The organism is Hominiventricola filiformis (assembly GCF_020686965.1).
In the GTDB taxonomy this organism is placed as follows: domain Bacteria; phylum Bacillota; class Clostridia; order Lachnospirales; family Lachnospiraceae; genus Hominiventricola; species Hominiventricola filiformis.
Genome location: NZ_JAJEPS010000003.1, coordinates 1 through 57,671, shown reverse-complemented (window position 1 = coordinate 57,671; position 57,671 = coordinate 1). Strand labels below are relative to the sequence as shown.

Here is a 57,671-nt window from a genome sequence, read left to right as displayed (position 1 = left end):
AAGGTTGGTTTTCTTGGTGTAACTGCAGAGCAGGCTAAGACCGCAGTTATCGCTTACGAGCCGATCTGGGCTATCGGAACCGGAAAGACCGCTACTACTGAGCAGGCTCAGGAAGTATGCAAGGGCATCCGTGAGTGCATCGCAGAGATCTATGATGAGGCAACTGCAGAAGCTATCCGTATTCAGTACGGCGGATCTGTAAACGCTGCAACTGCTCCGGAACTGTTTGTACAGCCGGATATCGACGGCGGCCTGGTAGGCGGCGCTGCTCTGAAACCGGATTTCGGAAAAATTGTAAACTGGAAATAAGTCATCGTGCAGATGAATACGGGGAGAGAAGGCGCGGCCTTCTCTCTCTTTATATACAGAAAAAAGAGGGATGAAGATGAGGAGTTATTTTGAACTGCCAAACGGTGTACAGATGCCGAAAATTGGATTTGGTACGTATAAAAGTACTGACGGACGTGATGAGTGTGTGATCAGCCAGGCACTGGAGGCTGGATACCGTCTGTTGGATACGGCAGCCGCTTACAAAAATGAAGAACAGGTAGGAAAAGCCATTACCCGGAGTGGTATTTCCAGAAAAGAGATCTTCCTTACCTCGAAAGTATGGAAGACAGATCTGGGTTATGAGAATACGAAAAAAAGCTTTCAGGAGTCTCTGGAAAGGCTGCAGACAGATTATTTGGATCTGTTTCTGCTGCATTGGCCAAAACCGGACCCAGAATTCGCAGACTGGAAGGAACTGGACCGGGAGAGCTGGAGAGCACTGGAAGAATTATATAAAGAAGGAAAGGTACGTGCTATTGGTGTTAGTAATTTCCTGCCCCATCATCTGGAAAATATCCGTAAGACAGCAGAGATTCAGCCGATGGTAGATCAGTTAGAACTGCATGTGGGGTATCTGCAGGAGTCGGCTGTTTCTTACTGCAAAAAACATCAGATTCAGGTACAGGCATGGAGTCCGTTGGGCAGAAGAAGGATTATGGAACAGGAACAGATTCAGAAAATGGCGGAGAAATATCAGACATCACCAGCGCAATTTCTGCTTACATTTCTTCTGCAGCTTGGAATAGGCGTGATTCCCAAGGCATCAGTACCGGAGCGAATGAGACAGAATCTGGAATTGCCGGAGTTTACGATTAAGGAAGAAGATATATGGTATCTGAGGGGACTGCCTCAGATGGGATGGTCCGGAGAACATCCGGATTTGCCGAGAGTACCGGCACAACAGTGAAAAATGTCTGAAATCGTGTCGTGATTGCTTGCATGTTCTACGTACTTCATGTACAATGACATATGGCTGGTTACAGGCTTGTCCTGACGACAGGCCTCTATAGATAGATGATAAAGGAGATAAAATGATGAGTAAGAAACCAACAGTGCTGATGATTCTGGATGGCTATGGCCTGAATGACAGAAAAGATGGAAATGCCATTGCGGAGGCAGCTACCCCAGTGATGGATCAGCTGATGAAAGAATATCCGTTTGTAAAAGGAAATGCCAGTGGACTGGCAGTAGGTCTTCCGGACGGACAGATGGGTAACTCTGAGGTAGGACATATGAATATGGGCGCTGGCCGCATTGTATATCAGGAACTGACCAGAATTACGAAAGAGATTCAGGATGGGGATTTCTTTAAAAATGAGGCACTTCTGACTGCTATGGAGAATGCAAAGAAGAACAATTCTTCCCTGCATCTTTATGGTCTGCTTTCCGATGGCGGCGTGCATAGTCATATTACGCATCTGTATGCACTTCTTGAAATGGCAAAACGTGAAGGGCTGGAGAAAGTTTTCGTTCACTGCTTCCTTGATGGCCGTGACACACCCCCTGCATCCGGAAAAGATTTTGTAAAACAGTTAAGTGATAAGATGAAAGAGATCGGCGTTGGTAAAATTGCTACCGTTATGGGCCGTTATTATGCAATGGACCGTGATAACCGCTGGGATCGCGTAGAGCTGGCTTACAAGGCGCTGACCAAAGGCGAAGGCGTTCCGGCAGAGTGTCCGGTATGTGCAGTGGCAAACTCTTACAAAGAAGAAGTACATGATGAGTTCGTAAAACCGAGCGTTGTCATGGAAGATGGCAAGCCGGTAGCAACCATTCAGGATAAAGATTCCGTGATCTTTTTCAACTTCCGTCCGGACCGTGCAAGAGAGATTACCAGAGCATTTTGCGCAGATGAGTTTGATGGATTTGCAAGAGAGAAGAAGCTGGATCTGACCTACGTATGTTTCACTCAGTATGATGCAACCATCCCGAATACCATCATTGCATTTAAGAAAGTAGAACTTCACAATACCTTCGGTGAGTATCTGGCAGCTCATGGAAAGACCCAGGCCCGTATCGCCGAGACAGAGAAATATGCACATGTTACCTTCTTCTTTAATGGTGGTGTAGAGCAGCCAAACAAAGGAGAGGACCGTATCCTTGTAAAATCCCCGAAAGTTGCAACTTACGATCTGCAGCCAGAGATGAGTGCATACGAAGTGTGTGATCGTCTGTGCGAAGCAATTCGTTCTAATAAGTACGATGTAATTATTATCAACTTTGCAAATCCGGATATGGTAGGACATACCGGTGTGGAATCTGCAGCAATTAAAGCAATTGAAGTGGTGGATGAGTGCGTTGGAAAAGCAGTCGCAGCATTGAAAGAGGTTGACGGACAGATGTTCATCTGTGCAGATCACGGAAACGCAGAGCAGCTGGTAGATTACGAGACTGGCGAGCCGTATACCGCACATACTACCAACCCGGTTCCGTTCATTCTGGTAAATGCAGATCCGGCATACAAGCTGCGTGAGGGTGGATGCCTGGCAGACATTATCCCGACGCTTCTGGAACTGATGGGAATGGAACAGCCAGCAGAGATGACAGGAAAATCTCTGCTTATAAAATAAGGCAGGTGTATTTATGGTACTGGAGATGAGACGTGCCCTGGAGCAGCTGAAAAAAGGCGAGGAACAGGGTTACCGCAAATTATATGATGCCACCTATGAAGACGTATATTGCCGGAGTCTTCTGGTACTGCAGAATGATCAGCAGGCAGCAGACTTCATGGAGGCGTTCTATACGGCATTCTTAGGGGATGTGGATGAAGCCGCATTGCCGGTGAATCCGGAGAAATGGTTCTGGCAGAGATATTACAGAGAGATGAGAAAGGCATATCATCACCTTCTGGAGGGACAGAAAAAAGGAGTGCGTTGTCAGGAGAGTACCCTGGCAGCAGTTCCGGCAGCACTGCCGCTTCTGCACAGAATTCTGCTGGTAATGTCCTATATGGATGATTTTCAGGCAGAGGAGATCGCTGAGATCTTTGGCCTTCCGACAGACAAGGTGGAAACAGAGCTTGGAAAAGTAGGAAGCCTTCTTCCGAATCTGACGAAAAATCAGCCGGAGAGCGCAGCTGCTTATCTGACAGACTGGAGAGTTCTTCTTCTCGGTGCGTGCAGACAGATTCTTTCTGCCGGACAGGGAGAGTGGATTGACCGCGTCTATGCAAAGGCTTCCAAAGCAGCCGGTATTCTGGATGAGCCGGTGAAAGAGGCAGATGATTTCGAGTATTTTGTGGCAGATGTGGACGTAGAGCCGGCAGAGCCGAAGAAGAAAAAAGCTGTACCGGTAGTGGAAGAGCCGGAAGACGAAGAAGATGATGAGTCTGAGGACGAGGATGACGATGAGAATTCCTATGACGAGGACGAAGATGATGAATATGACGAGGATGACGATGAGAATTCCTATGACGAGGACGAAGATGATGATCGTTACGACTGGGATCTGGAAGATGATAACCGGAAGATGGTAATCCTCGGAATTGTTCTTGCACTGGTGATTGTTGCTGTGATCGGAGTGGGCGCATATTTCTTCCTGAACAGAGATAAGGGAAATACAGAGCAGCCGGCACAGACAACAGAAGAACAGGAAGACGGAAACGCAGAGCTTGTCATTAAGGGGGATGGAGATTCCGCTGATGACAGCAGCGAGGCTGAGAATCAGCAGACAGAAGAGACGGATTCTTCTGAGGAGGAAACTCCGGAAGAAGAACAGCCGGCTGAAGAAGAACCTGCAGAGCCGGAGACTGTAACCATGAAGGTGAATGCAAGCTCTGTTAATGTCCGCAGTGAAGCGAGCACAGACAGCAGCATTGTGACCAAGGTTGCTAATGGTGAGACTGTAGAGGTTGTGGGCGATGCATCTCAGGAGTGGGTACAGATCCGCTGCACTGAGCAGGATGGAAAAGAAGGCTATGTGAAGTCTGAGTTCCTGACTGCAGCTGAGTAGTTCAAACCGGAATAGAAGCAGAAGAACCTGCTCATACTATCAAAAACAGTATGAGGAGGTTCTTTTTTTATGAATCTGTATCTGCCAATCACTTATATTTACGCAAGAGAAATCCTGGATTCCAGAGGGAATCCTACGGTAGAAGCGGAAGTTATTCTGGACGGCATCCATAAAGGCCGGGCGTCGGTTCCTTCAGGGGCATCTACCGGGCGGTTTGAAGCAGTGGAGCTGCGGGATGGGCAGGAGCGGTTCCTTGGACTGGGCGTGGAGAAAGCCATTTCCAATGTGAATACAAAGATTGCCAATGTACTGCTGGGAGAAAATGCCTTGAATCAGGGGTATATTGACCATCTGCTGATCGATGCGGATGGTACGGAAAATAAGTCCAACCTGGGAGCAAACGCCATTCTGGCGGTGTCTGCGGCGGTGGCGAAAGCGGCAGCAGCAGCCCTTGGCGTACCTCTTTATCAGTATCTGGGAGGAGTGGGGACGGACGTCATGCCGGTTCCCATGATGAATGTCTTAAATGGAGGACGTCATGCGGCCAATTCCCTGGATTTTCAGGAGTTTATGATTATGCCGGTGGGTGCCTGCTGTTTCCGGGAAGGACTGCGCATGGGAGTAGAAGTGTATCACAAACTGAAACTGCTGCTCGCAAAGGAAGGCCTTTCAGCAGCGGTGGGAGATGAGGGCGGATTTGCCCCGGATCTGAAAAATGCAGAGGAAGCATTCTGGTATCTGAAAGAGGCTGTGGAAGAAGCGGGATATGAACCGGGAACGGATTTTGTATTTGCCATGGATGCGGCAGCCAGTGAACTGGTGAGTGAGAAGAGCGGCCGGTATGAATTTCCGGGCGAGGCGAAAGAAGGCGGTCATCTGGTGAGCAGAAGTGCAGAAGATCTCATTGATTATTATGAAGCGCTGGCAGAAAAATACCCACTGGTATCTGTGGAGGATGGTTTGTCGGAAGATGACTGGGACGGTTGGCAGCTTATGACAGAACGGTTAGGCGAGAAGCTTCAGCTGGTGGGGGATGATCTCTTTGTGACGAATACAAAACGTCTGGCCTGCGGGATCCAGCTGGGAGCAGCCAATGCGATTTTGATTAAACTCAATCAGATTGGTACGCTGACAGAATCTCTCAATGCGATCCATATGGCACACAGGGCTGGTTACCGGACAATTATTTCCCATCGAAGTGGAGAAACCTGCGAGAGCATGATTGCAGACCTTGCTGTGGCGGTTGGTGCCGGACAGATTAAGACAGGGGCACCCTGCCGGGCAGAGCGGACGGAGAAATATAACCAGCTGCTGCGGATTCAGGAGGAACTGGGAGAACTATCTTCCTACCGGAACCCTTTTGCAAAAGAGTGACAGATTATAGATTGCAATCCAGGCCGGGAATTGGTACACTGAATAGCGGTAACAGTTACGAGGAGAGAAATCTATGAGAAACATCATACTTGCTTCCGGCTCACCGAGACGGAAAGAACTGCTGGCACAGGTCGGAATTTCTTTTGAGATCGTGAAAGCAGAGGGAGAAGAAATCATTAATACCACGGTACCGGAGGAGGCGGTAAAAGAACTGTCCCGGCAGAAAGCACGGGAAGTGGCAACGCGGACCGACGGAGATGTGGTGATTGGTGCAGATACGGTAGTGGCGGCAGATCATGAAATCCTGGGAAAACCAAAGGATCAGGAGGATGCCGTGCGGATGATCCGGATGCTGCAGGGACGGACCCATCAGGTACTGACCGGAGTGACGGTTATTTTGCGGGATGGAGTCAGGAAAAAAGAGATCTGTTTTGCAGAGACTACTCACGTGCATGTTTATCCCATGACAGAAGAACAGATCCGGGATTATGTGGCAAGTGGAGAACCTATGGATAAGGCCGGTGCTTACGGCATCCAGGGACTGTTTGCGGCTTATGTATCCGGCATTGAAGGTGATTATAATAATGTGGTAGGGCTCCCGGTAGGGCGGCTCTACCAGGAGGTGCTGGCAGCAGGCATCGATCTTAGAAAATAAGGAAACATAAGGAGACAGAAGATGAGATTTGTAGTACAGAGAGTAACTCATGCATCCGTAACCGTAGACGGCAATGTCATTGGAAAAATCGGACAGGGATTTATGGTGCTGATCGGCGTGTCTGATGAGGACACAAAAGAGACCGCAGATAAAATGGTGAAAAAACTGCTGGGACTCCGCATTTTTGAGGACGAGAACGGCAAGACCAATCTGGATATACATACAGTAGGCGGAAGCCTCCTTTTGATTTCCCAGTTTACCCTGTATGCGGACTGTAAGCATGGCAACCGTCCCAGCTTTATTAAGGCAGGTAAGCCGGACATGGCAAATGAAATGTATGAGTACATCATTGCAGAATGCCGGGAACAGGTAGAAACCGTGGAGACCGGAGAGTTCGGTGCAGACATGAAGGTGGAGCTTTTAAACGATGGACCCTTTACTATTCTTCTTGATTCCGATCAGCTTGCATAAATGGGGAATCTATGGTAAAGTGTTGACAGAGTAAGCGGACGGTGAAAGTATGCAAACTGTACCGCAAAGAAACAGACAGAGGTGCTATATGAAGCGTGTATTACTGAAATTGAGCGGTGAGGCTCTCGCAGGCGAGAAGCACACCGGTTTTGACGAGGCGACCTGCGTACAGGTGGCAAAACAGGTAAAGGAAGTCTGCGACAGCGGCGTGCAGGTAGGCGTAGTTATCGGCGGCGGCAACTTCTGGCGCGGAAGAACCAGCGAGAACATTGACCGTACCAAATCCGACCAGATCGGAATGCTGGCAACGGTTATGAACTGCATTTACGTGTCCGAGATTTTCCGTAGTGTCGGCATGAAGACGAAGGTATTTACTCCGTTCACCATGGGACCTATGGCAGAGATGTTTACCAAGGATGCAGCGGTAGAGTGTCTGGAGAAGGGCGTGGTAACCTTCTTCGCAGGCGGAACCGGACATCCGTATTTCTCTACGGATACCACGACAACCCTCAGAGCCATTGAGATTGAAGCAGATGTCATTCTGCTGGCAAAAGCAGTGGACGGTATTTATGACAGCGATCCGAAGCTGAATCCGGATGCAAAGAAATATGACGAGATTTCCATCCAGACCGTCATCGATCAGAAGCTTGGAGTGATGGATCTGACCGCTTCCATTATGTGTATGGAGAACAAGATGCCCATGATGGTATTCGGGTTAAATGAAGAGAACAGCATTGTGAATACATTAAAGGGAAAATTTTCCGGAACGAAAGTAACGGTTTAAAGGGAGGACTTATTCATGGACGAGAGATTACAGGTATATGAGAGCAAAATGACCAAATCCTTTGATGCACTGGGAAGAGATCTGGCAGCTATCCGTGCAGGACGTGCCAATCCGCATGTGCTGGATAAAATTAAAGTAGATTATTACGGAACACCGACCCCGCTGCAGCAGGTTGGAAATATTTCTGTTCCGGAGGCAAGAATCATCCAGATTCAGCCGTGGGAAAAGAAAATGATCAAAGAGATCGAGAAAGCCATCATGACTTCTGAGCTTGGCATCAATCCGACCAACGATGGTTCTTCCATCCGTCTGGTATTCCCGGAGCTGACAGAGGAGCGCAGAAAGGTGCTGGCAAAGGATGTTAAGAAGAAAGGTGACGAGGCAAAGGTTGCCATCCGTAATATCCGTCGTGATGCAAACGAAGCATTCAAGAAGATGAACAAGAACAATGAGCTGACTGAGGATGACCAGAAAGATCTGGAGACCAAGGTGCAGAAGATGACGGACAAATATATTGCCGACATCGACAAAGCCATTGAAGAGAAGACAAAAGAGATTATGACCGTATAAGGCATGCGGTGAGGGAGGCTGCTGTCGGAATGGAGAAAGTGTGGGAAATATTGCGCTTTCTTCCCGGCGGCAGCCTAAAATACGTTTTAAGGAAATGTGGAGGATGAAATAATATGAAGATTCCGCAGCATGTAGCCATTATTCTGGACGGCAACGGACGGTGGGCAAAGGCAAAAGGAATGCCCCGTAATTACGGACATGTCCAGGGGGCAAAAAATGTGGAGAGAATCTGTGAAGAAGCATATAATATGGGGATTAAATACCTGACGGTCTATGCTTTTTCCACGGAGAACTGGAAGCGCAGCAAGGATGAAGTGGATGCCCTTATGACACTGCTCCGCAATTATATGAAAACCTGTGTCAAAACAGCAAAGAAGAATCATATGAAAGTCCGCGTCATCGGTGATAAGACCGGACTGGCACAGGATATCCAGGACAGCATTGCCAAACTGGAAGAAGAGTCCAAAGATCAGGATGGATTGAATTTTACCATTGCCATCAACTACGGAAGCCGTGATGAGATCCGCAGAGCCGTGACGAAGATTGTGGAGGAAGGCATCCGTCCGGAGGATATTACGGAGGAGACGATTTCCGACCATCTGGATACGGCAGGCATCCCGGATCCGGATCTTCTGATCCGTACCAGCGGAGAGCTGCGTCTTTCCAATTACCTTATGTGGCAGCTGGCGTATACGGAATTTTATTTTACAGATGTGCCGTGGCCTGATTTTAACAAGGCAGAACTGGAAAAAGCCATTGAAAAATATAACGGCAGAGATCGTCGTTATGGGGGAGTGAAGGAAGAATGAAATCATTTTTAACCAGACTGGGAAGCGGAATCCTTCTGGTGGCAATCATTTTGGTGACTGGTGCCTATGGCAGCTGGCCGCTCTGGATTGCGGTGACGCTGGCCGGTTTTGTGGGACTGCATGAATTTTACCGGGCAGTGGATATTCAGAAAAATGATCTGCTCTGGTGGATTGGTATGATCGGAACCGGTATGTGGGCATTTCTGGAATGGATTGTCTGCGGAGGAGATCTGGCATGGAAAGAAAATCTGTGGATGACTCTGGTCATTACCCTGATGCTGTTTCTGGCTGTTTATGTATTTTCCTTTCCGAAGTATGATACCCGGAAGATTACGGAAGCTTATTTTGGAATTCTGTATGTGCCGGTGATGTTGAGTTTTATTTACCAGACCAGGATGCTGGAGGATGGCTTTCAGCTGGTATGGCTTATTTTCTTAAGCGCCTGGGGCTGTGATACCTGTGCCTACTGCACCGGTGTGCTCGTTGGCAAACACAGGCTGGCGCCGGTGTTGAGCCCGAAGAAATCCATAGAAGGTGCCGTAGGCGGCGTAGTGGGCGCTGCCCTTCTTGGTGCTCTGTTCGGCGCACTGGCAGAGGGAGATCCGGGACTTTATGCGGTAATCTGTGGAGTCGGCGCGGCTGCCTCCCAGATCGGTGATCTGGCAGCTTCTGCGGTGAAGAGACAACATGATATCAAGGATTATGGGACCCTCATTCCGGGACACGGCGGTATTCTGGACCGGTTTGACAGCGTCATTGTGACCGCGCCCATGATTTACATTCTGGCATTATATTTTAATCATTAATTGGAGATTCTACAGGAGAGAAGAACGATGAAGAAAGTAGCAATATTAGGTTCCACCGGTTCCATCGGTACCCAGACCCTGGAAGTGGCACGGGAGAACGGAGATCTTCAGATTACCGCACTGGCAGCAGGCGGCAACGTTGATCTGATGGAAAAACAGATCCGGGAATTTCATCCGGTTCTGGCGGCTATGTGGACCGAGAAAAAAGCAAAAGAATTACGGGATCGGGTAAAGGATCTTCCGGTAAAAGTCGTATCCGGTATGGATGGACTTCTGGAAGTGGCAACAGACCCGGCATCTGAGATTCTGGTAACGGCTATCGTCGGTATGATCGGTATCCGTCCGACCATTGCAGCCATGAAAGCCGGAAAAGACATTGCGCTGGCAAATAAAGAGACTCTGGTAACCGCAGGACACATTATCATGCCGCTGGCAGAAGAGTGTCATGTGAAAATTCTCCCGGTGGACAGCGAGCACAGCGCCATTTTCCAGTGTCTGAACGGTGAGCATAAGGATCAGCTGAAGAAGATTCTTCTGACGGCATCCGGCGGCCCGTTCCGCGGAAAGAAAAAAGAAGAACTGAAAAATGTCCAGGTGGAGGACGCACTGAAGCATCCCAACTGGTCCATGGGAAGAAAGATTACCATTGATTCGGCAACTCTGGTCAATAAGGGACTGGAAATGATGGAGGCCCGCTGGCTCTTTGGTGTGGAACCAAAAGATATTCAGATCGTGGTACAGCCGAAGAGTATCATCCATTCCATGGTAGAGTTCGTGGACGGCGCGGTCATCGCGCAGCTTGGCACACCGGATATGAAACTTCCGATCCAGTATGCCCTGTATTATCCGAACCGCCGGCATCTGCCGGGAGATTGTCTGGATTTCTGGACACTGAATCAGATTACTTTTGAGAAGCCGGATATGGAGAACTTCCCGGGACTGAAGCTGGCCTTTAATGCAGCGGCAGCAGGCGGCACTATGCCGACAGTCTACAATGCAGCCAATGAGCGTGCAGTTGCCAAATTCCTGGATCGTAAGATCGGTTTTCTGGATATTCCGGAAATCATCAGAAGCTGCATGGCAGAACATAAAGTGACAGAGAATCCGACAGTAGAGCAGATTCTGGAGACAGAAGCGGCAACCTATGAACTGATTGAGAGCAGGTGGTAGATTGAGTATCATTTTTGCACTGATTATTTTCAGTGCCCTTGTGCTGTTCCATGAGTTGGGACATTTTCTCCTGGCGAAGCGGGGCGGGATTGCGGTGACGGAATTTTCCCTTGGCATGGGGCCAAGACTGTGGAGCCATGAGTGGGGTGGAACCCGGTATTCTCTGAAGCTGCTTCCATTTGGCGGTTCCTGCCTGATGGTGGGAGAGGATGGAGACAGCGACGAAGAGGGATCCTTTGGAAGTGCTTCCGTCTGGACGCGGATTTCCGTAGTGGCGGCAGGTCCCATCTTTAACTTTATCCTTGCCTATCTGATGGCCATGATCATTGTGGCAGGAGTGGGCTATGACAGTACCGTAATCAATGTCATCCCCGGTTCCGCAGCGGAAGCAGCCGGCATGGAGGATGGTGACCAGATCACCAGTATCGGCGGCAGTCACACTTTTCTGTACAGGGAAGTAAGCCTCTACAGTACCCTTCATCAGGGACAGACCGCAGAAGTAACCTACAAAAGAGACGGCGAGAGCTACAAAGTGACTTTGACACCGCTTCAGAGTGAAAATGGAGCTTACCTCTATGGATTTTCCAAATCTGTTTACCGGGATAAAGGAAATGTGCTCCAGGTGTTCGGCTACAGTGGGGCGGAAGTCCGCTACTGGATGAAAGCCACGGTAGAGAGTCTGTCCATGCTGGTGCGCGGACAAGTGGGCTTAAATGAAATGTCCGGTCCGGTTGGCATCGTGGATGCCATCGGTGATACTTATCAGGAATCCCGTCCGGATGGCTGGTTCTATGTGGCTATGAATCTGCTGATGATGGCAATTCTCCTAAGCGTCAACCTGGGGGTCATGAACCTCCTGCCTATCCCTGCACTGGATGGCGGACGGCTGGTATTCTTGATTATCGAAGCCATCCGCGGAAAGGCACTTCCGGCAGAGAAAGAGAGCATGGTGCACTTTCTGGGCTTCGTGTTCCTCATGGGACTGATGGTGCTGATTCTTTTTAATGATGTGTATAAGATTTTTTTAAGATAAGAAATGAAAATGAGAAGCGTCTGCGGGTAACCGCAGGCGTTTTTTATGCAGAAGTATTCGGACGTTTATGATAGGAAATATTTGCTGCAGTATAGTACATATAAAAACAAATTTGGGAGTGCTATAATTATGTTAAATAAATAACAAGATAATTGTGGAGGCGTAAGATGGCAAGAGATTTTATTGTACCGGGACAGATTGTATCAGGTTCAGGGGCTCTTGAACTGGCAGAAAAGAAATTTGGCTCTATGGGAAAAAAAGCACTGCTTGTGACAGACAGTGTCATGGTCGGTCTTGGAAACTGTGCAAAAGTAGAGACTGCCCTGAAAAATCAGGGAATTGAATATGTGATTTTCAGCGGTGTGACTGGAGAGCCGACAGACACTATGATTGAAGCTGGTCTGAAAATGTATAAAGATGAGGAATGTGATTTCCTGGTAGCGCTCGGCGGCGGAAGCCCAATTGATTCCATGAAAGCAATCGGTATGATGGCAGCAGGCGGTGGAAACATTTCCGATTATATGGGAAAAGTGATTGATGTGAAGATGCCGCCGATGGCAGCAATCCCGACGACTGCAGGTACCGGTTCCGAGGCTACTAAATTTACGATTATCACGGATACGAAGAGAGATATTAAAATGCTTCTGACCGGAGATGTGCTGATTCCGAATCTGGCAATTATTGACCCGCAGTTCACTATGACAGCACCGCCGAAAATTACGGCAGCTACCGGACTGGATGCACTTTGTCATGCAGTAGAGGCATATACCTCCAGAAAGGCACAGACTTTATCCGATACCTTCGCTGTTTCTGCAGTGAAGAGAATCTTCCAGTATCTGCCGGTTGCATTTCACGATGGACAGAACGAGAAAGCAAGAGTGCAGATGTCAGTGGCAGCGCTGGAAGCAGGAATTGCATTCTGCAACTCTTCTGTAACAGTCATTCACGGTATGAGCCGTCCGATCGGTGCCATGTTTCATATTGCACATGGCCTTTCCAATGCCATGCTGCTGAAAGAGTGCCTGAAGTTTGCAGTGCCCGGAGCTTATGACCGGTTTGCTGATCTGGCAAGAACCATCGGAAAAGCAACTGCTGAGGACAGCGACGAAGCCGCAGCTGCAAAATTCATGGATGCAGTAGAGGATCTGGTTAAAGATCTGGAAACTCCGACACTGGAAGAGTACGGTGTGGACAGAAAAGAATTTTTCGATGTAATTGAAAAGATGGCGCATGATGCCATGGAGAGCGGAAGTCCGCAGAACACCAGACGGCCGATTACAGAGGAAGAAGTAGAACAGCTGTACCGCAATCTCTGGGATTAATAACCTGGCGTGGGTCTATATCAAAATAGTTCCGCGCCAGTTCCTGTTTTACGTCGCCACAACAAGCTTTTTTACGTGAAATGGGCCAGAAACGGGCTTCGTTGGCTGATAGTTCCGCATTTTTCAAAAAAGGCAGGAAATTTTTTGGCAAGTTTGGTGTAGAGATCCACGTCCCGGTCCGGGACACATAACCCCAGAGCCCACGCCCGAACCCGGTCAATAAAGTGCGGAACCCCAGAACCACCTCTTTCCAAACCCACAGGGATGTGCTATAATATAATGCTGTATCGGGCAAATCCAGCCAGGATTTGCCCGAGCTGTGTAAGGAAAGAAAGAGAAAGGCAGAACATCCTGGAAACCAGGAATTTCTGAACAAGGTAATTGATAGCATGAAATTAGGTATCGTCGGACTTCCAAATGTAGGAAAAAGTACATTATTTAATTCTCTGACCAAGGCAGGGGCGCTGTCTGCAAACTATCCCTTTGCAACAATTGATCCGAACGTTGGCATCGTATCTGTCCCGGATGAGAGAATTGTAAAACTGGGCGAGCTGTATCATACAAAGAAAGTAACACCGGCTACCATTGAATTTGTAGATATTGCAGGTCTGGTAAAGGGTGCCAGCAAAGGTGAGGGACTTGGCAACCAGTTTCTGGCAAATATCCGTGAGGTAGACGCCATTGTTCATGTGGTACGCTGCTTCGAGGACCCGAATATCATCCATGTGGATGGTTCCATTGATCCGGCAAGAGATATTGAGACGATTAACCTGGAACTGATCTTCTCTGATATCGAGATTCTGGAGAGAAGAATTTCCAAGATCGGAAAACAGGCAAAGATGGATAAAACCTATGCCAAAGAACTGGAACTGGTAGAGGCTGTCAAAGCGCATCTGGAAGAGGGCAAGATGGCAAGAACCTTTGAGGTGCCTGATGATGAAGATGATCAGCTGTGGTTTAAGAATTACAATCTTCTGACTGCAAAACCGACGATCTATGCAGCCAACGTAACAGAGGATGATCTGGCAGATGACGGAGCTTCCAATCCACACGTAGCAAAAGTAAGAGAGATGGCAAAAGAAGAAGGCGCAGAAGTATTTGTCATCTGTGCACAGATTGAGCAGGAACTCTCTGAACTGGATGAGGATGAGAAGAAAGAATACCTGGAGGATCTGGGTGTAGAGTCCAGTGGACTTGACAAACTGGTGGCAGCAAGCTACAGCCTTTTGGGACTGATCAGTTTTCTGACTGCAGGAGAAGATGAGTGTCGTGCATGGACTATCAAGAAAGGTACCAAGGCACCGCAGGCAGCAGGTAAGATTCATACAGATTTTGAACGCGGATTTATCAAGGCAGAGGTTGTGAACTATCAGGATCTTCTTGATAATGGAAGCCTTTCCGCAGCGAGAGAAAAGGGAATCGTCGGCATGGAAGGAAAAGACTATGTGGTTAAAGACGGCGATGTGATTCTGTTCCGTTTCAATGTATAGAATATTTTTCTGTGTCGAAATTTGTCGACAAGTGCAAGTTGAAAAAAGTCGGATCAGGACGTAGAATAAAACTGTGGGAAAGGAAATACATCAATGAACATGTCAATCAATTTTCCACATCTGGGTATTTACCTGGATCATGTGGGAAAATTCATTTCCGTTAACGGTTTTCATATTGCCTATTATGGAATTATTATGGGATGCTCCATCTTGCTGGGACTTTATCTGGCAGAACGTGAAGCAAAGAGAACCGGACAGAATCCGGATACGTATACAGATCTGGTCATCTATGCCATTGTGGTGTCCATCATCTGCGCCAGAACGTACTATGTAATTTTCTCATGGGACAACTATAAGAATGACCTGCTGAGTATTTTTAATCTGCGGCAGGGCGGTATTGCAATCTATGGAGCAGTAATCGGAGCGGTTGCTACGGTTTTCGTATACAGCAGAGTGAAAAAACTTTCTTTCACACGGATGCTGGATACGGCGTGTATCGGACTGGTAGCAGGACAGATTCTGGGACGCTGGGGAAATTTCTTCAACAGAGAAGCTTTCGGCGGTTACACGGACGGACTGTTTGCCATGCAGCTTCCGGTGAATGCGGTACGTGCGCATGAAATCACGGATCAGATGTGGGCACACGTACAGTTGATTGGTGGGGAACAGTTTATTCAGGTTCATCCGACGTTTTTGTATGAATCGTTATGGAATCTGGGTGTGATCTGTGTCCTCTACTGGTACCGTACCCGAAAAAAATTCCAAGGTGAACTGTTCTTGACTTATCTGCTTGGATATGGGCTCGGACGTATCTGGATTGAAGGTCTTCGGACGGATCAGCTTCAGATTGGAGGAACGGGAATTCCGGTATCGCAGATGTTGGCAGGGGTACTCATTGTATTCTCCCTTTGCATGATTGTGAAGGGCAGGAAAACTGCAAAAGTGAAGGAACAAAACGGCTAAAGAATGAATGTCAGACAGCAAATTGAAGCACAGAGGAAGGTGCTTGAGCAGATGGTCGGTACGGCCGATAATCTGACGGAACTTCTTCAGGAAGCACAGAAGATGGATCAGCTCATCGAAGCTTACGAAGAAGAACACACAAAAACAATTTCATAAGGGGAAAAGAAAACAGGGTTGTCTGCAACTGCAGGCAGCCCTGTTTTCTTTTACAGATTTCTGAAGAATTTCTTAAGATGGCACTTGCATTTTGCCTAAAACAGGGTTATGATAGACGAGTAAGTGGAGAAAAGTGGTGTAAAGTGGTTCCTTATGGATGTAAAGTGGAGGAACCGGCGTCACGAAAGAGGGTGAAAGCGCATGTTCATGGGTGAGTACAGACATACGGTAGATCCCAAAGGCAGGCTGATTGTCCCTTCCAAATTCCGCGAACTGCTTGGTGCAGAATTCGTTGTGACGAGAGGACTGGATGGCTGTCTTTTCGTATATCCTATGGAGAGCTGGGAAGCCTATGTAGAAGAGCTTAAAAAACTTCCGCTTACTGACAGAAATGCCCGTCTTTTTACCCGTTTTATTATCGCAGGAGCTACAACCTGTGAACTGGACAAGCAGGGACGTATTCTAATTCCTACGACGCTTCGTGAATTTGCGAATTTGAAAAAGGATGTACTGCTTGCCGGTATGCTGGATCATATTGAGATCTGGGATGAGGACGAGTGGAAGAAAAATGCCGACTTTGGTGATATGGATGCAATTGCCAGCCACCTGAACTATGTAAGTGGCAGAGAGTGAGGAACAGACACATGGAATTCAGTCATTATTCGGTTTTGCTACAGGAAACCATTGACGAACTGCATATTCGCCCGGACGGAATCTATGTGGATGGAACACTGGGCGGAGGCGGACATGCATTTCAGGTATGCAGCCGCTTGAATGAAAATGGCCATTTTTACGGAATTGATCAGGATGCAGCAGCAATTGAAGCAGCTGGAGAGAGACTGAGATGTTTTGGTAATCAGGTGACGATCATCAGAAGCAACTACTGTCGGATGGTGGAGGAACTGAAAGCCAGGGGAGTTACAGGGGTGGACGGTATCGTCCTTGACCTTGGAGTTTCTTCCTATCAGCTGGATGAAGCGGACCGGGGATTTACCTACCGGGAAGATGCGGCACTTGATATGCGTATGGACCAGAGGCAGGAGAAGACTGCGAGAGACATTGTAAATGGTTACAGTGAGATGGAATTATACCGCGTAATCAGAGATTACGGAGAAGATAAATTTGCAAAGAATATTGCAAAACATATTGTACAGGCAAGGGAGAAAAAGCCTGTGGAGACAACAGGAGAGCTGGTAGAGATTATCAAGGCCGCGATACCCGCGAAGATCAGAATGCAGAAGGGACATCCGGCCAAACAGACATTTCAGGCGATCCGGATCGAACTGAACAGAGAGCTGGAAGTGTTAAGGGATTCACTGGATGACATGATCGATTTCCTGAATCCGGGAGGAAGAATCTGTATTATTACATTCCATTCCCTGGAGGATCGAATTGTAAAAAATGCATTCAGAACCAATGAGCATCCGTGTACTTGTCCGCCGGATTTTCCGGTGTGTGTCTGTGGAAAAGTATCAAAAGGCCGTGTGGTAACGAGAAAGCCGGTTTTGCCGGGGGAGAAAGAACTGGAAGAAAACAGCCGGTCGAAAAGTGCGAAACTCCGGGTGTTTGAACGGATATAAGCTGATATGAGGGAGGAGTGGAATTGATGTCCACGATGAGAAGACAGCAAAGAGCAATTGAAGGAAATACGGCACGGAAGGTGCAGACTCTGGAATATCCGTCCAGAGAACGTCAGCCGGAGAGACGGGAACGCCGTCACGCGGAAAAAAGCAATGTTCAATATGTCAATGTTCTGTACATGATTTTTCTCGCAGCAGCATCCTGCATGGTACTCTGGTCCTGTGTCAATTATCTGCAGCTTCAGGCAGAAACCACCAGTAGAGTGAAGCATATTGCATCACTTGAGACGGAGCTTGAGGATCTTCGGAAGGAAAATAATGATAATTATACAAGAATCATGACTTCTGTGGATCTGGATCATATCAGAGATGTGGCCATCAATGAACTGGGAATGGTTTACGCAGAACCGAACCAGGTGATTCTCTATGATGGAGGCACTGATGATTATGTAAGACAGAACGGTTCGATTCCGCCGGATTATTCATCTATGAAAGACAAGCTTCTGGGAAAAGATGGAGAATAGGAGATTTACGTGTCCAGACATCGTAGAAAACTAACCAGAAAACAGAAAATAACATTGAAAATGAAACAGAAACTGGCACTATTATTTGTAGTAATAGTGCTGGTTTTGCTTGCGGTCATTATACGTCTTGTGTATATTAATCGTGTCAGCGGAGAGCGTTATACAAAAAAAGTACTTGCCCAGCAGGATGCCAACAGCACGACGCTGCCTTATAAACGCGGTGATATCTATGACCGGAACGGAACGGTGCTTGCTACCAGTGAGAAGGTCTACAATCTGATTCTCGACCCGAAGGTACTATGGGAGTACCACGATGAAGATCCGGAGAAGGATTATGTGGAACCGACGCTGCAGGCGCTGGTCAGCTGTTTTGAGATTGATCGATCAGAGCTTGACACGTTGATGAGTGAGAAGAAAGACAGCCATTATGTTCCTCTGAAAAAGCAGCTGACCAAGGATCAGGTGCAGGGATTTCTTGATATGCAGGATGAAAAGGATGATAAGGGCAATAAGGTGAACCGGATCGAAGGCGTATGGCTGGAAGAGGATTATCTGCGCCGTTATCCGTATGATTCTCTGGCATGCAACGTGATCGGGTATACGGTTTCCGGAAATGTGGGTCAGTATGGCATTGAGCAGCAGTATTCGTCTACGTTGAACGGCGAAAACGGAAGAAGTTACAATTTCCTGAATGAAGATCTGGAGCAGGACAAAACAGTTCGGGCGGCAGTGGACGGAGACAGTGTGGTGTCTACTATTGACGTAACGCTGCAGGAGATTGTAGAGAAGGCTATCGATGAGTTTCAGGAGAAATACCGGGATGCGGCAAGGGAAGGCGCGGGAAGTAAGACTGCGGCTGCCATTATGATGGACCCGAATACCGGAGAAATTCTGGCAATGTCCAGCAACCGCCGGTATGATCTGAATAATCCCTATGATGTAGTTGCAAATGGACTTTATTCAGAAGAGGATGCGGCAAATCTTTCTGAGGAAGACCGGCTGAATGCATTGAACGAGCTGTGGCGTAATTTCTGTGTCAGTGATACGTATGAGCCAGGTTCCACTGCAAAGCCGATTACGGTTGCTGCGGCACTGGAGACAGGTGTAGTACACGATGGGGATACATTTCTCTGTGACGGAAACCAGACGGTAGGAGGTCATACCATCTGGTGTGCAAAGAAGATCGGCCACGGCATTATTGACCTGGAAGGCGCTTTGAAATATTCCTGCAATGACGCTTTGATGCAGATCGCAGCAAAGCTTGGGGAAGAAAATTATTCCAGATATCAAAACCTGTTTAATCTCGGACTCCGGACAGGCATTGATCTGCCGGGAGAAGCGAGAACAGACAGTCTGATCTATTATCCGGCAGGCTCTGCACCCAGTGAGAACCTGACTATGGGAGCAACGGACCTTGCGACCAACTCTTTCGGACAGAACTTTAATGTGACGATGATTCAGATGGTATCTGCATTTTCCGCGACTATTAACGGCGGTAGTTATTATCAGCCGCATGTGGTGAAAAAAATTCTGGACAGCGACGGAGGAACCTTGAGAAATGTAGAACCGGTTGTTTTAAGAAAACCGATTTCAGCGAAAACCTCCGCTTTGATTCGCAAATACCTTTATAATACAATCTACGGGCCACAGGACGCCAATGGAAATAATGCAACCGGTAAATCCGCACGAATTGCCGGATATTCTCTGGGCGGCAAGACAGGTACTGCAGAGAAGATTCCAAGAGATAAGACCAATTATCTGGTATCCTTTATCGGATTTGCACCGGCGGATGATCCGCAGGTCGTGCTCTATGTGGTTGTGGATGAACCAAATGCAGCCAAGCAGTCTACCAGTTCCTTTGCTATTGAGATCTGGAAAAATATTATGAAGGAAGCACTTCCGTATCTGAATATTTATCCGACGGAAGAGATTCCGGATGATCTGAAAGCAGAGGTAGAAGCTGAACAGGCAGCGGCAGCAGCGGCTTCTGAGGAAGAGCCTTCTGAAGAGGAGGCACCTCTGGAAGAAGGTACGGTGATTGATCCGCAGACAGGAGAGACAGTAACCATGCCGGATCCGGATAGCGTTGATCAGAGTAGTGACGATGTGCTTGGAGATTCCCCGGTCAATGAAAATCTGGTTGATATTGTACCGCAGGACGGAGCGGAAGATTCCAGTGCTGGGAATCCGACAGAATAAGAAAGAAGAACACTTCATAGACTGAAACAAAAGAAAGTCAGTTTATGAGGTGTTTTTTGTATACAAAGACATTTCACAGAAAGAAAATATTCATTGTATTCGGACTGAGTCTGGTGATGCTTATCGGTCTGGCAGGACGCCTGGTCTGGCTGATGGTATTTGAGGCAGATTATTATCAGCAGCTGGCAACGGATCTCCACGAAAGGGAGAGAAGCATTAAAGCGGCGCGGGGAAGGATTCTGGATCGGAACGGGGAAGTGCTTGCGGATAACCGGACTGTGTGTACGATCTCCGTGATTCACAGCCAGATCGAAGATCCGGAAGCGGTGATTCGAATGCTGGTAAAAGAACTGGAACTGCCGGAGGAGATCGTGCGGAAACGGGTGGAAAAGGTGAGTTCCATCGAGCGTATCCGGTCGAATGTGGACAAAGAAACGGGGGATGCGATACGGAATTACGGATATGCGGGGGTGAAGGTGGACGAGGATTTTAAAAGATATTATCCTTATGGAGATCTGGCGTCAAAAGTACTCGGGTTTACCGGCGGGGATAATCAGGGAATCATCGGTCTGGAAGTGCGGTATGACGAGTATCTGGAAGGAATTCCGGGAACTATACTGACGCTTACGGACGCCCGGGGAATTGAGATTGAGAATGCGAAAGAGGAGCGGGTGGATCCGACAGCGGGAAATGATCTGGTTTTAAGTCTCGACTACAATATTCAGTTATTTGCCCAGCAGGAGGCGTTGAAGGTTATGGAGGCAAAACAGGCAGATTATGTCTCCATTCTGGTGATGAATCCGCAAAATGGAGAGATCTATGCCTGCGTCAATGTGCCGGAGTTTGACCTGAACGACCCGTTTACCCTGCCGGAGGGGACGGATACCACAGGTATGACAGAACAAGAAATACAGGATGCCAGAAACCGGATGTGGAGAAACCAGTGTGTCAATGATACATATGAGCCGGGTTCTACTTTTAAGATTTTTACAGCGTCTGCGGCACTACAGTCCGGCACTTCCACACTTCAGGACCAGTATTACTGTCCTGGCTACAAGATTGTGGAGGACCGGAGGATCCGGTGTCATAAGGCAGGTGGGCACGGGGCGGAAGACTTTACCCATGCCCTTGAGAACAGCTGCAATCCGGCTCTGATGACGATAGGGCTTAAAATGGGTCCCTCTTTGTTTTACCAGTATTTTTCGGATTACGGGCTGCTCACTAAGACTGGCATTGACATTCCAGGTGAGGCAGCGACGATTATGCATGCACAGGAAAATATCGGGGAAGTAGAGCTTGCGACCATGACGTTTGGTCAGTCTTTCCAGATTACACCGATACAGCTGGCGGTGATGGCTTCTTCGGTGATCAACGGGGGAAGGAGAGTAACTCCGCATTTTGGAGTGGAAATAAGAAGTCAGGAAGGAACGACACTTAAAATATTTTCATGGAAAGAGAAAGACGGCATACTTTCGGAAAAAGTATCCGGTGAGATGCGGGAAATTCTGGAAAAGGTCGTATCGGAAGGATCCGGGCACAAAGCATATCTGGAAGGATACCGGATCGGAGGGAAAACAGCAACCTCGCAGACGCTGCCGCGAAGCGCCCATAAATATATTTCTTCGTTTCTCGGATTCGCACCTGCAGATGATCCGCAGGTATTGGCTCTTTGCATTGTCCACGATCCGCAGGGTATCTATTATGGCGGAACAGTCTGCGCACCTGTAGTGAAAAATATTTTTGAAAATATTCTGCCATATATGGGAATTGAGCGGAAAATGCCGGAAAGCTGATAAAGGATAAAAGGAAAGTTCCTGTGAGAAAACTTCCCTTTCGCTCTGAAAATGTTCAAAAAGTTTTTGCTTAAGCAGGTAAGGGGAGTCGAACCCCCCTCCTCAGCTTGGGAAGCTGATGTTCTACCGATGAACCATACCTGCATGTGTATTTTTATCTTACACCTGCACTGTCTAAAAAGCAAGGAAAAAGTGGTTGATAATTCCCCTCGGAAGACGTATACTTCAAAAGAACAAATGAATGAAGAGGTGTGAGTTATGACGAAAATAAGCATTGTTCTGGCAGTTCTGATTTCCTTCGTGATCAGTGCGGCAGCCGGACCTGTAATTATTCCGATTTTGAGAAAATTGAAAGTAGGACAGACGGTCAGAGATGACGGACCACAGACGCATCTGAAGAAAAATGGTACGCCGACCATGGGTGGTATTATTTTCCTTCTGGCGGTTCTGATTACTTCTCTGATCTATGCACCGCATTATCCGAAGGTCATCCCGATCCTTTTTATGACGGTTGGTTTTGGAATTGTCGGTTTTCTGGATGATTTTATCAAGGTGGTACTGCACCGCTCCGAGGGCCTGACTCCGGCGCAGAAGATGGCAGGACAGCTGGTTGTGACGGCGGTATTTGCTTATTATATGGTAAATATTTCAGATGTGGGTCTTACGATGCTGGTACCGTTCTTTCCGGAGATCAGTATTAATCTTGGATGGCTTTCCATTCCACTTCTGTTTTTTGTAGTGATTGGAACAGTAAATGGAACCAACTTCACGGACGGTCTGGACGGTTTGGCAGCAAGCGTGACGGTGATGGTAGCAGTGTTCTTCTCGGTGGTAGCGATCGGAACAGACGCAGGAATTGCTCCGGTGACGCTGGCAGTGGCAGGCGGTCTGATGGGTTTCCTCCTTTTTAATGTATATCCGGCAAGTGTATTTATGGGTGATACCGGTTCCCTGGCGCTTGGAGGATTTGTGGCAGCAACTGCCTATATGATGAATATGCCGCTGTTTATTTTACTGGTAGGATTTATCTATCTGGTAGAAGTGCTGTCTGTTATCATTCAGGTTACGTATTTTAAAGCAACGCACGGAAAACGGTTTTTTAAGATGGCTCCGATTCATCATCATTTTGAAAAATGTGGATGGTCTGAGACGAGAGTAGTAGCTGTCTTCTCCATCATTACCGCACTTTGCTGCCTGGTTGCATTCGCAGCAGTTTAAATGAAAAGATAGAAAGAGAGTGCTGATACATAAGTATTGGTGCTCTTTTTTTGTTCTGCCTGGAACAGGAAAGACATAGACTGGAGAGGAGAAGATATGCGAGGCGCCCATGGGGAAAAAAAGAGTGGACTATGTGCTTCTGTTTCTGGTACTTTTACTGGCGATGTTCGGGCTTTTTATGCTGTACAGTACCAGTGCTTATAATGGCCGTGTGAAATTTGCGGATTCTTTTTATTATCTGAAAAAGCAGTTTTTCGCTACCAGCGTGGGGCTTCTGCCTATGTATCTGGTATCCTGCATGGATTACCGAAACTTGAAAAATCTGGCGGTTCCGGGCTACGTGTTGTCGCTTTTTCTATCAGCGATGGTGCTGCTGGTTGGTGATTCCTACAATGGTTCCAGGCGTTGGCTGTCATTTGGACCGTTGTCTTTTCAGCCGTCCGAATATGCCAAGCTTGCAGTCGTGGTGCTGCTTGCATCTGTCATTAGCAATGTCGGGGACCGGATGAAATCCTGGAAGAATATGTTTCTGGTGCTGCTCATGACGCTTCCTGTTGTAGGGCTGGTAGGAACTAATAATCTGAGCACGGCTGTCATTATTCTCGGAATTGCCGTTATCCTTATTTTTGTGGCAAATCCGAGATTTTTGCCGTTTGTATGGCTGGGGATGTCAGGATGTGGTTTTGTTGGAATCTTTCTGGGAGTAGAATCCTATCGGCTGGAACGTCTGGCAATCTGGAGAAATCCGGAGTTGTATGAGAAAGGATACCAGACCATGCAGGGACTTTATGCCATTGGGTCCGGCGGACTCTTCGGCATGGGGTTCGGGGAGAGTATGCAGAAACTGGGATTTGTGCCGGAAGCCCAAAATGATATGATCTTTTCAATTATCTGTGAGGAGCTTGGACTTATGGGAGCCTGCGGTGTGCTGCTTCTTTTCGGGCTGATGATCTGGAGACTGATGGTGATTGCCACGCACACACAGGAACTGTTCGGGACACTTCTGGCAGCTGGGGTTATGGGTCATATCCTGATTCAGGTTATATTGAATGTGGCGGTGGTGACCAACACGATTCCGAATACAGGGATTACACTTCCACTCATCAGTTATGGAGGAACATCAGTCGTATTTTTCATGCTGGAGATTGGAATTGTACTCAGTGTTTCGCGGGACTGGAAAAAGGAACATTGACGGGCGTATGATGCATATAGTGGTATATAGCGGATTGCCTGCAGGCAGGCGTCGGAGGAGAGAAGAGTGAACGGAAAAAATCTGTGCATCGAAGGACCGCAGAAGATGCAGGGAGAACTGCTGGTGCAGGGTTCCAAGAATACGGCGCTGCCGGTGCTTGCAGCTACATTGCTTGGAAAAGGTGTATTTGTGCTTCATCACTGTCCGAAGATCTCGGATGTGGAACATATGCTGGAAATGCTGGAAGTCGCAGGATGTACAGTGGGAAGAGAAGGACATATGCTGCTCATAGATACCCGGCAGGCGGATCAGTACTGTGTGACGGGAAACGGTGCGGGAAAAATGCGTTCGACGATTACACTGCTTGGCAGCATTCTTGGAAGAATGCATCGGGTAGAAATTCCTTATCCGGGAGGATGTACGATCGGAAAACGACCCATAGACCTTCATCTGCGGGGACTGGAACAGCTTGGAGCAGTCTTTGAACACTGCGAACATACGCTGAAGGGGCAGGCGGAGCAGCTGCACGGAGCCAACATTTATCTGGATTTTCCCAGTGTGGGTGCGACAGAGAATCTTCTGCTGGCATCAGTTCTGGCAGAGGGAGAGACGGTGCTGCACGGAGCGGCCATGGAACCGGAAATTGTGGAACTTGCCATATTTTTAAAAAAGATGGGGGCGAAAATCAGGGGGGAAGGAACGCCGGTTCTTCAGATCGAGGGGGTCAGAGAACTCCATGGAGCTGAGTTTATCATCCCTGCAGACCGGATTGTGGCGGGAACCTATCTGTGTGGGGCGGTGATGACCGGCGGTGATGTGCGCCTTCTTCATGTCCCGGCAACACATCTGGGCAATTTGCCTGATATTCTTGCACATTTGGGAGCAGAACTGGAAATCAGAGGGGATGGCGAGGAGATCCGCATCCGGATGAGACGGCGTCCTGCGGCAATTCCGTATCTGGCTACAGCGCCGTATCCGGGATTTCCGACAGATCTGCAGTCTGTTCTGATGGCAGTGTTGTCGGTGTCTTCGGGATTAAGTCTTCTGGAAGAGAAAATCTTTGAGGCGAGATTTCAGACAGTGCCGGAACTGAGGCGGATGGGGGCATCTATTCAGCAGGGAGAGGCCTTTGCTCTTATCGAAGGGAAGGAAAGATTGTTGGGAACAGATGTGAGGGCGGAAGAACTCAGGGGAGGAGCGGCGCTTATTATGGCAGCGGTGGCTGCAGAAGGAAAAAGCAGGATCTCAGGCATGGAATATGTGCACCGGGGATATGAAGATATACAGGGGGATTTAAAAAAACTCGGAGTTGTGGTAAACTACTCGTAAAAAGTAAAAGGAAGCAAACAGATTGAAGCATTATAAACGATGGATCATAGCAGGGGCGGCGCTGACGGCGGCTGTGGTGCTGCTTCTGTGCGTGGCCGGAGTGTTCCGGGTCAGGGAAGTGACGGTCACAGGCAATGAATATTATACGAAGGAACAGATTGCGGATTTTGTGATCGGGGATGGGCTGAAACGGAATACGCTGTATCTGTATGTCCGCTACAATTATATGGAACATCCGGAGATTCCGTTCATCGACGCATTTGAGGTGAAGGTTGATTCCCCCAGCAGCCTGACGATTCGGGTGTATGAGAAAAATATAGTTGGTTATGTTCACTATCTGGGAAAAAATGTCTATTTTGACAAGGATGGTATCGTGGTGGAAAGCTCGGATCAGGAGATCGAAGGTGTTCCGCTGATCAAAGGACTTACTTTCGACCGGCTCACCATGCATCAGGCACTGAATGTAAAAGATGCGTCTATATTTGGGACAATCCTTAATATTACCCAGCTTCTGGACAAATACGGACTGAAACCGGACGAGATCCGCTTTGGAAATAATCTGGAACTTTACCTGTCTATGAAGGATGTAACGGTGAATTTGGGAACTGGTGACCACCTGGATGAAAAGATCTCAAGACTTAAGAAACTGGAGCCGGATTTGGAGGATAAATCAGGAACGCTTCATATGGAGAATTATACGGATGAGAGCACGCATATTTCGTTGGAAGCATCTAGGTAGTTATTTTGGAAAAAAACAAAAATATCAAAAATATGGTTGCACAATTCCGGAAAAAAAGCTATGATTAATATTAATGTAAGATAGCGCGAGATATCGTGTTTGAAGGAGGATATGACCTTGTTGGAAATCATGACGAACGAAATGGAATCTGCTGCGCGGATCATCGTTGTAGGTGTCGGCGGAGCAGGTAATAATGCTGTAAATAGAATGGTAGAGGAACAGATTGGCGGAGTTGAGTTTATCGGTATCAATACAGATAAACAGGCATTAAAGCTCTGCAAGGCACCGACAGCAATTCAGATCGGCGAGAAGCTGACCAAGGGGCTTGGTGCAGGTGCAAAACCGGAAGTAGGCGAGAAAGCTGCTGAGGAGAGTATCGAAGAGCTCAAAGAAGCCATCCAGGGAGCAGATATGGTATTTGTTACCTGTGGTATGGGAGGCGGAACCGGTACTGGAGCAGCTCCGGTACTGGCAAAAGCAGCAAAAGAGATGGGAATCCTGACAGTTGGTGTTGTGACCAAACCGTTCCGTTTCGAAGCAAAACAGCGTATGAACAATGCGCTTCAGGGAATTGAAAAACTCAAAGAGTCCGTAGATACGCTGATTGTCATCCCGAATGACAAACTTCTGGAGATTGTGGACCGCAGAACGACCATGCCGGAGGCACTGAGAAAAGCAGATGAAGTGCTTCAGCAGGCAGTACAGGGTATTACGGACCTGATCAATCTGCCGGCTCTGATCAATTTGGATTTTGCGGATGTACAGACTGTCATGACTGACAAGGGTATTGCTCATATTGGTATTGGTACGGCAAGAGGTGATGACAAGGCACTGGAAGCAGTGAAACAGGCAATTACCAGTCCGCTGCTTGAGACCACCATCGCAGGTGCAACTCATGTCATCATCAATATTTCCGGAGATATTTCCCTGATTGATGCAAATGAAGCTGCAAGCTACGTACAGGAGCAGGTTGGAGAGGATGCAAACGTTATCTTCGGTGCAATGTATGATGCAACGAACACAGATGAGGTAAGTATCACTGTAATCGCAACCGGACTGCAGGACAACGGAGGAGCAAAATCCGTACTTCCGTCATACCATCAGGTACAGAAGCCCACACCGGTAAGCCAGGGAATGGGACAGGCATCCGTATCTGCTGCAAAATCGAAGCTTCAGGTACAGCCTCTTCCGGGACTGAAGACCTTTAAGAAACCGGAGAGCACAGTGGAAGAGCAGGAGATCAAGATTCCGCAGTTCTTTCAGAAAAACAGATAAATAATCGAAACCGCCCGAGGCATTCAAGGGCGGTTTTGTTATATACGGAGGAAATTAATCATGAACGGAGTACCAATCACAGGACATACAGGACTGACGTGCCTTCTTGGCAGCCCGGTGGCACACAGTGTATCACCTGCCATGCATAACGAATCCTTTCGATATCACGGACTTGACTGTGTATATCTGGCGTTTGATGTATCACCGGAAGAGTTTGAGACAGCGGTGGATGGCCTGATCGTCATGAATGCAAGAGGATGGAACTGTACCATGCCGCATAAGAGAAGCATGTTTGAACGGGTGGATGTAAAATCACAGGAAGCGGAGCTGATCGGTGCAGTCAATACAGTCGTGCAGGAAAATGGCGTCCTGACCGGATATAATACGGATGGCAAAGGTTATATGCGAGCAGTAGAGGATGCCGGATATGATATTATCGGAAAGAAAATGACGATTCTCGGAACCGGCGGGGCTGCAGCTTCTATTATTGCGCAGGCAGCGCTTGACGGAGTGCCTGAGATTGATGTGATTGCCAGAAAGGGACATTCCTGGGGAGAGACAGAGAAAGTAGTGGAGCGGGTCAATGCTGGTACAGACTGTAAGATCTGCATGTATGAACTGGCAGATCAGGTGCAGATGAAGAAAAGTATCGATGACAGTGCCATTCTGGTCAATGCTTCTTCGGTGGGAATGAGTCCTCATGAAGATAGCTGTCTGGTGCCGGATCAGACGTTCTTCCATCCGGAACTGATTGTTTCCGATGTGATCTATAATCCGAGAAAGACGAAACTTCTCCGCATGGCGGAGGACGTCGGATGCAATACATTTAACGGCATGTATATGCTTCTTTATCAGGGTGCTTATGCGTTTGAACTGTGGACCGGACATGAAATGCCGGTCGGACTTGTCAAAGAAAAATATTTCAGCTGAAACCAGCAGGGGAGATGAATCATGAAAAAAACGTTCGGACTTGGACCAAGCGGTACGCTGATGGGAGAGGGAACTCCGAAAATCTGTATTCCGATTGTGGCGGAGACAGTGGAAGAAATTCGGAAAAAAGCGGAAGAGATCAGCCTCCTTCCGGCCGAAGTGGTAGAATGGCGTGCGGATTTCTATGAGGATATTTTTGTGGAAGGAAAGCTGGAAGAGATCCTTTCCATGCTTCGTGTGATTCTGAAAAATCAGGCGCTTCTCTATACATTCCGCAGTGCGGACGAGGGCGGACATCGGATGGTGGAAAAAGAAACTTATTATCAGCTGAATGAGCGGGCAGCAGGCTCGGGACTGGTGGATCTGATAGACGTGGAAGCCTTTATGGATGAGGACAGTACTGCAGCGCATATGAGAAAACTGCAGGAACTGGGAGTGCATACGATCGCATCCAACCATGACTTTGCGGCAACCCCGGTGCCGGAAGAAATGTTGCGGCGCCTGACACGGATGCAGGCGCTGGGAGCGGACGTGGCCAAACTGGCAGTGATGCCGGGGTGCCCGCAGGACGTCTTAAACCTTCTGCAGGTGACTCTGACAGCATATGAGACGTTGGAAATTCCGGTGATTACCATGTCCATGGGAAAACAGGGCATTGTCAGCAGAATCAGCGGACCACTGACCGGTTCAGCACTGACCTTTGCCACCGCTGGCGAAGCGTCGGCTCCCGGGCAGATTCCGGTAGAGAACATGAGAGAGATACTGGATATAATTTTATAAGAGTCAGAAAAGGCGGATCGTTTTCGATCCGCCTTTTGTCGGATTATGGCGAGAAAAAGCCGGATTTTCCGCCGGTATCTGACAAAGTCTGCGGCGCCCTTTCCCTATAATGTTGTCTATCATAAGAGAGAGGGCAGCAAGTGTACTATGAAGTTTATGTAGATATTTTATTTCTGGAAAATCTGTGGATGGATGCGGAACTTTTGGTTCTGACAGCAAAGCTGTTCCGGAAACCGCTGCATGCAGGGCGGATTCTTGCGGCGGCCATAGCAGGAAGCTTGGGGGCTTGTCTGCTGACGATTGGTTCGGAATGGATCAGCAGAGCTGGTTGTTTTCTGGGGAGCCTGTTTCTGGCAGTGCTGATGACGGCCATCGCTTTTGGAAGAGAAAAACATTTCAGACTGACGGTGGCAGGGCTTTATCTGGAATGTTTTCTAATGGGAGGCTTTCTCAGGTATGCAGACCAGTTTTATCGGCTGAATGGAATGGTGTTCCTGATGGCAGGAAGTGTTGCCGGGGTTGTTTTATCCGGGCTGGAAACTCTGATTCTGGAGAAAAAGAAAGAAGAACAGCGGGTATGCCGTACGGTTTTGGTTTGCGGCAGCTGTCAACTGGAATTGGAAGGACTTCTGGATACCGGGAACGGACTTACAGATCCTGTCAGCAGAAGTCCGGTGAGTCTTGTGGACCGTGCTTATATGGAACTTTTGTTGAAAGGAGACAGGACAGAGAGAATTCCGCGGATGATTCCTTATCAGACGATTTCACAGAAAGGTATTCTGACAGCCTACCGGATTGATATCATGAAAATTCGCAATCTGTCAGAAACTGTGGAGATTCAGAAGCCGTGGATTGCCGTCATGCCACAGTCGGCCGGAAGATATCCGCTGATACTTCATCGTGACCTGCTTTCCTCGTGAGGGGGAGGCAATATGATTATAAAAGTAACCATACCGCATCAGGTGCAGCTGAAAGTGGCACCAAGACTGAAAAGCATGATCTTTGCCCGGGAGGGAGAGATTCACTATATCGGAGGCACGGAGATTTTGCCGCCGCCATTGAATGCAGAAGAGGAAGCGAGGGCAATTCTCGGACTGGAAAGTGAGAACGGAGAGCAGGCGAGGGCAACACTCATTGAACATAATCTGAGACTTGTAGTGTACATAGCCAGAAAATTTGAAAATACCGGAGTAGGTGTGGAAGATCTGATTTCCATAGGCACGATCGGGTTGATCAAGGCGATCAATACATTTAACCGGAACAAAAATATCAAGCTTGCGACGTATGCGTCCAGATGTATTGAAAATGAGATCCTCATGTATCTGCGCCGCAACAGCAAGATGCGGATGGAAGTCTCCATCGACGAGCCGCTGAATGTGGATTGGGATGGAAATGAACTGCTCCTGTCGGATATCCTGGGTACAGATGCGGATATCATTTATCGGGATCTGGAAAATGAGGTAGAGCGGAAACTGCTGAAGAAAGCGCTTTCTAAACTTTCCAGGAGAGAAAAGACTATCATAGAACTGCGCTTCGGACTGAATCACCCGTCCGGCAGAGAGATGACACAGAAAGAAGTGGCGGATCTTATGGGTATTTCTCAGTCTTACATTTCCAGACTGGAAAAGAAAATTATCGGAAGACTGAAAAAAGAAATTGTAAAATATGAATGACTAATTGATTCGGAGCCGCCTGCACAGCGGCTCTGTTTTTAGTCTGTAGGTTTATTTCAGATAGCCGCGCATGGTTTTTAACGCATTTTTTTCAAGACGGCTGACCTGTGCCTGGGAGATATGGATTTCTTCGGCCACTTCCATCTGAGTACGTCCTTCGAAGAAACGAAGCCGGATAATGCGGCTTTCCCGCGGAGTCAGATGCTTCATGGCTTCGGAGAGAGACAGATTTCGGACCCAGTTGTCTTCCTTGTTTTTCTTGTCACTAATCTGATCCATGACATAGAGGGTATCACCGCCTTCTGTGTAGACCGGATCATAAAGGCTGATCGGGCTCTGGATGGCGTCCAGTGCGTAGACGATGTCTTCTTCCGGAATCTGAATGGCTTCCGAGATCTGGTGAAGTGTCGGCTCCTGAGCGGTCTCGCGGGACAGGCTTTCTCTGGCATAGATGGCCTTGTAAGCAATATCCCGCAGGGAACGGCTGACACGGATGCTGTTATTATCCCGGAGATAACGGCGGATTTCCCCCACGATCATTGGAACAGCATAAGTGGAAAATTTGACATCCAGTGTGCAGTCAAAATTGTCGATGGCCTTCATAAGGCCGATACAGCCGATCTGGAACAAGTCATCGGCATTTTCACTGCTGGAAGAGAAACGCTTGATGACGCTTAAGACCAGTCTGAGATTTCCTTTGATGTACAGTTCCCGGGCTTCTTTGTCGCCCTTTTTTATTCGCTCAAACAGTGTATTTTTTTCTTCTGCCGTGAGAAGCGGAAGTCTCGATGTATTGACTCCGCAGATTTCCACTTTGTTCAGAATCATCTCATTTCCTCCTGCTGTCGATTGTCTGTTAAAAGCATTTCCGAAAAACGGACGGTTATGCAGGGTGGCATGAAATAACTATTTCCATATTTTTCTTGGCATCAGAACTTCTTCCTCACAGATTTCCACCAGAATGATATCAGGACCGATCTGACAGATCTTTTTCCAGGGAATCACGTATTCCTGATCCGGTCCGAGAAGCCCGCAGAGCCGGAATGGTCCAGGTACGACGATGGAGCAGATGCAGCCGTTTTTCGGATCAAGGATCAGGTCATTGACCCGGCCGAGCCGTCTACAGTTACAGCGGTTGATGACGTCTTTTTCTTTCAGCTCACAAAAATGCATGCACAATGCCTCTTTTTGATTTCAGTGTATGCGGCGAAGTAAAATTTATCCGGTAAAGTGACGGCTCTTTCGTTGACATTAAGGCGGACGCTGTTATATACTGGACGAAAGAAAAAAGGGAGGGATTCCGGGATGAAATGTCCATACTGCGGAAAGGATAATACTAGGGTGATTGATTCAAGACCTGCGGATGACGGAGATTCCATCCGCCGCAGAAGAGAATGTGATGAGTGTCATAAGCGGTTTACCACTTATGAGAAGGTGGAGACGATTCCAATGATTGTCATTAAGAAAGACAATAACCGGGAGACGTATGACCGCGCCAAGATAGAGGGCGGTGTATTCAGAGCCTGCCATAAGAGACCGATCTCCGCAGCACAGATTGAAGCCATGATAGATGATGTGGAGGCCTGTATATTCAATAAAGAAGAGAGGGAGATTTCCAGTGAGGAAATCGGCGAGCTGGTCATGGGAAAATTAAAGGATCTGGATTCTGTTGCCTATGTGCGTTTCGCATCCGTCTACAGGGAATTTAAGGATGTGAATACATTTATGGACGAACTGAAAAAAATACTGGAATAAGCAGATGAAAAAATTCTCATAAAATAGTTGAAATGATCGGAAAAGTATTATAAAATGAGTTAAAGTGAGGGGATTGTGCATTCCCTTTGTAACATAAGGAGGACGAACATAATGATTTCAGCAGGAGATTTTAGAAATGGTGTTACCCTTGAGATTGAGGGAAACGTTTATCAGATTTTGGAGTTCCAGCATGTAAAACCTGGTAAAGGCGCTGCATTCGTAAGAACCAAACTTAAGAATATTATCAACGGCGGTGTAGTTGAGAAGACTTTCCGCCCGACTGAGAAATTCCCGGCAGCACGTATTGACCGTGTGGACATGCAGTATCTGTACAGTGACGGAGATCTGTATCACTTCATGAACGTAGAGACTTTCGACCAGATCGCACTGAACAGTGATGACGTTGGAGATTCTCTGAAGTTCGTAAAAGAGAATGAGATGGTTAAGATCTGTTCTCATAACGGAAATGTATTTGCAGTAGAGGCTCCGCTGTTTGTAGAGCTTGAGATCATTGATACCGAGCCGGGCTTCAAAGGCGATACTGCTACAGGCGCAACCAAACCGGCAACCGTTGAGACCGGCGCAGTTGTAAACGTACCGCTGTTCGTAGAGCAGGGCAACAAGATCAAGATTGACACCAGAACCGGTGAGTATCTGTCCCGTGTATAAGGACAACTGAGCAAGAATTTTCTGAAAGACCTGGATGAAAATCCGGGTCTTTTGACAGGAGGAAAAGAAAGTGAAAGAATACGGCGTAAACGAGCTCCGGAGAATGTTTCTGGATTTCTTCGAGAGCAAAGGCCATCTGAAAATGAAGAGCTTTTCACTCGTTCCACATAACGACAAGAGCCTTCTTCTGATTAACTCTGGTATGGCACCTCTGAAACCTTACTTTACAGGAGCAGAGATTCCGCCGAGACGACGGGTAACTACCTGCCAGAAATGTATCCGTACAGGTGATATCGAGAATGTAGGAAAGACCGCACGTCACGGTACCTTTTTTGAGATGCTTGGTAATTTTTCTTTTGGAGATTACTTCAAAGATGAAGCAATCCACTGGTCCTGGGAGTTCCTGACTGAAGTGGTCGGGCTGGATCCGCAGAGATTATATCCGTCTGTATACCTGGAGGATGATGAGGCATTTGACATCTGGAATAAAGAGATCGGAATCCCTGCAGACCGGATCTTTAAATTTGGAAAAGAAGATAACTTCTGGGAGCATGGTGCAGGTCCTTGTGGTCCGTGTTCTGAAATTTATTATGATCGCGGTGAAAAATATGGCTGCGGCAAACCAGGCTGTACGGTAGGATGTGACTGTGACCGTTACATGGAGATCTGGAACAATGTATTTACCCAGTTTGATAATGATGGACACAACAACTACACAGAGCTGGTTCAGAAGAACATTGATACCGGTATGGGTCTGGAACGTCTGGCAAGTGTTGTTCAGGACGTAGATTCCATTTTTGATGTGGATACTGTCCGTGCATTGAGAGATAAAGTATGTGAGTTTGCACATTGTGAATATCATAAGGATGATGTAAAAGACGTCTCTATCCGTCTGATTACCGATCATATCCGTTCCGCAACTTTCATGATTTCCGATGGTATTATGCCGAGTAACGAGGGACGTGGTTATGTACTCCGCCGTCTGATCCGCCGTGCAGCACGTCACGGACGTCTTCTTGGAATTGAAGGAAAATTCCTTGCAAAACTGTCTGAGACCGTGATTGAGGGATCTAAAGACGGATATCCGGAGCTGGAAGAAAAGAAAGAGTTTATTTTTAAAGTTCTGAATCAGGAAGAAGATAAGTTCAACAAGACCATCGACCAGGGACTTTCCATTCTGGCACAGCTGGAAGAGGAGATGAAGGTAGCCGGTGAGAAGACTCTGTCCGGAGAGAATGCGTTCAAATTATACGATACTTACGGATTCCCACTGGATCTGACCAAAGAAATCCTGGAGGAAAAAGGATTCGCTATTGACGAAGAAGGATTTAAGGCATGCATGGAAGAGCAGCGTACCAAGGCTCGTTCTGCCCGTGAAGTAACCAACTACATGGGAGCAGATGCGACTGTATATGATGAGATCGATGCAGCTGTTACCAGTGAGTTCACCGGATATGATCATCTGACTGACGAATCCAAAGTAACTGTTCTGACCACGGATACAGAGATCGTGGAAGCACTGACTGACGGTCAGGTGGGAACCATCTTTACTGAGAAGACTCCGTTCTATGCTACCATGGGTGGTCAGGAAGGAGATAAAGGTATCATTACCCTTGGCGACGCGCAGTTCCAGGTAGAGGATACCATCAAACTGCTGGGTGGCAAGATCGGCCATGTAGGACATATGACCAAAGGCATGATCAAGACCGGCGATGTGGTGACTCTGAAAGTAGACGCTGCAGGCCGTGCAGGCACTTCCAAGAACCACAGTGCAACTCATCTGCTTCAGAAAGCACTGAAGACTGTTCTGGGAAGCCATGTAGAGCAGAAAGGTTCTCTGGTAACTCCTGACAGACTTCGTTTTGACTTTGCTCACTTCCAGCCGATGACTGCTGAGGAGATTGCAGAGGTAGAGAAACTGGTCAATGAGAAGATTCAGGAAGCTCTTCCGGTAACGACTCAGGTCATGGATATCGAGGAAGCAAAGAAGAGCGGTGCAATGGCATTGTTTGATGAGAAATACTCTGAGAAGGTACGTGTAGTATCCATGGGAGATTTCTCTAAAGAGCTTTGCGGTGGTACTCACGTAGCAAATACCAGTGCAATTACTGCATTCAAACTGGTATCCGAGTCCGGTATCGCAGCAGGTGTACGTCGTATAGAGGCACTGACTGGAGACGGCGTATTCAAATATTATAAAGAACAGGAAGCAGAGCTTGCAAAAGCAGCAAAACTTCTGAAGACTGCTCCGCAGTCCGTATGTGAGAAGATCGAGCATCTGTACAGCGAGATCAAGTCCCTGCAGGCAGAAAATGATGCTCTGAAGAGCAAAGCTGCCAAAGATGCACTTGGTGATGTTATGAATCAGGTACAGGAAATCAAAGGTGTCAAACTTCTGGCTGCAAAACTGGAAGGTGTGGACATGAATGGTCTGCGTGATCTCGGTGATCAGCTGAAAGAGAAGCTTGGCGACGGTGTGGTTGTTCTGGCATCTGTCAATGATGGTAAAGTAAATCTGATGGCAACCGCTACGGATGCGGCCCAGAAGAAAGGTGCTCATGCAGGCAACCTGATCAAAGCAATTGCCGCACTGGTAGGTGGCGGCGGTGGCGGACGTCCGGGTATGGCACAGGCAGGAGGAAAGAATCCGGCTGGTGTGGATGATGCCATTAAAGAGGCTGCAAAAGTAGTCGAAAGCCAGATTAAATAAAAAATTGCAAAAAACAGAAAAAAACTGTTGACAAAACGGGATAAGGTGCATATAATTTTAGCAGTGCAATAAAATACCCAGACAGTTGTATTCTGCACAATACACAACTGGAGGGAGGTTAGGTGTGATACTATGTCAAATGTAATCGTTAAAGAAAACGAGACTTTGGATAGCGCATTGCGTCGTTTCAAAAGAAACTGTGCAAAGGCTGGAATCCAGCAGGAGATTCGTAAGAGAGAGCATTACGAGAAGCCGAGCGTAAAGCGTAAGAAAAAATCCGAAGCAGCTAGAAAGCGTAAATATAATTAAGGATTGTGCAGTAATGCCTTGACTGTAAAGTCAAGGCATTTCTTAGTTGCAGACGATTCCGGAATAATTCCGGATGATCTCCGGACAGGAAAAATGAAAGTACGGGAGCGGAACGATGGGGGACTTTTTTACAGCACTGATCAATAATAAAGTATTGATCTGTGGAATTTCAGGATGGGCGGTAGCTCAGATTCTGAAAACCTTGATTTATGCAATGATCAATAGAGAGATCCGCTGGGAGCGGATGATTGGAGATGGCGGTATGCCGAGTGCCCATTCGGCGACAGTGAGTGCAATGGCCGTATCTTCGGGCATTCTTTATGGTTTTGGCAGTTTTGAATTCGCAATTGCGTGTATGCTGGCAATTATCGTTATGCACGATGCGATGGGTGTCCGTATGGAGACTGGAAGACAGGGTAAAATTTTAAATGAAATGATCGACTTTTTCCGCACGGAAGGATTCGTGGAAGCGTTCAAAAAAAACGATAAAATGTACGAATTTTGGGAGGCAAGCTTAAAAGAATTTGTAGGACATACGCCGCTGCAGGTGGCGGCAGGCTGTATTCTTGGAATCTGTGTCGCCTGTCTGGTACTTAGATAGTATAGAAGAAAAATAAACGGGCCGGAAAATCAGAAGGTTTTCCGGCTTGTTTTATGCATATTTTTTCGGTTTTCTGCTACACATAAAGTAAAGGAACTCCGAGGTGATATTCTGAAAGTTCTGAGATGGGCGGTGACATATCTGATGATATTGCTTCTGACCTTAAAGCCTGCAGCTGTATGGGCGGCGGAAGATCAGAAACAGGAAGAGACGGAGGTGCCGGAGGAAAGCCGGACACAGGAAGACCGGGAATTAAATCAGGTGGCGGCAGAGGTATCGGCACCGCATGCACTTTTAATGGAAGTTTCCACGGGAACGGTACTGATGGAAAAGGCAGCGGATGAGAAAGTCCATCCAGCCAGCGTGACGAAAATTATGACCCTTCTTCTCATTCTGGAAGCACTGGAGGATGGAAAAATTGTGCTGTCTGATATGGTGACTGTGTCGGAACATGCGGCGTCCATGGGTGGTTCCCAGGTATATCTGGAACCTTATGAAAAACAGACGGTTGACACACTTCTGAAATGTATTGCAGTGGCGAGCGCTAATGATGCATGCGTGGCCATGGCAGAATATATCAGCGGCAGTGAAGGGGACTTTGTGAAACTGATGAATGCCCGGGCGGAAGAACTGGGCATGTCAAATACCCATTTTGTCAACTGCTGCGGTTTGGATGCGGAGGAACATTTGACAACGGCCAGGGATGTGGCACTTATGTCCCGGGAACTTTTACGGAACCACCCGCAGATTCATGAATATTGTACGATCTGGATGGAAAATATTACCCACCAGACAGCGAGGGGATCCTTTGAATTCGGATTGACCAACACCAACAAGCTGATCCGGCAGTATGAATATGCGACCGGCCTGAAGACCGGCTATACCAGCGTGGCCGGGTTCTGCGTATCTGCCAGTGCCAAAAAAGAGAATATCGAGCTGGTCGCTGTGATTATGGGCGGCACAGACAGCAAAAGCCGTTTTCAGGATGCTGTGACGCTTCTGAACAGCGGGTTTGCCTGCTGCAGCCTTTATACGGATGAGAACAGGGCTGCTTTGCCGAAAATCCAGGTAAAGGGAGGCGTTGAGGGACAGGTCGGGCTTCAATATGCAGATGAATTTTCTTATGTATCTACAGATGGAAGCAATTTGTCCCAGGTGGAGCGGGTGCCTGAACTTCCGGAAGAGGTAACGGCTCCGGTGGAGAAAGGTGACAGGATCGGCAGAATGGTCTATGTGCTGAACGGCAGAGAGATTGGTTCTACAGAACTTATGGCGGCAGATACGGTGGAACGGGCTGTTTACGGAGACTACATTGGTCAGGTGTTCCGTATCTTTTTGCTGTAAACCAATTGCAGAACTGCCGGAATTTATGCTATGATAACCTCTATGGAAAAGAAAAGAAAACTGGAGACAGTAAGATATACGATTAAAAGTGAAAAATTGCCCCGGAAGATGCGTCCTCTGAAACTAGTTATGCTGGCGGATCTCCATGACCGGTTATGGGGGGAACATCAGCGGTTTCTGGCAGATAAAATAGAAAAATTGCAGGGAGACCTGGTGCTGTGTGCGGGAGATATGCTGATTGCGGAAAAATGTGCAGCCATGGATCATGCGGTACAGCTGTTTGAAGAACTAAAGAAGCGAAAGATTCCGGTAATCTGCGGAAACGGGAATCACGAGTCACGTATGCGGCAATGCCCGGAAACATACGGAACGCAGTATGAAATTTACAGCCGCAGACTGACAGCGTGCGGCGTGAGAATCCTGACAGATGAAGTCATGGATTTTTCCTGGGAAGGGCAGAAAATCCGGATTTACGGCTATGAGCTTCCACTTTCTTTTTATAAAAAGTTTCGGCAGCTGCCTTTTGAAGGACAGGATCTGCGGGAAAAATTCGGAATACCTGATCCGGAAGCTTTTCATATTCTCCTGGCACACAACCCGGTTTATTTTGATACTTATGCAGCCTGGGGGGCAGATTTGACACTTTCCGGACATCTGCATGGAGGCATTATAAGAATTCCGGGAATTGGCGGATTGATTACACCTCAGGCCCAGCTGTTCCCCAAATATGACAGGGGACTGATCTCTGTCAATGGAAAATATATGGTAGTCAGCGCGGGACTGGGAGAACATACAGTGCCCATCCGCATTTTTAACCCACCGCAGCTGATTCTGATTACTGTGGAAGGAAACGCATAGAGATATGGCATTATCGGTGAAGATTGAAAGCTTTGAAGGCCCGCTGGACCTTCTGCTTCATCTGATTGACGTAAATAAATTCAATATTTTTGATATTCCGATTGTGGAGATTACAGAACAATATATGGAGTATCTGGATTCCATGGAAACGGAAGACTTAAATGTCATGAGTGAATTCCTCGTTATGGCGGCAACGCTTCTGGAGATCAAGGCGAAGATGCTCCTTCCGGTGGAAGTGGATGAAGAAGGGGAAGAGATTGACCCGAGAGAAGATCTGGTACAGAAACTGCTGGAATATAAGATGTACAAGTATATGTCCTACGAACTGAGGGACAGACTTTCTGTATCCGGGCAGGCGTTCTATAAAGGTCCGACGATTCCGGATGAAGTGGCAAAGTATGAGCAGCCGGTGGATCTGGAAGAACTGGTGGGAGATCTGACGCTGACCAGGCTCAATACGATTTTTCAGGGACTGATGCGGCGCCAGACAGAAAAAATCGACCCGATTCGAAGTAAATTCGGCCAGATTGAACGGGAAGAAGTCAGTCTCGATGAGAAGATGAATGCAGTGCGAACCTATGCGGAGAGTCACAGCTCCTTCTATTTCTCGGCGCTTATGATGGAACAGAAGGGAAAAATACAGATGATAGTGACATTCCTCGCTATTTTGGAACTGATGAAGACGGGAGAGCTGACAGTTATGCAGGAACATACATTTGATGATATGTTGATTACATCCCGGATATAAAGGACACAACAGGAGGAAATGCAATTTGGAACGGGAAAAGACCGAAGCGGCGATTGAGGCAATTCTGTTTGCGATGGGAAATGCCGTAAGTGTGGACAAGATTGCAGCAGCAATCGGCCATGATACAGAAACGACAAGAAAACTGGTGCATCAGATGATGGATCAGTATAACAGCCGTCCGGGCGGACTGGAGATTATCGAGCTGGAGGATTCCTTTCAGCTCTGTACCCGGAAGGAATATTATGACACCCTGATTAAGGTGGCCAAGCAGCCGAAAAAATATGTACTGACGGATGTGCAGCTGGAAGTATTGTCCATCATTGCTTATAAGCAGCCGGTGACACGTCAGGAGGTGGAGAAGATCCGTGGTGTCAATTCTGACCATGCCCTGAATCGTCTGGTAGAGTACGGGCTGGTGGGGGAAGCGGGCCGTCTGGATGCGCCGGGCCGTCCGATCCTGTTCGGAACGACCGAAGAGTTCTTGCGGAACTTCGGTGTTCGTACCGCAGAAGATCTGCCATCCATCCAGCCAGATCTGGTGGAAGAGATGAAGAGTGAGGCGGAAGAAGAAGTACAGCTGAAACTGAATCTGTAAGTTATATTCAATGGCTTTCGGGAGGAGTTCCCGGAAGCCATTTTTCTGTTACCTGCTGGAAAATGAAACGGAAGTCAATGGCAGGAATATCCTCACATGCAGTAATGGGAAAGAGATCCAGAATGCTTCCATTGAGATAATAAACGACGGTTCCCATCATTTCTCCGGCGGTGACCGGTGCGGTTAGAGTATCAGGTATCAGAATATCCATGGAAAAAGTATCCTCCTTACGGCACAGAAGTTCTTTTGGGGCAGCAGTGACGGAAAGAGAAATTTTTGAACTCCTTCCGTTTCGTACTGGAACGGGAGCAAGAACCGGGATCTCGTCCCCGAATGTTTTTATTTCAAAATCAGAGAGTCCATAGTTCATGAGCTTTGTGGTATCCTGCCATTTCCACGTACGGTTACCCGGCCAACCGCAGGCCAGTACGACGGAGATCAGGTGTTTACCTCCAGATTCCATGGCACATACATAACAGTATCCGGCATTGCCTGTAAAACCGGTCTTGCCGCTTAAGACGCCATCCATCATATTTAGAAATGCATTTTTATTTTGGACGGTAAAATTCCGTGTTCCATCCAGATCAGAGAATGTGTGGGAAGCGGTGCGGGTAATGGCGAGAAATTCTTCATTACGGATACAGAAGCGCATGATCCTTGCCAGATCTTTTGCAGTAGTGGAATGGATTCCATGTTCATCCTGAGCATCCAGACCGTTTGGGGTGATAAAATAAGTATCAAAGCAGCCTAAATCCCGGGCTTTCTGGTTCATCATGAAGGCAAACTGCTCCACAGATCCTCCTATATGCTCAGCAATGGCAACGGCTGTGTCATTGTGGGATTCCAATATGAGAGAATAGAGAAGATCGAGCAGCCGGTATCGCTCACCCTCCCGGATATGAAGCTTTACCTCCGGCATGGAGGCGGCCCTTGAGGAGACCGTGACGATGCCGTCAGGATCAGCGTTCTCCAACGCAATGAGAAGCGTCATGATTTTAGTGGTGCTTGCCATAGGCAGCTTTTCTGTTCCATTCTTCTCAAAAAGGACACGTCCGCTCTCTGCGTCCATAAGCACGGCGGCTGCCGCGTGCAGGTTTTCCGGTTCTGCGGCCGTGAGCGGCATGGAAGATTCATACAGAAGAGCGAAAAGAAGAAGCAAAATGAAAAAAAACCGGTGATTGTGCATGTAAAATCCTGTGATCAGACTTGCAATAGTTTATGAGTTTGAATCTCAGTTTATGATTTCTTGGAAAAATCAGGAAAAACTGCTGTTCAGAAAGACGGGTACGTTAAAAAGTTGTCAAATCATACACGCTTTTTGCAAAAATGACTTGAAAAAAGTCGGTTATATTGTTACAATTATTCTCGGCAGAAATTGGTTTTACTATCAAATATATGTGGAGGACGAAAAATGAGTAGTACAGCACAGAACTTGGCGAGCAGCAGAATTGCAGCGCTGCTTGACGAGAACAGTTTTGTTGAAATCGGCGCTGCAGTAACTGCACGTGCAACTGATTTTAACATGAACAACACTGACACACCTTCAGACGGAGTTGTTACCGGATATGGTGTTATCAATGACAGCCTTGTGTATGTATATAGCCAGGATGCTTCCGTACTCGGAGGTTCCATGGGTGAGATGCATGCCAAGAAAATTACCAGAATCTATGACATGGCAATGAAGATGGGTGCACCGGTTATCGGTCTTATCGATTGTGCAGGTCTGAGACTTCAGGAGGCTTCCGATGCTCTGAACGCATTTGGTGAGCTGTATCTGAAACAGTCTCTGGCATCCGGCGTAGTTCCGCAGATTACAGCAGTATTTGGCAACTGTGGCGGCGGAATGGCAGTAGCATCTGCTATGTCTGATTTTACTTTCATGGAGAGCAAAAAAGGTAAGCTTTTCGTTAATTCTCCGAACGCACTGGCTGGAAACGACGCAGCCAAATGCGATACTTCCGCAGCAAAATTCCAGAGCGAAGAAGTTGGCATCGTTGACGTTGTAGCAGAAGAAGCTGAGCTGATCGCACAGATCCGTGAGCTGGTTTCCATGCTTCCGGCTAACAATGAGGATGATCTTTCTTACGCTGACTGCGAGGATGATCTGAACAGAGTATGTGCAGATCTGGAAGCTTCCGCAGCAGATCCGGCTATCGCACTGCCGATGATCTCTGATGACGGAGTATTCTTCGAGACCAAAGCAGAGTATGGAAAAGATATGGTTACCGGATTCATCAAACTGAACGGAACAACCGTGGGCGCAGTAGCTAACCGTTCCACTCTGTATGATGAGGAAGGCAATGCCGTAGAGCAGTTCAACGCAGAGATCTCCGCAAGAGGATGTGAGAAAGCAGCTTCTTTCGTTAAGTTCTGTGATGCATTCAATATCCCGGTACTGACCCTGACCAATGCAGCAGGCTTCAAAGCAACCAAATGCACTGAGAAGAAGATTGCAAAGGCAGCAGCAGCTCTGACCGCAGCATTCGCTGAGGCAGATGTACCGAAAGTAAATGTAATTACCGGAAAAGCATTCGGAAGCGCATATGTAACCATGAACAGCAAGGGCCTTGGTGCAGATATGGTATACGCATGGCCGAACGCACAGATCGGTATGATGGATGCAAAACTTGCAGTAAAAGTTATGTATCCGGAAGCAGATGCAAAAGAGCTTCGTGAGAAGGCAGCTGCTTATGCAGAGCTTCAGAACAGTGTAGCTTCCGCAGCCAAGAGAGGTTATGTGGATACTGTGATTGATGCTCAGGATACAAGAAAATATGTGATTGGCGCTTTTGAGATGCTGTTTACCAAGAGAGAAGACCGCCCGGGCAAGAAACACGGAACTGTTTAGAGCGAGGTGAGGTATATGAGACAGAATTTTAGAAAAATCCTTACGATGCTCACTGTATCCGCAGCAGCTCTTGGACTTACCGCATGCGGCAGCACCGCAGCAGAAACAGATGAGCTCAGCTACGATGAGGCTTATCTGGAGTCCGTTGCTGATTTCCTGATCGGCAACTGGGATGGTATGTCTGATGAGCAGATTGCACAGTACGCTGAGATGGACGCTGAAGACGCACAGAGTATTCTGGATAACTATGGCCTTCCGTTCACTGCAGAGGCATTTACTACCGCATTTTCCGGATATATGGGAAATGAGGAAGAGCTGGGTGCATATGTTTCCACTGATGGTTACGAAGTTTCCACAGATGGAAAAGAGATCACTCTGGTTGCACATCTGACTTATGAGCAGCGTACAGCAGATCTGAGCATTGTATTTAATAAGAAGAGTGTTGCACAGTCTGTAACACTGGATCCTTCCTACACACTGGGAGAGATCTTTACAAAAGCTCTTATGAATACGATCCTTGGTATGGGAACTGTATTCAGTGTGCTGATCTTCATCAGCCTTGTTATTTACTGCTTCAACTTCATTCCGGCTATCCAGAAGAAGTTCAGCAAGAAGAAAGAGCAGCCTGCTCCGGCTCCGGCCAAAGCAGCAGCTCCGGCCCCGGCAGCAGCTCCGGTTGAGGAAGAGACTGTGGATGAGGGCGAACTTGTAGCAGCAATCACTGCAGCAATTTGTGCATACACTGGAAGTTCCGCAGACGGATTTGTCGTACGTTCCATCAGACGTGCAGACTCCGCAAAGTGGAAGAGAGCATAAACAATTCTAGGAGGAATAAATAAGATGAAAAACTATACCATTACCGTAAATGGCACTGTATATGAAGTAAGCGTAGAAGAGGGCGGCGCAGGAAGCGCTCCTGTACGTGCAGCAGCTCCGAAGGCAGCACCGAAAGCAGCTCCGGCAGCAGCTCCGAAGGCAGCAGCAGGCGCAGCTGGTTCTGTAGAAGTTACTGCTTCTGTTCCGGGTAAAGTATTCAAGATTGAGGCTAATACAGGTGCAACTGTAAAAGCTGGTGATCCGATCGTTATCCTGGAAGCTATGAAGATGGAGATCCCGGTAGTAGCTCCGGAAGATGGAACGGTTGCAAGCATTAATGTTGCAGTTGGAGATGCTGTAGAATCCGGTGACGTATTGGCTACTATGAACTAAGACAATAAATCATTGGAGGTTACAACATGAGCTACATTGCTGAGACTTTGGGAAATCTCCTGCATCAGACGGCATTTTTTAACCTGACATGGGGAAATTATGTCATGATCGTTGTTGCATGTGTTTTCCTTTACCTGGCTATTGCAAAAGAGTATGAGCCTCTTCTTCTGGTTCCGATCTCTTTTGGAATGTTGCTGGTTAATATTTATCCTGATATTATGCTTTCCTTTGAGGAATCCGCTAACGGAGTTGGTGGTCTTCTCTATTATTTCTACAAGCTGGATGAGTGGGCAATCCTTCCGTCCCTGATTTTCATGGGCGTAGGTGCCATGACCGACTTCGGTCCGCTGATCGCTAACCCGAAGAGTTTCCTTCTGGGTGCAGCAGCACAGTTTGGTATTTTTGCAGCTTATCTGGGAGCTATGCTTCTTGGCTTCTCTGATAAAGCAGCAGCAGCAATCTCCATCATCGGTGGTGCTGACGGCCCGACCTCCATTTTCCTGGCAGGTAAGCTGCAGCAGACCGCAATCATGGGACCGATTGCCGTAGCGGCATATTCCTATATGTCTCTGGTACCGGTTATCCAGCCGCCGATCATGAAAGCACTGACTACTGAGAAAGAGCGTAAGATTAAGATGGAGCAGCTTCGTCCGGTTTCCAAGCTGGAAAAAATCCTGTTCCCGGTTATTGTTACGATTATCATTTCCCTGATTCTGCCTACCACTGCTCCGCTGGTTGGTATGCTGATGCTGGGTAACCTGTTCCGTGAGAGTGGTGTTGTTCGTCAGCTGACGGATACTGCATCCAATGCCCTGATGTACATCGTAGTTATCCTTCTGGGTACTTCCGTAGGAGCTACCACCAGTGCAGAGGTATTCCTGAATGTGGATACACTGAAGATCGTTGCTCTTGGCCTGATTGCATTCGCATTCGGTACCGCAGCAGGTGTTCTCTTCGGTAAACTGATGTGCAAGCTGACCGGAGGAAAGGTAAACCCGCTGATCGGTTCTGCAGGCGTATCCGCAGTGCCGATGGCAGCACGTGTATCCCAGAAGGTTGGTGCTGAAGCAGATCCGACCAACTTCCTTCTGATGCATGCAATGGGACCGAACGTAGCAGGTGTTATCGGTACTGCAGTTGCTGCAGGTACCTTCATGGCTATTTTCGGAGTATTCTAAGCTGCTGACTGGACTGGAAAATTTGTAGGAGGAATTATAAAATGACTGAAATCGCTAAAAAGCCGATTAAAATAACAGAAACAATTCTGCGTGACGCTCATCAGTCTCTGATCGCTACCCGTATGTCGACAGAGCAGATGCTTCCGATTGTCGAGAAGCTGGATGAGGTTGGATATCACTCACTGGAGTGCTGGGGTGGAGCTACCTTCGATGCTTCTTTACGTTTCCTGAAAGAGGATCCGTGGGACAGACTTCGTAAAATCCGTGCAAGAGCTAAGAAAACTAAACTTCAGATGCTGTTCCGTGGACAGAATATCCTTGGATATCGTCCTTACGGCGACGACGTAGTAGAATATTTCGTTCAGAAGTCTATTGCGAATGGTATTGATATCATCCGTATCTTCGACTGCCTGAACGACCTGCGCAACCTGCAGACTGCTGTAAAGGCAGCTAACAAAGAGGGCGGACATGCGCAGATCGCTCTGTGCTACACCCTTGGCGACGCTTATACGTTGGACTACTGGACCGGTATTGCAAAAGAGATCGAGGAGATGGGTGCAGATTCCATCTGTATCAAAGATATGGCAGGTCTTCTGCTTCCGTACAAGGCAACCGAGCTGGTTACCGCACTGAAAGAGACCGTTAAGATCCCGATCCAGCTCCATAATCATTATACCTCCGGCGTTGCTTCCATGACTTACCTGAAAGCAGTCGAGGCTGGCGTTGACGTGATCGACTGCGCAATATCTCCGTTCGCACTGGGAACCTCCCAGCCGGCAACAGAGGTTATGGTTGAAACCTTCAAGGGAACTCCGTATGATACCGGATTCGACCAGAAACTTCTGGCAGAGATCGCTGATTACTTCAGACCGATTCGTGACGAGGCTCTGAAGAGCGGACTCCTGAATCCATTAAATATGGGCGTTAATATCAAGACTCTTCTCTATCAGGTGCCGGGCGGAATGCTCTCCAATCTGACTTCTCAGCTTAGAGAGATGAATGCAGAGGATAAGTATTACGAAGTTCTCGAGGAAATGCCAAAGGTGCGTAAGGACTTTGGAGAATGCCCGTTGGTTACTCCTTCCTCCCAGATTGTAGGTAACACTGCAGTTATGAATGTAGTTGCAGGTGAGCGTTATAAGATGGTGAGCAAAGAAGCGAAAGACCTTCTCTCAGGAAAGTATGGAAAGACTGTAAAACCATTCAATCCGGAGGTACAGAAAAAAGTAGTAGGAGATGGAGAAATTATTACCTGTCGTCCGGCTGATCTTGTAGATAACGAGCTCCCGCAGCTTGAGTCTGAGATGGCACAGTACAAGGAGCAGGATGAGGATGTTTTGACCTATGCATTGTTCCCGCAGGTTGCTACTGACTTCTTTAAATACAGAGAAGCGCAGGAGACAAAAATGGATGCGGCTGTTGCTGATCAAAAGAATGGGGCATATCCTGTTTAAGTTATTTGCGACTATTTTGATTTGAAGTAAAAGAAAAGACTCCTGTAAGATGATGGCATTGCTTCATCTTATAGGAGCTTTTTGTGTAAATAGCCATATTAATCCGCAAAAAGGAAAAAATATTTGTATATATTGTAAAAATATTGACAAATATGCTAAAAAAAGTTAAAATACGTTAGACACCTTGGTGAGAACAAGGTTATAGGGAGGAAAGAATGAATTCAAGGATTGTGGAAGCCATTCCGATTAGAGAACAAGTGGCTGATATTATTAGAAAAATGATTGTAAATGGAGAATTAAAAGCAGATCAACAAATCAGCGAAAGAGAGATCAGCCAGATGCTTATGGTCAGTACGACGCCTGTGAAGGAGGCGTTTCGGGTGCTTCAATCAGAGGGGCTTTTGTATAGTATTCCAAGAAAGGGTTCCTATATCTCAAAGTTATCGAGAAAAAATATCCTACAGACCGTATTTATGCGAGGCGCATTGGAAGGGGTCGCTGCATTTTTTGCAGCTAGAAACGCTACCTATAACGAGATTATGATTATGGAAGAAGCATTAAACTGTGCTGGTGAGCTTGTTGATAAAGCGCAGTTGACTTCGGAGATTGCTGTTAGATTAACAGAGAATAATAATCTGTTTCATTCGACACTGAGAAGCGCTTCTAAGAATACCTATTTGGTCGGGTTGATTGATAATATGAGGAGCATTGATCAAAGTATTCGCAGTGTAGCATTGACTAGTACAATTGATGAATGTATAAGAGCACAAAAGGAGCATCTGGCGATTTTGAAGGCTGTTAAAGAGCAGAATTCTGAGAAAGCGGAACAACTGATTAATGCACATGTAAGAAGAGTTGGGATTTATGTATTGGCGATGGAGGATCAAGAGCTGTAGTTACAGTCTCTTTATTTTTTTCAAAGGCAACCGATATATCAGATATCAATAATTATGATTATTTACAGTATTTTGATTACGGAGAAGAAAGTCCCTCCTGAAACTGACATGTCTTCCTTCTCCTTATAAAAAACAGATTAAACACGAATATTTTACGCTTCCGAAAATATAATATACAATATATACAAAAAAACAAAAAAATAAAAAAGTATATTTACAAAATTGCAAAAGATGTTGATAATAAATACATCAAGAACGTTATGGAATATGGTGAAAAAGAAGATACGCGGATAAAATGTAAATATACAAACGTATAGAGTGATAAATTGAGGGCTTTATTTTTTTAATTCGCATGATATACCAGACACCAGATTCTATTAAATAAAAACGTTCAAAAGGAGGAAGAAAATGAAGAAAAGAGTTATTTCGACATTACTTGTAGGGGCTATGGTATTTTCCTTAGCAGGCTGTGGGACAAAGCAGGAAGCAGAACCAGAAGCTCCGGCTCCGGCTGAGACAACAGAGAAAGCTGACGGAGATGCAGCAGCAGAAGAAACTGCAGATATTGCTTGGCCAGAAAAGACAATTAATATTATCTGCCCATTCAGCGCAGGCGGAGACACTGATTTTAATGCGCGTATCTACGCTGAAAAATTAACAGAGATTCTCGGAGTTAATTGTATTGTGACGAATGTAACTGGTAATGGAGGCGCAACTGGTGCACAGCAGGTATTTGATTCTGAACCGGATGGAAATACAGTTTTGTTTTACCATGATGCACTGTATGTAAATAATGTAACTGGTGCTACAGAGTTTGGAATGGATGGTTTTGAACTTGCGTGTGTGGCTGGTAAGAATGCTGGTAATGTTGTGTGCGTTTCTGCGAAATCTGAATATGAGACCTTAGAAGATCTGGTTGAGGCTTCTAAAAATGGAAATGTAACCTTTGCTTCAAATGTTGGTGCGACGACTCATGTAATGGGCGCAATGATGAATGCAGCCGGTGCAAATTTCAATCTCGTTGATATGGGTAATGCTTCTGATCGTATCGCAGCTCTGATGGGCGGACAGTGTGATGCGATTCCGAATCCTCTGGGAACTACGCAGCAATATCTGGATTCTGGTGATTTTAGAGCACTTTGTCTTCTAGAAGACGAGAGAAACGAACATTACCCAGACATCCCAACCGCAAAAGAGCTTGGTTATGATGCTTCCTTCCCTATTTATTACTTCTTTGCATTCCCGGATGGGACGGATCAGGCAATCGTAGATAAATTTGCAGATGCATGCGAACAGGTATCCAATATGAAAGAAATTCAGCAGGCACAGTTTGAAAGTTTTTCTCAGAGCCCATTCTTTGCAAAGGGTGAGGAGGCAATTGCCCTTGAAAAAGAGCAGCAGGCATCTGTAGAAGCATTAAGAGATATGCTTAATCAGTAAGATATAGGATACCAGATGGACATAAAATAAATGTCCATCTGGATTCTTGGAAAGGAAGGTAAAAGCAAATGAGGGAAGAAACCCGACTTGATATGATCGCCGCTTCATTTACTTTGATTTTTGGAATCGCAATTTTGATTCTCTCCACAGGAATAGAGGTAAAAGCGAAGAATGGTGACGTGGGGTCTGCATTTTTACCAGTACTCATAGGATGGATGATGGTTGTGCTATCCATCATTTATGGGGTATCTGCATTGTTGGAAGGTAGGAGAGCAGGAAAAGCAGCAGTGGAAGTAGATGAACAGGAGATATTAAAGCCGGATAATAAAAAGATTTTCCTGAGCTTTATCTTAATGGTATCTTATGCGGTACTGTTGAAGCCGATTGGATTTTTGATTAGCAGTATTTTATATCTTTTTTTACAGATTAATGTCATGACAGATAAACCGACAGCAAAACAGAGAATTTTCTTTGCGGTGTTGTCTATTATAGTTCCCGTATTGATTAACTACATATTTGTAAATTGGTTTTCGATGGCTCTGCCAGATGGAATTTTGGGATAAGGAGGAAAAAATATGTTATTATCAGCTTTTGCAGCGGTATTTCAGCCAATGACTTTTCTCCTAATTTGCGGCGGAGTCATATTAGGTATTATTTTCGGAGCAATTCCGGGAATGAGTGCTACGATGGCAGTAGCATTGTGTTTGCCAATTTCGTTTGGCTTGGAACCAGTAGCAGGTATTTCACTGTTGATTGGTCTTTATATCGGAGGTATTTCCGGAGGATTAATTTCAGCGATTCTTTTGAAAATTCCAGGAACCCCTTCATCGGTTGCAACAACCTTTGACGGAGGTCCGATGGCTGAAAAAGGACAGGCTGGAAAGGCATTAGGAATAGGTATTGTATATTCCTTTATCGGCGGTATGATCAGTATCCTGATATTGATGGTGCTTGCTCCGCAGATTGCAAAGATTGCGCTTCAGTTTGGACCTTATGAGTATTTTTCAGTGACAATTTTTTCCTTGACGATGGTAGCGGCTTTATCAGACGGTAACCTGATCAAAGGCATCCTGTCAGCATTGATTGGATTTGCATTGGCAATGATCGGAGTCGCACCGATTGACAGTGTAAAAAGATTTACTTTTGGCAGCAATATGCTGAATAATGGGCTGGCACTTTTGTCTGTCATGATAGGTTTCTATGCAATCTCGGAGGTTATCTCTGAGGCTGGCAACAAAGTGAAAGTAAGTCAGAACGATGTTAAAAGTTTTAAGATGAAAGGTTTCGGCTTCAGTATGAAAGAATTCGGAGCAGAATCCGTAAATATGGTTCGTTCAGCTGCAATTGGTGTGGGCATTGGAATTTTGCCTGGTATTGGCGGCGGCACATCAAATATGATTGCATATGCGGTTGCAAAATCACAGGCTAAAAACAAAGAAGAGTATGGAAAAGGATGTATGGGAGGTATTGTGGCATCGGAGACTGCCAATAACGCATCCATCGGTGGAGCGCTGATTCCGCTTCTGACCCTTGGTATACCGGGAGATACGGTAACAGCCATGTTACTGGGAGGACTGATGATTCATGGTATTCAGCCAGGACCGTTACTTTTCCAGAATAATGGCAATATGGTATACGCTATCTTCGCTGCATTGATTGTAGCAAATATCGCAATGCTTGTAATGGAATTTTTGGGCATCCGTGTTTTTGTTAGATTGTTGTCTATTCCGAAAAATATCCTGTTACCAATTATCGTATGCCTTTGTGTTGTAGGTGCTTTCGCTGAGAACAATCGGCTGTTTGATGTATATGCAATGGTTGGATGCGGTATTCTCGCATTTGTATTGCAGAGATTAAAGTTCTCCATTCCGCCTTTGATCTTAGGATTTATTCTTGCGGAATATACGGAAACTTATTTGAGAAGAGCGCTGTCATTAAGCAACGGAAGTATCACTCCGTTCTTTACAAGACCAATTTCACTGGTGTTCCTGATGATTGCGTTTGTATCAATTACCTTTAGTATTTATAAAAGTATTAAAAATGCCAAAAAATGATGATAATCACCTTTGTGTGATTCAAAAATAATAATATATGATTTAGGAGGAAATGAAAAATGAGATTTGTACCTAGAGGAATTTTGCCGGCAATGATTACTCCGATGACAAAGGAGGGAAGCGTTAATATTCCGGCACTTAGAAAATTAATTGATTATATGATTGATGGTGGCGTGCACGGAATCTTTGCAATGGGAACGACCGCAGAATTCTATGCGGTAACTCCGAAGGAATATCAGGAGGTTCTGGAAGCAACGGTAGATCAGGTGGCTGGCAGAGTCCCAGTATATGCAGGAGCCAATGCGATTGGAACCAGACAGTCAATTGATCTGGTACATATTGCTGAAAAAGTTGGCGGAATCGATGCAATCAGTGTTCTGACGCCATATTTCATCAGCCTGACACAGGACGAGGTGTACAATCATTTTGCATCAATTGCGAACAGCACAGACATGAATATCATTCTGTATGATAATGCACCGAAGACTCATATTACAATCAAACCAAACACAGTGGCGAAACTTGCAGATATTTCCAATATTGTAGGTATGAAGGATTCTACTGGTGATCTGACGAATACGGCGGATATTATCAATAAGACGACGAGAGCAGGAAAAGATTTCCATATGATGATGGGAAGAGACAGTCTGATTTATGGTGCACTGTCTTATGGTGCAACTGGTGCGGTTGCTGCAACTGCCAATGTTGCTCCAAAACTTGTTTCTTCTATTTACAATAAGTATCAGGAAGGAGATTTAGAGGGCGCATTGGAAGCTCAGTATAAATTACTTCCCCTTAGAATTGCTTTTGGTCTTGGTTCCTTCCCGACTGTTATCAAAGAGGCTCTGGAACTTCTGGGTATTGAGGCTGGACCGTGTGCTATGCCGACCGGTATCATGACCACTGAAGAGAAAGTGCAGTTAAAGAACATTCTCATTGAGATGGAGATTCTGAAATAATAAATTTTGATGGAGGAATTGTAAGATGAAGGTATTAATTCCACAGGATATCGCTGAAGCCGGAAAGAAATTTCTTTTGGATAAAGGATATGAGATTAAAATGGGCTCTGCTGCGGATGAAGAAACCATAGCAAAAGAAGTAACTGATTGTGATGCAATCCTGATCAGAACGGCGCCCGTTACCAGAAAAGTACTGGAAGCCGGAAAGAATCTTAAGGTTGTGTCCAGACATGGAGTGGGCGTTGACAATATAGATGTTCAGGCGGCAACAGAGCTTGGCATTCAGGTGACGAATGGTCCGCTTTCCAACTCGGAATCTGTAGCAGAACATGCAGTTGCGTTTATTATGGCGTTGGCTCATCATATTGTTGAGATGGATGAGAATGTAAGAAACCATGATTGGGAGTCCAGAAATCGCGTTCGTATGACCGGACTAAGTGGTAAGACCGTGGGTATTGTCGGACTTGGGCGAATTGGACGCTATGTGGCAAAAAAGGTTGCACTGGGTCTGGATATGAAGGTTATTGGATTTGACGCATATATCCCGAAAGATGCAGTGCCCGAATATGTAGAGATGGTGGATTCTATGGAAGAACTTTATAAACGTTCTGATTTTGTCTCTCTGCATTGTCCGGCAACACCGGAAACAAAGGGCAGTGTAAATATGAAGTATCTGTCCCTTATGAAGCCGGGAGCATTTCTGGTAAATTGCGCCAGAGGAGAGGTTGTAAATGAAGAAGATCTTTATCAGGCGCTGACGACAGGTATAATTAAAGGGGCAGCCCTGGATGTGCTTTCATCTGAGCCACCGAAGGAAGATAATCCGCTTTTGGGATTGAAGAATGTAATTTTGAGTCCGCATTGTGCAGCGCATTCGTATGAAAGTTTCGACAATATGGCAGTTCATGCAGGAATTGGTATTGACGAAGTATTAACAGGAAAATCGGTAAGCTGGCCGGTAAACAAATTAGAGAAATAGTGATGGAACGGGAGGCTTGTCAAAAGTCTCCCGTTTTGAATGAAAGGATAAAATAGTGAGAAATGACATGTCCGTAATTAACAATATATTGAAAGATGTGCCGATACCTAAGGTGGTAAAGGTGCGACAGAAGTTTGACGCAAATAGAATAGAAGATGTTTCAGAATATATGAAGCGGGAGCTGAGAAGCAAAGGGTTGCAGCAGAAAATCAAACCTGGCATGTCAATAGCGGTAGGCGCAGGAAGCCGTGGAATTGATAATCATAAAGAGATTGTGAAGGAAGTTGTAGATTTTCTGAAAGAGTGCGGTGCAGAGCCTTTTGTATTTCCGGCGATGGGAAGCCATGCAGGAGCAAATGCGCAGGGGCAGAAGGAGATGCTTGCCGGATATGGGATAACAGAAGAATATCTGGGCTGTCCTGTACGGGCGACAATGGAAACGGTTGTTGCAGGAAGAACGGAAGATGGTTTAGAGGTATATACAGATCTATACGCATCGCAGGCAGACGGAATTGTGGTGATTAATCGAATTAAACCGCATACTGCATTCCGGGGGACATATGAATCGGGACTGTTCAAGATGCTTACCATTGGGATGGGAAAACAGCGTGGAGCAAAAAGTATGCACGAAGCGGGGTATCAGTATTTTGCGGAAAGGATACCACTATTTGCCAATATTGTTATGCGGCGTTTTCCGGTATTGTTTGGCGTTGGAATTGTTGAAAACGCATTTGATAAAACGGCATATATAGAAGCAATACCGGCAGAGCAAATTGCAGAGCGTGAACCGGAACTTTTGAAAATGGCATTTTCTAAGATGGCACAGCTGTATCTTCCTGAAACAGACATTCTGATTGTGAAAGAAATTGGGAAAAATATTTCAGGGAGTGGCATGGACCCAAACATCACCGGAAGGTGGCCTTCCGCATATGCGTCTGGCGGGTTGAAAAGCCAGAAAGTAGGGATTATGAGACTGTCAGAATTGTCGCATGGCAATTTCATGGGATTGGGACATGCAGAAGCAACTACAAGAGCCTGCTTTGATGAACTGGATTTTGCAGCAACTTATCCGAATGCGTTAACCAATACAGTCATGTTTACCAGTCGTATACCCGTTGTTCTTGACACGGAAAAACTGGTAATTCAGGCGTTGATAAATGGATGTGTTGGTATTGATAAGCAGATGCCCAGAATGATTTTTATTAAAAATACAATGGAGATGGAAACAATTTATGTTTCAGAAGCGCATTTGGAGGAAGTGAGGAAAATTCCGTCTTTGGAAATCCTTGAAGAAGCAGAAAAACTGAAATTCAACGAAGCCGGAGAATGTATATTTAACTGGTAGATAGGAAGCATATGGAAAGTTTTGGACTTGCTGTAAATGTGGTATTTCCGTTATTGCTGATGATGGTATGCGGATGCTTTATGAGATACAAAAAGATGATAGATGATCATACCATCAATTATCTGAATAAGATGCTGTTTCGCTTTTTTATGGCTGTAATGCTGTTCATGAATACATATAAGATGAATTTAGAGGATGTTTTGAATCCTCAGATCAGAAAATTAACGCTGATTATTACAATATGTTATGTATTCATTGTAACGATTCTTATCATGATTTTGCCTAAATTTGTGACTGACCGTTCAAAATGCGGAGTGATGATACAGGGATTTTATCGAAGCAATTTGATATTGTATGGTCTTCCAGTATTTGAATCTATTTATGGCTCGGATGATTCAGGCATGGTATCTGTGCTGATATCAGTGATCATCCCGGTTATTAATATCTTATCTGCAATCGTGCTGGAAATCTTCGGTTCTTCAGGTGGACGGCTTAGTTTTCGTAAGATTCTAAAAAGTGTTGTATTGAATCCACTGGTACAAGGACCTGTAGTAGGACTTTTGTTTCTTGTGCTGGGAATTCATTTCCCGAAAATATTAGAGGATTCACTTAGAACTATCGGAGGAATCTCGACACCTTTGGCGTTCGTTGTGCTGGGAGCGACCATACAGTTAAAAAGTATCAGAAAAAATTGGAAATATATCTCATTTACCGTGTTAGGGAAGTTATTTATTGTTCCACTTATTGTGTTTATTGTTTGTTATGGTTTGGGCATGCGCAGGCAGATGTTAGTAATGGTACTTGGAGCAATGGCTTCGCCTACAGCGGTAGCTTCCTTTGCAATGGCTAAGGAGGCAGGATGTGACGAAGAGCTTGCAGGTGAAATTGTCATGGCAAGTTCAGTCTGCTCTTTGTTTTCTATCTTTGCATGGGTATTTTTTCTTGGGACATTTCGATTGATTTAGAGGAGGTATAGTGTTGAAGGCATTGAAGATCCATGAAATGGATAATGTGGCTGTAGTTTTAGGCAATGTAGAGAAGGGGGAAGACGTTATATTATCTAATGAAAGTCTGAACTGTATTCAGGCGAAAGATATGATTCCAGTTTATCATAAAATTTCCTTGACAGAGATTCCAGAAGATGGACCGGTATATAAATATGGAGAAATTATAGGGCTTGCCTCCAGGTTGATTCAAAAAGGAGAGCATGTCCATGAGCATAATGTAAAAAGCGTATTGAAAACAAATAATTAGAGGTGTATAAATGAAATTTTCAGGATATAAAAGACCAGATGGAAAAATCGGAATCAGAAATTATGTATTGATTTTGCCCACCTGTAATTGTTCTTCTGAAACTTGTCGTATGGTAGCCGATATGATAGATGGAACGGTTACATTTACGAATCAGAATGGATGTTCTCAGACACAGGATGATGTTCAGTATACGATTGATATTTTGAGCGGATTTGCAGCAAATCCGAACGTATATGGAACGATTATAATCGGAAACGGATGTGAAGTGTGCGGAGCAGAACGAATATATGATAATATACGAAAACGTACTAATAAGCCGCTTCATAAATTGGTAATTCAGGAGTGTGGAGGAACAGAGGGAACGGTAAAGAAGGCGAGTGAACTGGCAAGGAAGCTCGTTCAGGAAAGTAGTCTTCTTCATTCGGAATTATATGACCTGTCTCATCTGATTGTAGGAACAGAGTGTGGAGGAAGTGATGCAACATCGGGAATTGCCGCCAATCCGTGTGTTGGGAGGATGAGCGATCGTTTGGTAGAAAAAGGAGGAACGGTTATCCTCAGTGAAACAACAGAATTCATGGGGGCAGAAAGAATTCTTGCGGAACGAGCGGTTAATGAAAAAGTTGCTGCCCGTATTTTTGAAATTACAGAGAGGTATGAAAATTATCTCAAAAATCTGAATACAGATCTACGAGGGACGAATCCTGCACCGGGAAACAAAAAAGGTGGAATTACAACCCTTGAAGAAAAGTCATTAGGATGTATATACAAGGGTGGCTCTACAAAAATTCAGGCAGTGTATGAGTATGCAGAAGAGGTGACTGAACATGGATTAGTGATTATGGATACTCCAGGAGCGGATAGTGCGTCTTTATGTGGAATGGCTGCGGGCGGAGCACAAATAGCAGTTTTTACAACTGGAAGAGGTACACCAATCGGTAATCCTGTGATTCCGGTTATTAAAGTAACTGGAAATCAGGAAACCTATAAAAAAATGCACTGTAATATGGATTTTGATGCCAGTCCTATCATTACAGATAATATTTCAGCAGCAGATAATGGGGATGAATTATTTGAACTCGTTGTTAAAGTTGCTAATGGATACAAGACACAAGCGGAAATATTTAAGATGAGAGAAGTCGGAATTGCAAGATTGTGTAATTATGTATAGATGAAAAAGTTCTCTCGTTTCTTATAAAATGGGGGCTGTCGCACTAACGTGCGGCAGCTCATTTTATATATCCAACACAAAACGCCGAGCTTCGAAAAACCCGGCGTTCGTGGTATAATCAGTTTATGCGACTAAACAAAATAATACAGAGGGATTATACCTCATTTTCGCTGTAT

The 57,671-nt window shown here is 46.3% G+C and carries 58 protein-coding genes and 1 tRNA gene (1 of these 59 running past the window's edge); 55 read left to right on the top strand and 4 right to left on the bottom strand.

What is annotated here, in order from left to right:
- The 22 genes from tpiA to LKD36_RS04500 form a co-directional block, all read left to right on the top strand.
- Positions 1 to 309, top strand: partial view of a triose-phosphate isomerase gene (gene tpiA / locus LKD36_RS04605; protein ID WP_117497228.1) — the 3' portion only. It extends 441 nt beyond the left edge of the window; 309 of the gene's 750 nt are visible here — the last part of the coding sequence; its start codon lies beyond the left edge, outside the window; it ends in the stop codon at positions 307 to 309.
- Between the two features lie 76 nt (positions 310 to 385).
- Complete coding sequence (locus LKD36_RS04600; RefSeq protein WP_308458881.1) at positions 386 to 1,237, top strand: aldo/keto reductase; 852 nt, start codon at positions 386 to 388, stop codon at positions 1,235 to 1,237.
- 127 nt (positions 1,238 to 1,364) lie between these two features.
- Positions 1,365 to 2,903 carry a 2,3-bisphosphoglycerate-independent phosphoglycerate mutase gene (gene gpmI, locus LKD36_RS04595; RefSeq protein ID WP_308458880.1) on the top strand — a complete coding sequence of 513 codons (1,539 nt, stop codon included), beginning with the start codon at positions 1,365 to 1,367 and terminating at the stop codon, positions 2,901 to 2,903.
- A 13-nt stretch (positions 2,904 to 2,916) separates the two neighbouring features.
- Positions 2,917 to 4,284 carry an SH3 domain-containing protein gene (locus tag LKD36_RS04590; protein WP_308458879.1) on the top strand — a complete coding sequence of 456 codons (1,368 nt, stop codon included), beginning with the start codon at positions 2,917 to 2,919 and terminating at the stop codon, positions 4,282 to 4,284.
- 69 nt (positions 4,285 to 4,353) lie between these two features.
- A complete protein-coding gene (gene eno / locus LKD36_RS04585) occupies positions 4,354 to 5,658 on the top strand; it encodes a phosphopyruvate hydratase (protein ID WP_308458878.1) in 1,305 nt (434 codons plus the stop codon).
- A 73-nt stretch (positions 5,659 to 5,731) separates the two neighbouring features.
- Complete coding sequence (locus LKD36_RS04580; protein WP_308458877.1) at positions 5,732 to 6,313, top strand: Maf family protein; 582 nt, start codon at positions 5,732 to 5,734, stop codon at positions 6,311 to 6,313.
- Between the two features lie 21 nt (positions 6,314 to 6,334).
- The gene (gene dtd, locus LKD36_RS04575; protein ID WP_308458876.1) at positions 6,335 to 6,784 is read left to right on the top strand and encodes a D-aminoacyl-tRNA deacylase; all 450 of its coding nucleotides are present in this window, start codon (positions 6,335 to 6,337) and stop codon (positions 6,782 to 6,784) included.
- 88 nt (positions 6,785 to 6,872) lie between these two features.
- Positions 6,873 to 7,568, top strand: a complete 696-nt coding sequence (gene pyrH / locus LKD36_RS04570; RefSeq protein ID WP_118769358.1) for a UMP kinase — start codon at positions 6,873 to 6,875, stop codon at positions 7,566 to 7,568.
- 15 nt (positions 7,569 to 7,583) lie between these two features.
- Positions 7,584 to 8,138 carry a ribosome recycling factor gene (gene frr / locus LKD36_RS04565; protein ID WP_118769359.1) on the top strand — a complete coding sequence of 185 codons (555 nt, stop codon included), beginning with the start codon at positions 7,584 to 7,586 and terminating at the stop codon, positions 8,136 to 8,138.
- A gap of 113 nt (positions 8,139 to 8,251) precedes the next feature.
- Complete coding sequence (locus tag LKD36_RS04560; protein WP_308458875.1) at positions 8,252 to 8,947, top strand: isoprenyl transferase; 696 nt, start codon at positions 8,252 to 8,254, stop codon at positions 8,945 to 8,947.
- Complete coding sequence (locus LKD36_RS04555) at positions 8,944 to 9,753, top strand: phosphatidate cytidylyltransferase (RefSeq protein WP_308458874.1); 810 nt, start codon at positions 8,944 to 8,946, stop codon at positions 9,751 to 9,753. Before LKD36_RS04560 ends, LKD36_RS04555 begins: the two co-directional genes overlap by 4 nt.
- Before the next feature lie 27 nt (positions 9,754 to 9,780).
- The gene (locus LKD36_RS04550; protein ID WP_308458873.1) at positions 9,781 to 10,923 is read left to right on the top strand and encodes a 1-deoxy-D-xylulose-5-phosphate reductoisomerase; all 1,143 of its coding nucleotides are present in this window, start codon (positions 9,781 to 9,783) and stop codon (positions 10,921 to 10,923) included.
- A 1-nt stretch (position 10,924) separates the two neighbouring features.
- Entirely contained in the window at positions 10,925 to 11,956 is a 1,032-nt protein-coding gene (gene rseP / locus LKD36_RS04545) for an RIP metalloprotease RseP (RefSeq protein ID WP_308458872.1), read from the top strand.
- A 167-nt stretch (positions 11,957 to 12,123) separates the two neighbouring features.
- The gene (locus LKD36_RS04540) at positions 12,124 to 13,278 is read left to right on the top strand and encodes an iron-containing alcohol dehydrogenase (protein WP_308458871.1); all 1,155 of its coding nucleotides are present in this window, start codon (positions 12,124 to 12,126) and stop codon (positions 13,276 to 13,278) included.
- Positions 13,279 to 13,667: 389 nt separating this feature from the next.
- Complete coding sequence (ychF, locus tag LKD36_RS04535; protein ID WP_308458870.1) at positions 13,668 to 14,768, top strand: redox-regulated ATPase YchF; 1,101 nt, start codon at positions 13,668 to 13,670, stop codon at positions 14,766 to 14,768.
- Between the two features lie 93 nt (positions 14,769 to 14,861).
- Positions 14,862 to 15,731, top strand: a complete 870-nt coding sequence (gene lgt / locus LKD36_RS04530) for a prolipoprotein diacylglyceryl transferase (protein ID WP_118769365.1) — start codon at positions 14,862 to 14,864, stop codon at positions 15,729 to 15,731.
- A gap of 3 nt (positions 15,732 to 15,734) precedes the next feature.
- Positions 15,735 to 15,887, top strand: coding sequence for a hypothetical protein (locus LKD36_RS04525; protein WP_308458869.1), 153 nt, complete (start codon positions 15,735 to 15,737; stop codon positions 15,885 to 15,887).
- A 201-nt stretch (positions 15,888 to 16,088) separates the two neighbouring features.
- The gene (mraZ, locus tag LKD36_RS04520; protein WP_118769366.1) at positions 16,089 to 16,520 is read left to right on the top strand and encodes a division/cell wall cluster transcriptional repressor MraZ; all 432 of its coding nucleotides are present in this window, start codon (positions 16,089 to 16,091) and stop codon (positions 16,518 to 16,520) included.
- 11 nt (positions 16,521 to 16,531) lie between these two features.
- The gene (gene rsmH / locus LKD36_RS04515) at positions 16,532 to 17,467 is read left to right on the top strand and encodes a 16S rRNA (cytosine(1402)-N(4))-methyltransferase RsmH (RefSeq protein ID WP_118769367.1); all 936 of its coding nucleotides are present in this window, start codon (positions 16,532 to 16,534) and stop codon (positions 17,465 to 17,467) included.
- A 23-nt stretch (positions 17,468 to 17,490) separates the two neighbouring features.
- The gene (locus LKD36_RS04510) at positions 17,491 to 17,991 is read left to right on the top strand and encodes an FtsB/FtsL family cell division protein (protein WP_308458868.1); all 501 of its coding nucleotides are present in this window, start codon (positions 17,491 to 17,493) and stop codon (positions 17,989 to 17,991) included.
- A gap of 9 nt (positions 17,992 to 18,000) precedes the next feature.
- Positions 18,001 to 20,190 (top strand): peptidoglycan D,D-transpeptidase FtsI family protein, encoded by a 2,190-nt coding sequence (locus LKD36_RS04505; protein WP_308458867.1) that lies wholly within the window; start codon positions 18,001 to 18,003, stop codon positions 20,188 to 20,190.
- Between the two features lie 44 nt (positions 20,191 to 20,234).
- Entirely contained in the window at positions 20,235 to 21,983 is a 1,749-nt protein-coding gene (locus LKD36_RS04500; RefSeq protein WP_408610914.1) for a peptidoglycan D,D-transpeptidase FtsI family protein, read from the top strand.
- A 73-nt stretch (positions 21,984 to 22,056) separates the two neighbouring features.
- On the opposite strand, the gene LKD36_RS04495 is transcribed toward LKD36_RS04500, so the two are convergent.
- A tRNA-Gly gene (locus LKD36_RS04495) sits at positions 22,057 to 22,127 on the bottom strand.
- Positions 22,128 to 22,241: 114 nt separating this feature from the next.
- Between LKD36_RS04495 and mraY the strand changes: the two genes are divergently transcribed.
- From mraY to sigE, 9 genes are all read left to right on the top strand, one after another.
- A complete protein-coding gene (gene mraY, locus LKD36_RS04490) occupies positions 22,242 to 23,201 on the top strand; it encodes a phospho-N-acetylmuramoyl-pentapeptide-transferase (RefSeq protein ID WP_308458865.1) in 960 nt (319 codons plus the stop codon).
- A 109-nt stretch (positions 23,202 to 23,310) separates the two neighbouring features.
- Positions 23,311 to 24,393 carry an FtsW/RodA/SpoVE family cell cycle protein gene (locus LKD36_RS04485; RefSeq protein ID WP_308458864.1) on the top strand — a complete coding sequence of 361 codons (1,083 nt, stop codon included), beginning with the start codon at positions 23,311 to 23,313 and terminating at the stop codon, positions 24,391 to 24,393.
- A 66-nt stretch (positions 24,394 to 24,459) separates the two neighbouring features.
- Positions 24,460 to 25,722, top strand: a complete 1,263-nt coding sequence (gene murA / locus LKD36_RS04480) for a UDP-N-acetylglucosamine 1-carboxyvinyltransferase (protein ID WP_308458863.1) — start codon at positions 24,460 to 24,462, stop codon at positions 25,720 to 25,722.
- A gap of 22 nt (positions 25,723 to 25,744) precedes the next feature.
- Positions 25,745 to 26,461, top strand: a complete 717-nt coding sequence (locus tag LKD36_RS04475) for a cell division protein FtsQ/DivIB (protein ID WP_118769373.1) — start codon at positions 25,745 to 25,747, stop codon at positions 26,459 to 26,461.
- A gap of 129 nt (positions 26,462 to 26,590) precedes the next feature.
- Positions 26,591 to 27,736: a cell division protein FtsZ gene (gene ftsZ, locus LKD36_RS04470; RefSeq protein ID WP_118769637.1), complete on the top strand. Its 1,146-nt coding sequence runs from the start codon at positions 26,591 to 26,593 to the stop codon at positions 27,734 to 27,736.
- Between the two features lie 60 nt (positions 27,737 to 27,796).
- Positions 27,797 to 28,666: a shikimate dehydrogenase gene (aroE, locus tag LKD36_RS04465; protein ID WP_308458862.1), complete on the top strand. Its 870-nt coding sequence runs from the start codon at positions 27,797 to 27,799 to the stop codon at positions 28,664 to 28,666.
- 21 nt (positions 28,667 to 28,687) lie between these two features.
- A complete protein-coding gene (aroD, locus tag LKD36_RS04460) occupies positions 28,688 to 29,446 on the top strand; it encodes a type I 3-dehydroquinate dehydratase (RefSeq protein WP_308458861.1) in 759 nt (252 codons plus the stop codon).
- Between the two features lie 140 nt (positions 29,447 to 29,586).
- Entirely contained in the window at positions 29,587 to 30,366 is a 780-nt protein-coding gene (locus LKD36_RS04455) for a sigma-E processing peptidase SpoIIGA (protein ID WP_308458860.1), read from the top strand.
- A 12-nt stretch (positions 30,367 to 30,378) separates the two neighbouring features.
- Positions 30,379 to 31,119, top strand: a complete 741-nt coding sequence (gene sigE, locus LKD36_RS04450; RefSeq protein ID WP_118769376.1) for an RNA polymerase sporulation sigma factor SigE — start codon at positions 30,379 to 30,381, stop codon at positions 31,117 to 31,119.
- A 51-nt stretch (positions 31,120 to 31,170) separates the two neighbouring features.
- On the opposite strand, the gene sigG is transcribed toward sigE, so the two are convergent.
- Both sigG and LKD36_RS04440 read right to left on the bottom strand, forming a co-directional pair.
- Positions 31,171 to 31,947 carry an RNA polymerase sporulation sigma factor SigG gene (gene sigG / locus LKD36_RS04445; RefSeq protein WP_118769377.1) on the bottom strand — a complete coding sequence of 259 codons (777 nt, stop codon included), beginning with the start codon at positions 31,945 to 31,947 and terminating at the stop codon, positions 31,171 to 31,173.
- Between the two features lie 78 nt (positions 31,948 to 32,025).
- Complete coding sequence (locus LKD36_RS04440) at positions 32,026 to 32,292, bottom strand: PRC-barrel domain-containing protein (RefSeq protein ID WP_118769378.1); 267 nt, start codon at positions 32,290 to 32,292, stop codon at positions 32,026 to 32,028.
- Positions 32,293 to 32,424: 132 nt separating this feature from the next.
- Here LKD36_RS04440 and nrdR point away from each other — a divergent pair, with 132 nt between their 5' ends.
- From nrdR to scpB, 9 genes are all read left to right on the top strand, one after another.
- Complete coding sequence (nrdR, locus tag LKD36_RS04435) at positions 32,425 to 32,874, top strand: transcriptional regulator NrdR (protein WP_118769379.1); 450 nt, start codon at positions 32,425 to 32,427, stop codon at positions 32,872 to 32,874.
- Positions 32,875 to 32,985: 111 nt separating this feature from the next.
- The gene (gene efp / locus LKD36_RS04430) at positions 32,986 to 33,543 is read left to right on the top strand and encodes an elongation factor P (RefSeq protein WP_118769380.1); all 558 of its coding nucleotides are present in this window, start codon (positions 32,986 to 32,988) and stop codon (positions 33,541 to 33,543) included.
- Between the two features lie 70 nt (positions 33,544 to 33,613).
- Positions 33,614 to 36,253 (top strand): alanine--tRNA ligase, encoded by a 2,640-nt coding sequence (alaS, locus tag LKD36_RS04425; protein ID WP_308458859.1) that lies wholly within the window; start codon positions 33,614 to 33,616, stop codon positions 36,251 to 36,253.
- Positions 36,254 to 36,385: 132 nt separating this feature from the next.
- Positions 36,386 to 36,562 (top strand): 30S ribosomal protein S21, encoded by a 177-nt coding sequence (gene rpsU, locus LKD36_RS04420; protein ID WP_021737899.1) that lies wholly within the window; start codon positions 36,386 to 36,388, stop codon positions 36,560 to 36,562.
- A 115-nt stretch (positions 36,563 to 36,677) separates the two neighbouring features.
- Complete coding sequence (locus tag LKD36_RS04415; RefSeq protein ID WP_118769382.1) at positions 36,678 to 37,163, top strand: divergent PAP2 family protein; 486 nt, start codon at positions 36,678 to 36,680, stop codon at positions 37,161 to 37,163.
- A gap of 132 nt (positions 37,164 to 37,295) precedes the next feature.
- Positions 37,296 to 38,507 (top strand): D-alanyl-D-alanine carboxypeptidase family protein, encoded by a 1,212-nt coding sequence (locus LKD36_RS04410; protein ID WP_308458858.1) that lies wholly within the window; start codon positions 37,296 to 37,298, stop codon positions 38,505 to 38,507.
- 42 nt (positions 38,508 to 38,549) lie between these two features.
- Positions 38,550 to 39,365, top strand: coding sequence for a metallophosphoesterase (locus LKD36_RS04405; protein ID WP_308458857.1), 816 nt, complete (start codon positions 38,550 to 38,552; stop codon positions 39,363 to 39,365).
- Between the two features lie 4 nt (positions 39,366 to 39,369).
- Positions 39,370 to 40,113 (top strand): segregation and condensation protein A, encoded by a 744-nt coding sequence (locus LKD36_RS04400; protein WP_308458856.1) that lies wholly within the window; start codon positions 39,370 to 39,372, stop codon positions 40,111 to 40,113.
- Between the two features lie 25 nt (positions 40,114 to 40,138).
- Positions 40,139 to 40,708 (top strand): SMC-Scp complex subunit ScpB, encoded by a 570-nt coding sequence (gene scpB, locus LKD36_RS04395; protein WP_118769386.1) that lies wholly within the window; start codon positions 40,139 to 40,141, stop codon positions 40,706 to 40,708.
- A 7-nt stretch (positions 40,709 to 40,715) separates the two neighbouring features.
- Here the strand turns inward: scpB and LKD36_RS04390 are convergent, their stop codons facing one another.
- Complete coding sequence (locus tag LKD36_RS04390) at positions 40,716 to 41,831, bottom strand: D-alanyl-D-alanine carboxypeptidase family protein (protein ID WP_308458855.1); 1,116 nt, start codon at positions 41,829 to 41,831, stop codon at positions 40,716 to 40,718.
- Between the two features lie 288 nt (positions 41,832 to 42,119).
- On the opposite strand from LKD36_RS04390, the gene LKD36_RS04385 reads away from it, so the two are divergent.
- The 15 genes from LKD36_RS04385 (at position 42,120) to LKD36_RS04315 (ending at position 57,495) form a co-directional block, all read left to right on the top strand.
- On the top strand, positions 42,120 to 43,556 hold the full coding sequence (locus LKD36_RS04385) for an acyl-CoA carboxylase subunit beta (RefSeq protein ID WP_308458854.1): 1,437 nt from the start codon (positions 42,120 to 42,122) through the stop codon (positions 43,554 to 43,556).
- A gap of 15 nt (positions 43,557 to 43,571) precedes the next feature.
- The gene (locus LKD36_RS04380; RefSeq protein ID WP_308458853.1) at positions 43,572 to 44,372 is read left to right on the top strand and encodes an OadG family transporter subunit; all 801 of its coding nucleotides are present in this window, start codon (positions 43,572 to 43,574) and stop codon (positions 44,370 to 44,372) included.
- A gap of 24 nt (positions 44,373 to 44,396) precedes the next feature.
- Complete coding sequence (locus LKD36_RS04375; protein ID WP_308458852.1) at positions 44,397 to 44,765, top strand: biotin/lipoyl-binding carrier protein; 369 nt, start codon at positions 44,397 to 44,399, stop codon at positions 44,763 to 44,765.
- Positions 44,766 to 44,791: 26 nt separating this feature from the next.
- On the top strand, positions 44,792 to 45,943 hold the full coding sequence (locus LKD36_RS04370) for a sodium ion-translocating decarboxylase subunit beta (protein ID WP_308458851.1): 1,152 nt from the start codon (positions 44,792 to 44,794) through the stop codon (positions 45,941 to 45,943).
- Positions 45,944 to 45,984: 41 nt separating this feature from the next.
- Positions 45,985 to 47,397 (top strand): oxaloacetate decarboxylase subunit alpha, encoded by a 1,413-nt coding sequence (locus LKD36_RS04365; RefSeq protein WP_308458850.1) that lies wholly within the window; start codon positions 45,985 to 45,987, stop codon positions 47,395 to 47,397.
- 215 nt (positions 47,398 to 47,612) lie between these two features.
- Positions 47,613 to 48,293, top strand: coding sequence for a GntR family transcriptional regulator (locus LKD36_RS04360; RefSeq protein WP_308458849.1), 681 nt, complete (start codon positions 47,613 to 47,615; stop codon positions 48,291 to 48,293).
- 408 nt (positions 48,294 to 48,701) lie between these two features.
- Entirely contained in the window at positions 48,702 to 49,733 is a 1,032-nt protein-coding gene (locus LKD36_RS04355) for a tripartite tricarboxylate transporter substrate binding protein (RefSeq protein WP_118769394.1), read from the top strand.
- A gap of 68 nt (positions 49,734 to 49,801) precedes the next feature.
- Entirely contained in the window at positions 49,802 to 50,296 is a 495-nt protein-coding gene (locus LKD36_RS04350) for a tripartite tricarboxylate transporter TctB family protein (protein WP_308458848.1), read from the top strand.
- A 12-nt stretch (positions 50,297 to 50,308) separates the two neighbouring features.
- Positions 50,309 to 51,787 (top strand): tripartite tricarboxylate transporter permease, encoded by a 1,479-nt coding sequence (locus tag LKD36_RS04345; RefSeq protein ID WP_308458847.1) that lies wholly within the window; start codon positions 50,309 to 50,311, stop codon positions 51,785 to 51,787.
- Positions 51,788 to 51,846: 59 nt separating this feature from the next.
- Complete coding sequence (gene dapA / locus LKD36_RS04340; protein WP_118769397.1) at positions 51,847 to 52,746, top strand: 4-hydroxy-tetrahydrodipicolinate synthase; 900 nt, start codon at positions 51,847 to 51,849, stop codon at positions 52,744 to 52,746.
- Between the two features lie 25 nt (positions 52,747 to 52,771).
- Positions 52,772 to 53,725 carry a hydroxyacid dehydrogenase gene (locus LKD36_RS04335; RefSeq protein WP_308458846.1) on the top strand — a complete coding sequence of 318 codons (954 nt, stop codon included), beginning with the start codon at positions 52,772 to 52,774 and terminating at the stop codon, positions 53,723 to 53,725.
- Positions 53,726 to 53,792: 67 nt separating this feature from the next.
- Positions 53,793 to 55,070, top strand: coding sequence for a nickel pincer cofactor-dependent isomerase, group 22 (locus LKD36_RS04330; RefSeq protein ID WP_118769399.1), 1,278 nt, complete (start codon positions 53,793 to 53,795; stop codon positions 55,068 to 55,070).
- 11 nt (positions 55,071 to 55,081) lie between these two features.
- Entirely contained in the window at positions 55,082 to 56,035 is a 954-nt protein-coding gene (locus LKD36_RS04325) for an AEC family transporter (protein ID WP_308458845.1), read from the top strand.
- A gap of 13 nt (positions 56,036 to 56,048) precedes the next feature.
- The gene (locus LKD36_RS04320; RefSeq protein ID WP_331465114.1) at positions 56,049 to 56,324 is read left to right on the top strand and encodes a UxaA family hydrolase; all 276 of its coding nucleotides are present in this window, start codon (positions 56,049 to 56,051) and stop codon (positions 56,322 to 56,324) included.
- Positions 56,325 to 56,334: 10 nt separating this feature from the next.
- Positions 56,335 to 57,495: a UxaA family hydrolase gene (locus LKD36_RS04315; protein ID WP_118769402.1), complete on the top strand. Its 1,161-nt coding sequence runs from the start codon at positions 56,335 to 56,337 to the stop codon at positions 57,493 to 57,495.
- Positions 57,496 to 57,671: the final 176 nt, after the last annotated feature.

Excerpts from the sequence above, each read along its gene's own strand:
- LKD36_RS04600 (WP_308458881.1), top strand. The coding sequence starts at position 386 with ATGAGGAGTTATTTTGAACTGCCAAACGGTGTACAGATGCCGAAAATT.
- gpmI (WP_308458880.1), top strand. The coding sequence starts at position 1,365 with ATGAGTAAGAAACCAACAGTGCTGATGATTCTGGATGGCTATGGCCTG.
- LKD36_RS04590 (WP_308458879.1), top strand. The coding sequence starts at position 2,917 with ATGGTACTGGAGATGAGACGTGCCCTGGAGCAGCTGAAAAAAGGCGAG.
- eno (WP_308458878.1), top strand. The coding sequence starts at position 4,354 with ATGAATCTGTATCTGCCAATCACTTATATTTACGCAAGAGAAATCCTG.
- LKD36_RS04580 (WP_308458877.1), top strand. The coding sequence starts at position 5,732 with ATGAGAAACATCATACTTGCTTCCGGCTCACCGAGACGGAAAGAACTG.
- dtd (WP_308458876.1), top strand. The coding sequence starts at position 6,335 with ATGAGATTTGTAGTACAGAGAGTAACTCATGCATCCGTAACCGTAGAC.
- pyrH (WP_118769358.1), top strand. The coding sequence starts at position 6,873 with ATGAAGCGTGTATTACTGAAATTGAGCGGTGAGGCTCTCGCAGGCGAG.
- frr (WP_118769359.1), top strand. The coding sequence starts at position 7,584 with ATGGACGAGAGATTACAGGTATATGAGAGCAAAATGACCAAATCCTTT.
- LKD36_RS04560 (WP_308458875.1), top strand. The coding sequence starts at position 8,252 with ATGAAGATTCCGCAGCATGTAGCCATTATTCTGGACGGCAACGGACGG.
- LKD36_RS04555 (WP_308458874.1), top strand. The coding sequence starts at position 8,944 with ATGAAATCATTTTTAACCAGACTGGGAAGCGGAATCCTTCTGGTGGCA.
- LKD36_RS04550 (WP_308458873.1), top strand. The coding sequence starts at position 9,781 with ATGAAGAAAGTAGCAATATTAGGTTCCACCGGTTCCATCGGTACCCAG.
- LKD36_RS04540 (WP_308458871.1), top strand. The coding sequence starts at position 12,124 with ATGGCAAGAGATTTTATTGTACCGGGACAGATTGTATCAGGTTCAGGG.
- ychF (WP_308458870.1), top strand. The coding sequence starts at position 13,668 with ATGAAATTAGGTATCGTCGGACTTCCAAATGTAGGAAAAAGTACATTA.
- lgt (WP_118769365.1), top strand. The coding sequence starts at position 14,862 with ATGAACATGTCAATCAATTTTCCACATCTGGGTATTTACCTGGATCAT.
- LKD36_RS04525 (WP_308458869.1), top strand. The coding sequence starts at position 15,735 with ATGAATGTCAGACAGCAAATTGAAGCACAGAGGAAGGTGCTTGAGCAG.
- mraZ (WP_118769366.1), top strand. The coding sequence starts at position 16,089 with ATGTTCATGGGTGAGTACAGACATACGGTAGATCCCAAAGGCAGGCTG.
- rsmH (WP_118769367.1), top strand. The coding sequence starts at position 16,532 with ATGGAATTCAGTCATTATTCGGTTTTGCTACAGGAAACCATTGACGAA.
- LKD36_RS04500 (WP_408610914.1), top strand. The coding sequence starts at position 20,235 with ATGAGGTGTTTTTTGTATACAAAGACATTTCACAGAAAGAAAATATTC.
- mraY (WP_308458865.1), top strand. The coding sequence starts at position 22,242 with ATGACGAAAATAAGCATTGTTCTGGCAGTTCTGATTTCCTTCGTGATC.
- LKD36_RS04485 (WP_308458864.1), top strand. The coding sequence starts at position 23,311 with ATGGGGAAAAAAAGAGTGGACTATGTGCTTCTGTTTCTGGTACTTTTA.
- ftsZ (WP_118769637.1), top strand. The coding sequence starts at position 26,591 with ATGACGAACGAAATGGAATCTGCTGCGCGGATCATCGTTGTAGGTGTC.
- aroE (WP_308458862.1), top strand. The coding sequence starts at position 27,797 with ATGAACGGAGTACCAATCACAGGACATACAGGACTGACGTGCCTTCTT.
- aroD (WP_308458861.1), top strand. The coding sequence starts at position 28,688 with ATGAAAAAAACGTTCGGACTTGGACCAAGCGGTACGCTGATGGGAGAG.
- sigE (WP_118769376.1), top strand. The coding sequence starts at position 30,379 with ATGATTATAAAAGTAACCATACCGCATCAGGTGCAGCTGAAAGTGGCA.
- sigG (WP_118769377.1), bottom strand. The coding sequence starts at position 31,947 with ATGATTCTGAACAAAGTGGAAATCTGCGGAGTCAATACATCGAGACTT.
- LKD36_RS04440 (WP_118769378.1), bottom strand. The coding sequence starts at position 32,292 with ATGCATTTTTGTGAGCTGAAAGAAAAAGACGTCATCAACCGCTGTAAC.
- nrdR (WP_118769379.1), top strand. The coding sequence starts at position 32,425 with ATGAAATGTCCATACTGCGGAAAGGATAATACTAGGGTGATTGATTCA.
- efp (WP_118769380.1), top strand. The coding sequence starts at position 32,986 with ATGATTTCAGCAGGAGATTTTAGAAATGGTGTTACCCTTGAGATTGAG.
- rpsU (WP_021737899.1), top strand. The coding sequence starts at position 36,386 with ATGTCAAATGTAATCGTTAAAGAAAACGAGACTTTGGATAGCGCATTG.
- LKD36_RS04415 (WP_118769382.1), top strand. The coding sequence starts at position 36,678 with ATGGGGGACTTTTTTACAGCACTGATCAATAATAAAGTATTGATCTGT.
- LKD36_RS04405 (WP_308458857.1), top strand. The coding sequence starts at position 38,550 with ATGGAAAAGAAAAGAAAACTGGAGACAGTAAGATATACGATTAAAAGT.
- LKD36_RS04400 (WP_308458856.1), top strand. The coding sequence starts at position 39,370 with ATGGCATTATCGGTGAAGATTGAAAGCTTTGAAGGCCCGCTGGACCTT.
- LKD36_RS04390 (WP_308458855.1), bottom strand. The coding sequence starts at position 41,831 with ATGCCGCTCACGGCCGCAGAACCGGAAAACCTGCACGCGGCAGCCGCC.
- LKD36_RS04385 (WP_308458854.1), top strand. The coding sequence starts at position 42,120 with ATGAGTAGTACAGCACAGAACTTGGCGAGCAGCAGAATTGCAGCGCTG.
- LKD36_RS04380 (WP_308458853.1), top strand. The coding sequence starts at position 43,572 with ATGAGACAGAATTTTAGAAAAATCCTTACGATGCTCACTGTATCCGCA.
- LKD36_RS04375 (WP_308458852.1), top strand. The coding sequence starts at position 44,397 with ATGAAAAACTATACCATTACCGTAAATGGCACTGTATATGAAGTAAGC.
- LKD36_RS04370 (WP_308458851.1), top strand. The coding sequence starts at position 44,792 with ATGAGCTACATTGCTGAGACTTTGGGAAATCTCCTGCATCAGACGGCA.
- LKD36_RS04365 (WP_308458850.1), top strand. The coding sequence starts at position 45,985 with ATGACTGAAATCGCTAAAAAGCCGATTAAAATAACAGAAACAATTCTG.
- LKD36_RS04360 (WP_308458849.1), top strand. The coding sequence starts at position 47,613 with ATGAATTCAAGGATTGTGGAAGCCATTCCGATTAGAGAACAAGTGGCT.
- LKD36_RS04355 (WP_118769394.1), top strand. The coding sequence starts at position 48,702 with ATGAAGAAAAGAGTTATTTCGACATTACTTGTAGGGGCTATGGTATTT.
- LKD36_RS04350 (WP_308458848.1), top strand. The coding sequence starts at position 49,802 with ATGAGGGAAGAAACCCGACTTGATATGATCGCCGCTTCATTTACTTTG.
- LKD36_RS04345 (WP_308458847.1), top strand. The coding sequence starts at position 50,309 with ATGTTATTATCAGCTTTTGCAGCGGTATTTCAGCCAATGACTTTTCTC.
- dapA (WP_118769397.1), top strand. The coding sequence starts at position 51,847 with ATGAGATTTGTACCTAGAGGAATTTTGCCGGCAATGATTACTCCGATG.
- LKD36_RS04335 (WP_308458846.1), top strand. The coding sequence starts at position 52,772 with ATGAAGGTATTAATTCCACAGGATATCGCTGAAGCCGGAAAGAAATTT.
- LKD36_RS04330 (WP_118769399.1), top strand. The coding sequence starts at position 53,793 with ATGTCCGTAATTAACAATATATTGAAAGATGTGCCGATACCTAAGGTG.
- LKD36_RS04325 (WP_308458845.1), top strand. The coding sequence starts at position 55,082 with ATGGAAAGTTTTGGACTTGCTGTAAATGTGGTATTTCCGTTATTGCTG.
- LKD36_RS04315 (WP_118769402.1), top strand. The coding sequence starts at position 56,335 with ATGAAATTTTCAGGATATAAAAGACCAGATGGAAAAATCGGAATCAGA.